This window comes from uncultured Chitinophaga sp., from assembly GCF_937898475.1.
Taxonomy (GTDB): Bacteria; Bacteroidota; Bacteroidia; order Chitinophagales; family Chitinophagaceae; genus Chitinophaga.
Genome location: NZ_CALEJS010000024.1, coordinates 1 through 57,671, shown reverse-complemented (window position 1 = coordinate 57,671; position 57,671 = coordinate 1). Strand labels below are relative to the sequence as shown.

The window sequence follows — 57,671 nt, the reverse complement described above, 5'->3', positions numbered from 1 at the left end:
TGGCGAAGCCTACAGCGCCAGTAAATTTGCATTGAGAGGATTTTTCGAGGCATTAAAAGGTGAACTGACCGGTTGGCCCCGTATACATGTGGTGGATCTTTTTCCTCCTTTCTTAGACACCCCGGGCATATTGCATGCCGGTAACTATACCGGGAAAGTGTTAAAACCTGCACCACCGGTATATGATCCCATGATCGTGGCCAATGCTGTTAAGGCATCCATACTGCGCCCGATGCCTGTCAGGTATCCCGGCGGAGCGGCTGCCATACTGTTCAGGCTGGGACACTCCCTTGCGCCGGAAACAATGATGAAGCTTACCGGTCTGCTGATGAAGGGATACTTTAAAGTGGCCCGGACAGCGGCAGACACAGACGGTAACCTGTTCAGCACTGTTCACTACGCCATGGGCGTCAGGCAAAATTCCCCCGCACGGATCAGGCCCGGCGCGTCACGAATATTGAACATTGCAGCAGCTGCAGCTGTTACCGGATTAACGGTACTCTTTTTAAGAAAACAGCTGCGCCATCCCGGTAAGTGAATAGCGAACAGGTGGCGCCGCAATTGCAGCATCACTGTATTCACTTCGATTTGTGCTCCATGTATAAAAGAAATGCATTTACCATCAATAAGCCCGTTTTCTTTGTATCATTTGCATTGGTGATGTTAAGGCCTCATGCTATGCCTGGTCTTCAGGGAATCGGCGGATGAGTGGTTCGCACGTGCGCAGAACTTCATAACGGAAAATCTTGGCTGGTTTTTGATCCTGGCGGTCAACTTCATCGTGATCTTCTGCCTGTGTGTGGCCTTTTATCAATCCGTACCCAGGAACTTAAATGATCCTTGTTCTACTTCCAGCACATCCGCTCCGCCTTTCACCGGCTTAAACCTTAGCTTCACCATCGCAGTAGCCCGGGGCGATACCTTGTTGTCTGAATGATGCGTGTGCAACACGTAATACAGCTGCCCTTTTTTATCTGCAAACACATCACCATGCCCGGTTCCGTTATGCCCCACCGTATGCCGGCTGATAACCGGGTTGCCGGTATATTTCTTCCAGGGACCTGCAGGAGAGGGCGCGGTGGCATATCCTACCGCGTAATCCTTATTCCGGAAATCATTGGAGGAATAGATCAGGTAATACGTATCCTTATGTTTTAACACCGTCGGACCTTCTGCTACCGGCCATTTGGCATTCGCCGTGTTCTCCCATCCTTCACTGCTCGATATACATTCTTTTTCAGTACCGGGAATAATATCTGACAGATCCGGTTTCATCTCCGTTACAAAAATGCGATTGCCATCCTGCAGCTTCACGTGGTAGAGATAAACCTTCCCCTTGTCAAAGAAGATGAACGGATCTATCTGCTTGCCGCTTCCGCTTAAAGGAACCAATGCGTTCTGCCTGAAAGGACCCGCGGGACCCGCCGCTTTGGCAATCGCGATCTGTTCGTTGGCCGTATAAGCCATGTAATAGCTGCCTTTGTAAGTAAACACCTGCGGCGCCCAGAACCCTTTATCACCAAACGTTTCGCCGCGTTTCAGCGCCAGCTGCCCTGCGCTGTCTTTCGACTGCTGCCAGCTTTCCAGGTCTGTAGAGGTGTATACCGGGAAGCCCTGGTTGCTGCCGGTGCCATAGAGATAATACTTTCCTTTATCAGGGAAGATGGTAGGGTCAGCCAGAAAAATGGAAGCCTGTTGTGCAGTGCTGTTCAGGCCATATGTCAGGCCTGCTGCAGTGAGTGCCACGTGGAAGATCGTCTTTAGAGAAGCCATAGCGGCTAATATACACAATTTCTTTTAGCGTAACGAAAACGGGCAATTGAACTAGTTGATAATAAGTATTACCTTTTCATACTATGAAAAGAAGATCATTCATCCTGTTGTTAGCCTTCGCAATGGCGGGGCGTACCTATGCACAGCAACCCGAGATCAGGGTAGCGTTGAAGACAGTTCCCGGGACGGGTCCGGGATCACCCCGGTTAAGCCCCGCAATGCTATACGGGTCCTATAGTTTTAACTTCGACTCCGCACGCAGCTTTAAAGGCATCCCCGCAACGCTGGCCAACCCCGTGATCAAAGAGCTGGATTTTCAGCCGCAGCAGGGAATGTATGAACTATACCAGCGACTGAACGGGCGGATGTCGCCGGAAACAATTGTGAATGAGCTCAGCAAATCCAGCACGGATACATTGTCCCTGAGTGCCCATCCCATCAGGCATATCGTATTTATCCTGTCCGGCTTTGCGGCAAACGGCAAAAGAGTATTGATAACAGATGCAAACAATAACCTTGACTTCGGCGACGATCAGCCCATCACTTATGGTGGGGAGATCGTGTTTAAAAATGCAGGGAAAGGAGCGTCCGTCACGGGCAGTCAGCCGGGTGAAGATGCTTATCCCTTTGCAGGAAAAACCATCGATGGGCAACCCTTTGCGCTCAATACGCTGCGCGGCAGGTATGTATTGCTCGATTTCTGGGGCTCCTGGTGTAATCCCTGTATAAGCGCTATACCAGACCTGGTGCAACTGGATCGGCAGTACCATGATATCCTTTCCATTGTGAATATTGCATATGATGAGCAAAAGAACATTCCCCGGCTGCAGCAACTCATTAAAACGCATCACATGCAATGGACGCACCTCTTTGAAGACATGAAGGATAATTATGGAACTTCCATCATCAAAAGATTCAAAGTAGAAGCATATCCCACACAGATCCTGATCGATCCAGCAGGAAAGATCCTGCTGCGTACAAGCGGAGCCGGTAAGATCAGCCAGGTGGAAGCCCTGTTGAAAGCAGCTTCCAGGCCTTAACCGCTTACCTTTTGGTAACCCATCCGCATTGAGCCCTGTTAAATCTCATCTTTGTGCTCAATTATGGAAATAGGTATTGACAGCTTTGCTTCAGTAGATCTGAACGATGATAAGAACGCTATATCGGCACACCAGGCCATTGCACAATTGCTGGACAGGATCATTCTGGCAGACACGGTAGGACTGGATGTTTTCGGCATTGGGGAACACCACCGGAAAGAGTTCCTGGATTCGGCTCCCGGCTTGATCCTGGCGGCAGCCGCCAGCCGCACAAAGAACATCCGGCTGACAAGCGCCGTCACGGTTTTAAGCACGGCAGACCCCGTGCGGGTATTCCAGGAGTTTGCTACGCTTGACCTGATCTCCAACGGCCGGGCAGAGATAGTAGCCGGCAGAGGATCCGCTACAGAGGCATTTCCCCTGTTTGGTTTCAGCCTGGATGATTATGATGCGCTGTTTACAGAGAAATTAAACTTACTGCTCCGGCTCAGGGACGAAGAATATATTAACTGGTCGGGCAGGTACCGCCCCGCGCTGATCAACCAGCCGGTATACCCGCGCCCCGTGCAGGATAAGCTGCCCGTGTGGCTGGGCGTAGGAGGCACTCCCGGCTCATTTGCCCGTGCAGGAAAACTAGGCCTTCCGCTCATGGTGGCCATCATAGGAGGGGAGACGCATCGTTTCCGCCCGCTGATAGACCTGTACAGGGAATCCGGACTCAAAGCAGGATTTCCGGCAGCACAACTGAAAGTGGGCGTCCATTTACCGGGATATGTAGCCAGCAGCAACGCAAAGGCAATGGAGGAATATTATCCCGGCTATGCGCGCATTATGACAAAATTTGGTAAAGAACGTGGCTGGCCGCCCGTGACCAGGTCCCAGTTTGAACGGTCCGTTGATTTGCAGGGCGCCCTGCTGGTAGGCGGTCCGGAACATGTAGCAGAAAAGATCGCTTATATCAACAATGCATTGGGAGGTATTACGAGAGTGACTTTCCAGATGGACAATGCCAGCTTACCGGCGGAGCAATTGATGGAATCCATATCCCTGATCGGTACGGAAGTGAAGAAACATTTTTAGATCGTCCTAACCTTTCTTTCTCAGCCTGCTCAGGTGCTCCGGTGTTAATCCTAAATAGGAGGCTATATAATACTGGGGCACCTGCTGGATAATGTCCGGGTAAGTGGCCACAAAATCACGGTACTGTTCCTCGTGGGTGGATGCGATGATCTTCTTCCGTTTTTCTTCTGCATTACAGAACACTTTCTCTATGATCAGCCGCCCGAATCGCTCCCAGATCTTGTATTGGTCATATAAGGCATTGATCGCGTCTTTCTGCAGGATGAGCACCTCCGCATCTGTCAGCGCCTCTATATACTGGCGGGAAGGCGCCTGCATAATAAAGCTTTGATAGTCGCTGGTAAATTGATTGGCGCCCATAAAATCTACGGTCACCTCTTTATCGTACAGGTAGTTATACTCCCGTAACACGCCGGAGTTGATAAAGGCAATAAACGTGCATACCTGTCCTGCTTTTAACAGCAGGTCTTTTTTCTTCAAGGTCTTTGGATGCAGGATGTTGGCCAGCGCTTCCCATTCTTCTTCATTGGGCTGTACTATTTTCCTGACAAACGCTTCTATTTTTGAAAGAGGCCCGGGATCTGTCATCAGCATTCTTTTAAAGTGCATCTGTATGCCTGGGCCCTACACCAGCCGCAAGCTTTGCATAAATGTACTTAAAAATCTACATCGGACAGCACAGCGGGCCTCTTCGTTTATTCCTCAACGCTGGTCTTTATTGTTCCCAGGAAGCTGATCCTGCTTTCCACCAGGTCACCTGGTTTAAGATAGCCCTGGTGGTTCATTTGTTTTTTCAGATATTGTTGCAGCACGTAAGGATGCATTTTTTCCCGGAAGAACTTACCGGTAAAAAGGTATTTGGTGACCGCGCCAAAAATGAAACCTGTTGACGGGGCATTAAAGACTACGCCCGCTGGTGTTCCCGTGATGATAATGCTATTGGGCGGAATGCAGTTCCCTTCAAACAGGGGCACATTTTTATCCTGGTAAACATATCTCTTTTCACCTTTGACAGCCAGTGATTGTTCAATGATCTTATCGATGTTCCAGACCATATCTCTGGCGTTTCCTTTTTGGCGTAGCTGCCCGTTCACCTGCAGTTCCAGCTGTAGTTCCTGCACAAAGGCCCGCCAATCCCTGGGCACCACCATATAGGGGCCCGTTGGCAGGAATCCTTGCTTGCTTTTGGCGTCCGGAAAGCCTTTGCCGCCCGTAACGTTTTTACTGTCCATTTTACGCAGCAGGGTAGCCCTGTCTGTAAAATCATTCACCACCAGGAACCCAACCAAAATATGATCCAGGTCTGCGGGCGAACAGACTGCCGAGGGAAACACAAGGCCCAGTTCCACTTCATGATCCAGCAGCCAGCCCTGGGTGTATGGCAGGTGATGGATGGCCGGATCGGTATCCACATACTTGGGAAACATAAAAGGCTTCACCTGCCCGGTTTCCTTGCCGTGATCGGCATAGTTGATCCCAATGGCCAGGTGCGCATTACCAGCCACACCGGGTAAGAGATCCTGGTACTTTGCCGTAACTGTATGCGTGATGCTATGCACAGCTTTTACAACATCGTCATATGTGAGGTCTTGTATCACCTCAAATGTATTTTCCGCATAGCGGTTTAATGCTGCACTAAGGTCTACCCCTGTTACGCTTTCGCCATTATCGTTCAGCACTGCCATGATATGTACCTGGTCGTCTTGGCGGAACCTGCTGAAGGTAAGGGCTTCTGTTACCGGCTTTATCATATGCTCGGTATGCTGCAAACGGTCTTTCCAGCTGATGGCCGCGGCAACAACCTGGATATGTAATAAAGTAAGGAAGCCGGTGGCTGCCAGGTTGATCAATATACTGCTCATGTAATGATTGTTTTGTTAACGTCTATCGTTTGCCCGGAACAATTCTGTAACTCAGCCCTATTTTGAAAGAAAGGCCGCTGGATACCTCCGGGTTGAGCGGATCTTTGCGGTCGCCCAGCTCAAGGAAATCAACAAAGCCGTCTGTCTTGTCATCTTTGTTATAGATCTCCATATTCCTGATCAGCGTATATGCCGCAGTAGCGCGTACTGCCCATCTGGGGCTGACATAGTATTCTGCAAACAGCCCCGGGTTCACGGTATTGTATTCAAAGTACCGTTCCTGGTTCTTTAGCCGGTAGCTGGTCTGCTGTACAAACAGGTTAAAACCGGTATTCACTTTTTCGTTCACTGCATAGCTGATGGTGGTACTGCTGGGCAGATCGCCGAATATCCGCCATTTGTCATTGAGCTGCCAGTCAAGCCCCACCAGTATGATATACTGCGGGCCATAGAACTGGCTTCTGTAGCCAAGAATGGCTCGCCAGCTGAGTTCATCGCTTACCTTCCAGTTGCCCCTTACAATGGCGCCGAATTTAATATCAGCGCCTTTCACGTCTTTATAGTCGCTGTTCAGGAAAGGGGTCAGTAAGGCTGTCAGGTTGAAATTGCGGCTTAGCATAGTGCTGTAACCTACAGTGGGGGAAATGCTGTATACGGTCTTTACCTCGAATGCGGGGTGTGTGCCTGAGAAATTAAAGGCTTCCAGGTTGGCGCCCACCAGCAGGTACTTTGATTTGTCGGGACGGAGAAATATGGGGGTGGTGCTGGATACTTTAAAGTTGTTGCCGCTGAAGGTCTGATCGCCACCATGTGCTTTGATCTTCATCGGCATATGTTCATAGCTTATATTGACTCCTTCAATATAACCCTGGGCAAAACTGCATACGGGTAATAGTATGAACAGCAGCCTGATGGCTGTAGATTTCCTGTTAGGTCGCATTTGTTGATGTTTTAGTTCGTTTAGGTTTTCCGCGGAACATCACAAATGTATCTGACCCTGCCAGGGAGATCATTGATATTTATCAATATCTGTGTGGAGAGGTAAACAAAATTGCCGCATCAGGATCAGTAGTGGATAGATAATCCTGGTGCGGCAATAATAAGCGTGATATGCTGATATAAAAGCGTTGGAGATGTCGTTGCAGCAGTCGCTCCATCAGTTAAAACTACTCCTGAAAGCATTAGGCGACAGGTTGGTTTTCGCTTTGAACAACTTGGTAAAAGATGCCGGGTGTTCAAAACCCAGTTCATAAGCGATTTCGCTGATGGAGAGGGTAGTGGTAGACAGCTTTTCCTTGGCCTTTTCAATCAGCTTGTTGTGAATATGCTGCTGGGTACTATGTCCCGTAAGCACGGTCAGCATGCTGCTGAGATAGTTGGGAGAGAGGTTCAGCTGGCCGGCGATCTGCTGCACGGTGGGCAGGCCATGCTGCAGCAGCCTGGTTTCCTGCATGGATGCAGTAAGCACTTCTTCCAGCTGTTGCAGGATCTGGTGATTGGGAATTTTCCTGGTCACAAACTGCCGCTCATAAAAACGCTTGGTATAGTTGAGCAGCACCTCGATCTGTGATATGATAATATCCTGGCTGAACTTGTCGATGTTCGATTCATACTCGCGCTGGATATTCTTCAGCACATCAACGATGATCGTTTCCTCTTTTTCAGACAGGAACAGCGCTTCATTAATGGCATAGCCAAAGAAATCATATTGTTTGATCGTTTTTGCAAGTGATGTGTTCCACAGGAAATCCGGGTGGATCAGCAGCAACCAGCCGGAAGGCTTTTGACCGTCATCGTTGGGTGTAATTTCGATATGCACCAGTTGATTGGGCGCCACGAAAGACATCAGCCCTTCGTCAAAATCATATACCTGTTGCCCGTACCTGAATTTGCCGCTGATATTCCGTTTTAAACCCACGGAGTAGAAGTTCTGCAGCCAGCGGATCTCCTTTTCGTCCGTCTGGTAAGCTACCTGGCCATAATCCACCAGGCTGATCTGCGGGTGCTGAGGGGCGGGCAGGCCGCTCATTTTGTGAAACTCGCTGATGGTATTGAAGGTATAAACCTGTTTGCTTTTCATGGTCATTAAAGTTAAGAAAGAAATGGGGCTTTTATCCCTGTAATCACTAATGGGCCACAATGTCAGAAAGCATGAAGTATAACCTTCATGCTCCTGTGAACATTGCCTTGCATGGTCCTTACTTTATCGCTTCGAGAACGGCGTCTGCCATCGGTTCTGAAGAAGCGGGGTTTTGTCCACTGATCATATTCCTGTCACGCACTACAAATGCTCCCCAGTTCTTTTCACCTCTCTCATATTTAGCGCCGCATTCCCTTAACCTGGAGGCTAAAAGCCAGGGTGCGTTGGAGGCGGTGCCAAATTCAACCTCTTCTTCGTCGCTGAAGGCGGTTAAAGTACGCCCTTTGAACAGCCATTTACCCTTAGTGTCCATGGCGCTCAGCAGGGCGGCCTGGCCGTGACATACGGTGCCGATCACCTTATTAGCTTTATCCGCAGCAACGAGCAGGCGGCCCATGTCCTTGTCCTGGTACAGGTCCACAACGGGCCCGTGACCGCCGGGAATTACCACGGCTTCATAATTGGCAATGCTCGCTTTGGCCAGGGATACCGGATGTGTCAGATCACTGTCGATGCTTTTGAGATATGCCGCAAAAGCAACCGCTTTTTCCTCGCCTACTACCTTGGGATCCAGGCTGTGCGGATCTGCCGTTGGTTTTTTACCACCGGGTGTTGCCAGTTCCACTGTATAACCTGCGTCTACAAACCTTTTGTGGATCACTACGAATTCTTCCGTCCAATAACCCGTAGGGTAGTCCGAGCCATCTGCTCTTTTCCAGTTATCCGCCGCCGAAAGGACGATCAGTATTTTCTTGCCCTGGTGATTGTTTGATGTGGTTTCCACGGTAGTCTGTGCGTTGGTAGCTGTGGTCATGCCGCCCAGGAGCGCCAGCATAAGCACCAGCTGTTTAGTGACAGACTTGGTCAAATGTTTGAGATTCATTTTTATAAACTATTTAGTTGTGAATAATGCCTAAAGATTAATAATGAGTAATGCTTAGTAGTCAGTTGACTTGCTTAAGGCTTCGTTGGTGGCCAGATCACTCTGTACTCCCTGGATCTTGGCACCGGCTAAGTTGAAGGAATCTGAACCCATGAAGAAATGCAGCGGTGCGTTTTCGCTTTCAGCCAACTGGATAAATGCCAGGGCTGCTTTTGCGGGATCACCGGGCTGGTTGCCGGGAATGTCGTGCTGGTGTACATGTTCCAGGTCGCGTGCTTCCTTGTAATCAGCAATCGGGCTTTCAGCCAGGCGCAGAGAACCTTGTAAGAGGAAATTGGTTTTGAAGTAACCGGGGTATACGATGGTGGCTTTAACACCCAGTGATTTTACTTCTGCAGCCAGGGCTTCCGTTAAACCTGCTACTGCAAATTTTGTGGCATTGTAGATACCCCAGCCAGGGAAACCACCCAGGAATCCGGCGATAGAAGAGATGTTAATGATATGACCGGATTTTTTTGCACGGAGATGCGGCATAGCAGCCCGGATCACGTTCAGCGTACCGAATACATTGGCGTCAAAGTTCTCACGGGATTCTTTGTCTGTCAGCTCTTCCAGGGTACCCAGCTGGCCGTATCCTGCGTTGTTCACTACTACGTCTATACCGCCAAACTGTTCAATGGTTTTGGCGATTGCGCTTTTCACGCTCGCTTCGTCAACAATGTCAACGCCCAGGGGCAGGAAGTTGACAGCGGTGCCCAGGGATTCCTGCAGTTGTTCCTGTTTGCGGGAAGTGGCAGCTACCTTGTAGCCTTTTTCGATCAGTGTTTGAACCAGGGCAAGTCCCAGACCTTTTGATGCGCCGGTTACAAACCATACTTTGTTAGTGTCCATATCCTGTTTTTATTTTAGGTGATCAATTAATTACAATACAAAGGTGCTTCCGTTTGAACTGGCCGAATTGTCCAAATCATTGATTGTTTTTGCCAAATCAACGAAAAGCCGTTTTTTTTGCCATATAGTGGGTATTCGTATATCTTTTCCCTACCGCGCTGGCTACTTTTATCTCTGGTAGATACGATGTTGGAAACCTGCAATGCAGATCCCAGGAACTTTCATTTCGAAAATGATTCCATTACCTTTTTTGACTTTGATATTGTGGGCTACGGCTGGCTGGTGAATGATATCATGACCTTCTGGCAACACCTTGAACTGAACGTGTATACAGGAAGGATGATCAATTCTATACTTATAGCCATCCTTCACAGGTAAAGATCTATGTGGGTATTTTAAAGCATATTGCAGCAAACCGCCGGGAAAGGGCAATTATTCGCTAAAAAGCGATATATTAAGGAAAATGCTGCCCATGAAACGCTTCTTCCAGGTTGGCACCAGGTTTAAGATCTGCTGCGTGTTTATCGTCATAATCGTGCTGGTGCTGCTGAATAATTTAAGGGAGCGGAGAAACATGAGCCGCCTCGATCAGTCTATTTCCTCCATCTATAAAGACCGCCTGCTGCCGGCTACCTACCTGCATCGCATTGCCAATCACCTGTATGAGCAGAAACTGACAGGCGGTGAAGGCCACCTGGCAGCAATAGACAGCCTGGTAACGGTTTACGAAACCACCTACCTGACGCCGGATGAAAAGAAGAAATGGAGCTCCTTTAAAGCGCATCTGTCCGGCTATCGCACGCAGACCGCAAAAGGGGATAGCCTGGGCAGCCAGTCGGAATTCCGTGAAACCATTGCGGATCTCATCGGCCTGAGCAATATACAGATAGGAGAGGGCAAGAACCTTGAAACAGATTCTCATAAAGTGCTGAGCGGCTCTGTACTCAGCTCACAGCTGGAAATGACCTTGCTGATCATACTTGGCCTGCTGGCCACTATACTACTTTTTATGCTGGACACTGCCTTTGGCCCCACCGGGCCGCATAGTCTGAATTGAACGCCATCGCTACCATTCTATTTCATAAAGGGAATTCTCTTCTTCAAATTCCAGTTCAGAAGCGTCACAATGCAGCCTGGCCGCCTCGTTGCTTAGAAACTCCATATAGTTGTCATACGCAGATCCCGGGTACTGCGTCCGTTTCAACAACCTGGGCAGTTTCCTGAAAGACTCTTTCCCGCCACCCAGCAGGAAGTACTCCATATTCACACTTCTCATATATTGATACAGGCAGGGATTGGCGGCATGTATGGCGCCCTCCAGGAAGGGGGCTAAAAGGGTGGCGCCCTGCTGATCATATTCTTCCATGGATTTTTGCAGCCAGTGCTCCAGCATCAGGAAAATGCCCAGCTCCAGTTTGCCGGCTGTCACAAAGTGAGCGTTATACCGGAGCACGACCAGCGAGAAGAGCATATGCGGCCAGGAGATCTCACAACCGAATTGTGGAACGGCTTCACCGGTAAAAAGTGCGGATTCACGGATAAGCCGGCTGCCCTGCAGCGCATGACGGATCTCATAGGCCAGGCCGCTGATGATCTTATCCCTGTTTTTCGAACCGGGAACTGGTTTGAGCTGCTCATTATTCGAGAACCTGCTGATAACGCCATTCAGTATATTCAGGTCATCATAGGTTCCCCAGAGTTCAATACCCAGTCCCCCTTTAGTAGGTATGGTATAGAACATCTAGTAGTTTATGAGTATAGGAGATTGGTCAAATTGCATGTAATTAGCTGATTATGCTGCCAATATATAAAAAAATGTTAAGTATACAAACAATTGATCCCCAAATGACAATGCCAGGCTGCTATGCTTGGCAACCTGGCATTGTCCTGTTATACCCTGTTTAAACGTTTAGCTCAGCAAGCGGTAGGTTTGCCCCGTTTGCGCACCCAGCACACTTCTTACATACGCCAGGGCGATCCGCCGCATAGACACCGGCTCATGCCCGGGGAAGAAAGGAAAATAGGCAGGCGACTCTTCCGCCACACCCGGGCCTACCGCGTTGATCCGTACGCCGTTCTTTAATTCGATGGCCGCCCCGCGCACAAACCCCTCTATGGCGCTGTTCACCGCGCTTAAGGAGGCCGCCATCGGCACCGGGTCTACCCCCAGGCTGCCGGAGGTGAGCGTAAAAGAGCCATTGGGGTTGATATAATGCTGACCTATCAGCACCAGGTTCACCTGCCCCATGAGCTTACTGTTCACGCTTACCCGGAAATCCGCGTCCGTCATTTTTTCCAGTGGACCGAAATGCCCGTCGCCCGCTGCGCAGATCAGCGCATCAAAGGCGCCCACCTTTTCGTACATGGCTTTGATAGCAGCCGGGTCGCCGATGTTTACCTGTACATCACCGCTTTTGCTGCCCGCCTTAATCACCTCGTGCTCTTTTTCCAATGCGCTGGCGATATGTTTGCCGATAGTGCCCGTTGCACCAACAAGTATAATTTTCATGTTTTGAAAGATTTATACTGCAAACTTATCCCAATACTGTACTTTTGTCAAGTAGTCACCAGGATGTCAAGTAATTACCAAATGGTTGTAATTGCCAACCGTATTAAATCATGGAGATCAAAAAAAATCAGCTGAAATATCACAGCGCGGAAGAATGTCCTATCACCGCCACCATTGATGTGATCGGGGGTAAATGGAAGCCGCCCATTATCTGGCTGCTGCTCAAAGGCCCCATGCGCTTCGGGGAATTCAGCAAAGTAATGCCCAGCATTGCGCTCAAGGTGCTCTCCAGATGCCTCAAGGAGCTGGAAGCAGATGGTATTATCATACGCAAAGCCTACCCGGAGATCCCGCCCAGGGTGGAGTACTCATTGAGCGAAAAAGGGGAATCCCTGCGGGAAGTGATGTTTTTATTATCCAACTGGAGCCGCGTACATATCATGCACCAGGCCGCTGCAGAATAGTGCTGCCACCTGCCATTCAGATACAACTACCCGTGATCCGGAAACATACCCATCAGCAATCCAATGCACTTTTGTATTGTAATTGCTAAAGTATACACCATGAACGTAACATTGATCACAGGGGCCTCCGCAGGTATCGGCGAAGCAGCCGCCCACGAATTTGCCGCCAGGCAACATAACCTGCTCCTGGTAGCCAGGAGTGAGCAGAAACTAACTGCGCTGTGCACAGCGCTCAAAAATAAATACAGGATCGAAGCGCAGTACATCGTTGCAGACCTCAGCCAACCTGGCGCGCCACAGGCCATTTTTGAAGCCTGCCGGCAGAAAGGCCTGGAAGTACAGCTGCTCATCAACAACGCCGGTATTGGTTCCAGCGGCGAGTTCTATAAGAATGACCTCAGCGCAGAACTCTCCATGCTGCAATTGAATATATCCAGCCTCGTAGCGCTGACCCATTTGTTCCTGCCTGCGATGATCCAACGCAGAAAAGGGGATATTATTAATGTGGCTTCACTGGCAGCCTATTTCCCATCTCCGTATATGGCTGCATACAGCGCTTCCAAAGCTTTTGTAAAATCTTTTTCACTGTCGCTCTGCGAAGAGTGCAAACCATATGGCGTACAGGTAATGCTTTTCAGCCCGGGCCTCACCATCAGCAATTTTATGAACACTCCTGCCAATGATAATGCCTGGGGAAAAGCCTTAGTAGAAAGGGCCAACACGCAAACCTCAGAACAGGTAGCACACGAGATGGCCGCTGCATGGGAAAAGCATAAAACATTGCATATCTCAGGCAGGAAGAACCGGCTGATGTTGAAAATCGGTAGCTTAGTACCACATAGTTTTGCAGCCAGCTCTTTTGCCAAAGCAAAACGTAAAAGAGTAAACTTCAGTATCTAAATTTACCGGTATGAAGGGAAAGGAAATAAAGGCCATCCATATTGCGTCCATCGCCCAGAGCCACCAGGCCCTGGACATCGGCAAACCAAGGCATCCCTTGTTCAGCATTCTCCGTATTGAAGACCTGGCACAGGTGTCCGTAACGGAAAGAACACGCCTCACCTTTGATTTTTACCAGGTGGTACTGAAGAAGGAATGCCCTACAAAAGTTCAGTACGGGCAAACAATGTATGATTTCGATGAAGGCGTGATGTCTTTCTTTGCCCCCAGGCAGGTAACGATCGTGGACCCGGGCGACCTCTTTCCCAAGACCGGCTGGATACTCAACATTCACCCGGACTTCCTGCGCGCTTACCCGCTGGGACAAAAAATAAAGGAATATGGCTTCTTTGAATATGCCGTGAATGAAGCCCTGATATTGTCAGAAGAAGAACAACAGTCGGTAGAGCATATCTTTCAGCAAATAGAGCAGGAGTATCGCCTGGCCATAGATCATTTCAGCCAGGATGTGCTGATCGCCAACCTGGAGCTGCTGTTCACTTACGCCAACCGTTATTATAACCGGCAGTTCATTGTACGCAAACCCGGCTATCATGGACTGCTGGCTAAGTTGGAAGATCTGCTGAACACTTATTTTGAAACGGAAGTTGTACAAAAGGGATTGCCCACCGTGAGCTACCTCGCCACAACGCTGCACCTATCCCCGAAGTATTTAAGCGATGTGCTCAAACAGCTCACCGGTCTCACCGCCCAGCAGCATATCCACGAAAAGCTGATCGAAAAGGCGAAAGAGAAATTAGCGGCCTCCGGGTTGTCAGTAAGTGAAATTGCGTATGAGCTGGGTTTTGAGCGGCCGCAGTCTTTCAGTAAATTCTTTAAGGAGAAAACCAGTCAAAGCCCCATGGCGTTCAGGGCCCGGTTTAATTAGCGCGTACTTTTCCCCGGCATCCGTTAACCCAATCACCCCATTCATTAATCGCCGCACACTTCCCGGCCTGCATCTCCCCATCTTTGCAGCGTTAGATTTTTTTACCCCATTAATCACACCTAAAACAACATCCTGTGGAAAAGTCCAAAACATCCGCACCCGCAGCAGCAACACTTGAAATGAACATCGTTGCTCCTGCCAATGGCATACAGGCTACCGTTTCCGGCAACATTGTCTCTCCTCAAAGGAAGAAAGCCACGGAAACCCTGCAGCATTTTTTCCAGACAAAGCTCACTGGCAAAGGCACCGTCTCGGTAGATCCGGAACTGGAGGCCGCCCGTGAACGGATGGAGCCGGTAAGGCAATTGCTGAAAGACCTGGGCGTTAAACTCAGCGAACTGGAAAACTACCAGTTTAACGGCGCCGCGCACCGCATCGGAAAAACCACCATGCTGGTTACACCGGTAAAGAAGAAAACCCCGCCGCCCGACTGGAAAAAGATGGCGAAGGATATTACAGCGCAGACAAACCCCACACACAAAAAAGAACAACTGGATCGCTACCTCCCCAACAGAACAGCCAGCGGCGTGAAAACCGCTACGCTTTCAACGGCAGCAATCGCCGCCCTGGCCACACCGCCGCAACCGGTGATGAGAAAGAAACTGTTGCCAGTAGGCACCGCACTGATCATGGCCAATGAACTGGATCTGCGCAACACTACGCTGATGATCGATCCTGATGTGGATGAACTGATCATCGTTGCAGAAAAGATCAAATGCGGCAACAATGCGCTCATTACCTGGAAAGCGCCGGGTGGTTCAACGCCCGGAATGGCAGATGATCCCGATCTGGACGGAAGGGGATATAGCGGCGTACAGTTGAAACCCGGCACTATCCACGGACTGGATGGCGAAGACGGCTGGTCAGGCGCCAGCGGCAGGAAAGGGGCAGACGGATGGCGTGCTCCTTCCATTGAAATATGGACAAAGGACCTCTCTAATATCCCCAACATAAAACTGGATGGCGAAGACGGCATCAAAGGGGGTACCGGTCAGCGTGGCGGCGATGGTGGCAACGGTGCAGATGGTAAACCCGGCAAGCCATATAAACACGGCAAAAAAAGATGTCAGGTAGGAAAGAAAAACCTCGCAGGCAGCGGCGGCCATGGTGGCGATGGCGGCCGTGGCGGCGATGGTGGCCGCGGCGGCAATGGTGGTGATGGCGGCTACATCATTATCGGTGTGCCCGAAAAGTTTGAAGTAAAGACCAGTTGGGCGAAAGATGTTAAAATGTCGATGGACGGCGGACGGCCCGGCCGTGGCGGCGATGGTGGCCCGGGTGGAAAAGGCGGCAGGGCAGGCCATAGTGGTAACCGTGATGGATGCGACAGCGGCATCGATGGTAAAGACGGCGCCAAAGGGCAGCCCGGCGCAACAGGCAAGGACGGTGCAAAGGCAGGAAAAGAAGCAGATCTTGACATTGTCGTTTTTACAGAAGAAATGTGGGATGAACTGTATACACGTCCTTACATCACAGAAATTGAACCCTCCGCAGTATTCCCCGGCAGCAAGATCACCATCAGCGGTACCAAATTCGTAAAGAACGATAAGGTGATGATTAGCGGTATCGGTACCCTCAGCCACGTGATGAATGCAGATGAAAGCATTACTGTCACCATTCCCGCCAAAACAGGCGGCGGTACTTACCAGGTAAGTGTAAAACGTGCGGCTGATAATACAGAAAGCAATCATTGGTCTATCTGGGTAAAACCCCAGCTGGACAAAGTACCTGCTACCGTTACCTACGGTGAAACCTATACGCTTGATGGAAAGGCCTTCATGCCTGATGCCAGCGTGCTGGTAGATGGTAAGGCCATTGCAGCCACACAGGTTACCGCCACCAGGATCACTTTCAAAATGCCCGGCACCGGCGGCAGTGGGGCCAAAGGAGGCGAACGCGCCATCCAGGTGCGCAACCCCGATGGCATGGTCAGCAACACCCGTTATACAGGTACCGGCTCCGTGCTGGAAATACCTTTCAAATACGGTGTACACAACTTCTCCTTTGTAAACCCTGATGATGGCATACCCGATTGGAAAGCCTACGAAGCCACTTTCGGTAAGGCAGAGATCCGCTTCGAGTTAATCCCCGGCCTGGGGCATCCGCTCTTCACCGGCGCCTTTTACAAGTTCTATGAAAAATACCTGAAAGGCACTAAAAATGGCGGCCTCGCTACCGGTTTTTGTACAGCGATGAGCAGCCTGGTGGCCGACAAATTCTGGAAAGGGGATACCGATGCCTTTACCACCACCAAGGCCAAGATACATCATCAGCTTACCTACGTGCACGGCAGGCTGCTGAGCCGCGAAAGCCTTATCCACTTCCATGACCAGAGCAGGGAAGGCCTGGCGCGTATTGAACGCACCGCCCGCGAGATCGAAACCATATTCTATAAAGGTTGCGACCGTAACAGCGCTCCCTTGCTGTTCTTTATTCCCGCAGGCGCAGTATGGGATGCCGGCTATGTAGACAGCATCAAATCCACCCATTGTATCATGCCCTACAAGTTTGTATACCCTCACAAACATACGGGCACAAAGCTGAGCGCCGATGGTACTACCACCACCAATAGCCTGGAAGGCGTGAAACTGTATTGCTGGGATTGTAACCACCCCAATAATCCAAAATGCTGGATCGAGTTCAAAAAAGTGAACAAGGTGCTGCATTTCGATTACCATGTAGATGGTGCAGGCATCCGTTTCAGCAGCACAAATAATATAACGCTGGGCCATATCAGCAATGGCAAATATCTCCTGTCTGATCATGACCTTCCCTTTGGCGGACCAATAGGTTTAACCCGCTTTGTAATGGACTTCCTGCTGAGCCCTGCGGATATGCAGATCACCGATGAAGAAGGCAACAAGATCGGCTACTTCAATAAAAAGATCTATAGTGAAGGAGATGACGCACATCCCGTTTACCTCGCACCCGGCGCATACCTGTTGCCGGTTGGTAAAACCCTTACACGTAAGATCGTTGGCAATGGCAAAGGCAGCTACACCTACAACAGCATTATGCCCGATGGTACTGCCGTGGTGATCCAGGATGTACAAACACAACCCGGCCAGACAGATGTATTTACCATGAATGCAGACGCATCACAACTACGCTTTGTGCCACAGGTGGAGAAACCGTTCACCCTCATCATCTCAAGAGTGGTGGGAGAGCAGGCGCGCTCAATATCCATCAGCGGTATCAGCAGCGCCCCCGGTAAGGAATGCGACATCAGCGTAAGCCCGGATCTCAGCCTGTTCAGGCTGGGCAATAAAGGAACATTGAAGCATGTAGAAGTGAAAGCCCTTTCAGTAGATCAGAAGGATAATAAACCGGTTAACAAACAGGCTAAGCTGCAGCTGCCCGCCAATCATGATCTCGTGGTATCTGTGGCAGACTGGGTAAAGCTGGATCTGCAGGCCGAAGCGCTTGCGTTTTGATGGAATGACAATGTAATAACATGCCAGGCAGGCTACCCATAAAGGTAGCTGCCTGGCTTTTTTTGTCAGGGCCTGTCCCACCATACCCTGGTGCTCAGCTTATCTTCGCCCTGGTTCTGAATAGCTTTATTTACGTTCTCTGTATTAATACTCAGTTCTGATGTAGGATAGGTCAGCCGCCTGATAAAGGTGCCATTCGGCACATCCGGGTTGTTGGGCTGCCCGTAAGGATTAGGCGTCAGCGCCGGGAAACCGCTCCGCCTGAAATTGGCAAAAGCTTCGGGGCCGTTCAGGAAAGAAGCGATCCAGTACTGTGTATTGATCTGCTCCAGCTCACTGCCTGCCGTAAGCGGATGGGCAGATACATAATTATCCCTTGCGGCCGTAGGTACAGCAGAGTTGGGATCGTACACGGCCATCTGGTCCATATGTGCACGGATGCCATCCTCATAATACTGTGCTGCAGCACCGGTGGTGATCCATCCCCTGAAGCGCGCTTCCGCCAGCAGTAAATTGGTTTGCGCAGCAGTGACCAGGAACACGGGTGAATTTATTTTCACGATCCTGCGGCGGTCTACCTGGCTGTACTCATAGAAGCTGACCAGGCCATCAGCAGTAGCGGCAGCTCCGATGGTGCCGTTATCCCTGCCAATAGGCATGCCTATCTGTTTCGTAGGATCGGTGGTGCCAACAGCAACGGTTTGCCCCGCGCCGCTTTCAGCGCCCACATAACGTATGGCGATGGCCTGCAGCCGGGGATCGTTGGTATTCTTCAGCTGGTCTACAAATGGTTTGGTCAGGTAAAAATTGGCTGCTTCACTGCCGTTGAGCGTACCGCCGATAGGCTGCGTAAAGTTGGCATCGTGCCGTATATACGCATTATCGGCATTGGCAGTGATCACGCCGCCGTTCACTGCCGCCTGCACTGTGCTCTGGGCCTTGGCTGCGTCTACCTTGCCAAGCCGCATACCCGCCCGCAGCAGCAGGGAATAGGCAAACTTTTTCCATTTGGCTATATCACCCGCATATAATACATCGCCGCTTTCAATAGTGCCTGCAGGGTCAAGGGCCGCTGCAGCTTCGGTCAGCTCCTGTATGATCTGCGGGTAAATATCCTGCTGGCGGTCGTACTGCGGCAGCAGGATCCGGTCTGTTAAGCCCGCGCCGCCTTCCTTATACGGAATGTCGCCATATTCATCCGTCAGGATCATGAATACGTAAGATTGATAAATACGCGCCATGTTGTACATATTGCTCCTGGCGGGGTTATCTCTTGAACGCGTCAGCGCGTCGTAGGTGTTTTTGATCACGCTCTGGTAGTAAGCGGTCCACAACGGTTGCGTGGTCACATCGCGGCTGTCCTGGTTAAAATTGGCGCCCGCCAGCACACCGCCGTTGGGTGTTACCATCTGCTGTACGATCCCTACATCAAACACCAGTGATTTCACAGGAAAAGAGGTATTGATCACCGCCTGGTTCAACAGCAGCGAGGGGTCAAGCGATGTGGGATTTGTTTTGCTGATGTTCAGGTCCGACAACCCGTTCTCACAGGCAACTGCCGACAGTAACAAGGCAAATAAACTATAGCTGAATATCTTTTTCATGATGCAGGTTGTTAGAATTTAACGTTCAGGTTCAATCCAAGGCTGCGGGTGCTGGGCAGACCGGGAGACTCAAGCCCTACCTGGTTGTCAGAACCAAAGCCAAATGTTTCAGGATCGATATTGTCTACCCATTTCTTGATGATCAGCACATTGTTGGACACAAAGTCCAGCTTCAGTCCCTTAATAGGCCAATGGGGTGGAATATGTTTGGTAAAATCATAACCCAGCGTCAGCTGCCGCAGCTTCCAGTAGCCGCCGTTATACACAACGGATTCTACGATCTGCTGCGAGCGAAGATGTTCCCAGTAGAGTTGTGCCTGCGCCACCGCTTCGTTGGGCCTGCCGCTGGCATCTACGCCATCGCCCACCACACCGCCTTCACGGCCTTCCAGCGTCATCTTGTGCAGCCCATGACGTACTGCGTTGAAGTTGGTGCCAGACAGCATTTTGTTGCCCAGTTTATAGTCAATGAATACACTGAGCTGGATGCCGTTGTAGTTGAAGGTGTTCAGGAAACCGCCCACCCATTTGGGCAGCGCGCTGCCAAACAGCACAAAATCAGGTGTACGCTGCGGCAAGCCGTTGGATTGGAATATCCGCTGTCCGTTCTCATTACGTGCATACCCGTAACCGGCAATCTGACCGATCTCCTGGCCCACTACATGCCGGGTTTCTCCGTTGAATACGTGCGTACCCGTAGTGATACGTTCACCCGGTCTGTCTGAAATAATGCTCAGCACCTTGGTGATGTTGTAAGAAGTGTTGGCCGTAAAGTCCCAGCGGAATGACCGGTTCCTGACAGGCACCAGATTCAGCATGGCCTCAAAACCTTTGTTGCGGCTTTTACCGCTGTTAATGGGTGTATTGAGATAGCCCGATGCATCAGATATCTGCACCAGCACAATCTGGTCGCTGGTGATCTTGCGGTAAGCGGCCAGATCCAGGTTCACACGGCTGTCAAACATGCGCAGTTCCAGTCCCACTTCTGTTTCTGCCACCCGGCTGGGACGCAGGTTGGGGTTGGGAAGGGTAGTGCCTGTAACCGTGTTGCTGATATTACTGGTGCCTACAGGAACCGGTGTACCATTGGGATTGGCTATAAAGTTGGCATTTACGGTATAGAACAACTGATCTGAATAAGGCGCTACATCGCCATCGCTGCCTACTTCGGCATATCCTGCGCGTACTTTACCAAAGCTCAGCCAGGAAAGATGCGGCAGGTGCTCTGAAAACACATAGCTGCCCGAAACAGATGGATAATAAATACTCCTGTTCTCTGGCGACAGGGTAGAGAAGCGGTCATTCCGCAGGGTACCATTCAGGTAGAACACCTGCTTCCAGTTCAGTTCTGCTGCGCCGTAGAGCGAGTTCACCCCCTGCTCGTTCAGCGTATACACCGGGTCTTTACCACGCCCGTTCTGCACCGTGTACAGGTCCCTGATGATAAAGTCGGTCACTACCACATTATTGATGTCAGAACGTTTGCGCATACGGTTGCCCCCCACGTTTACGTTAACGCCCAGGTCACCAAATGTTTTGTTGGCATTCACCAGGAAGTCGAGGTTCGTTTCCCGGAAGCGGCGCGACTCCTGCGTATACACGCCGTTCACAAACCCGAAAGGCGCCGCTGCCCTGGAAGCCTGACCCGTGGGGAAGTTGTTCACGTCTTCATCGCGCGACCAGTAATCCTGTCCGAAGCGGCCCTGTACGCTCAGCCAGGATAGCAGGTTATATTTCAGGGTGATATTTCCGAATAAACGATCGCGTTTAATGTTATGGAATTGTTCTGCCAGTACCCAGTAAGGATTGGTACGGTTCGTGAACCTGGACCATGGATACTCATTGCCCGCTGCATTGTATTTGTTGGCGTCCAGCACTTCCAGTGGCATAGAAGTGGACATTGCCATTAAAGTAGTGGGGATGGAGTTATCCTGGTTGGCAATATTGGGCGGGTTCTTGTTGTTCTCCCGCGAATAATTGATATTGCCCGCTACCGTGAACTGCTCTGTCAGGTTGTAACTGAAGCCCAGGTTCATGGTCTTACGGTTAAACGTGTTGTTAGGCATGATGCCTTTGTTCTCCGTATTGTTCAGCGAGAGTCGCATACCGCCTTTTTCATTGGTCATATCAAATGCCACGGTATTGGATACGTTCTGTCCGTGGCGGTAGAACTCCTTGATACGGCTGCCCTGCGGCTGATAGGGCACTGTAAGGTTATCAAAGAGGATATGCGTCATGCCCGGTGCAAACTTTTCACCAAAAGACCACTGCCCTGAAGTAGGATTTGGTGAAGTTGGCCTTACGCCATTTTCTCCCTGGCCATAGTCGCGCTGGTAGTCTGTAAAGTCCAGCGGCGTATCGTTGGTATAGTTCAGGTTATAGCTAACGCCAATGCCTTTTACTGCACCCTTTGTCTTGGTGGTGATCATGATCACACCGTCCTTTGCGCGGGAGCCATAGAGCGCAGATGCAGGAGCGCCTTTTAATACGGTCATGCTCTCAATATCATCCGGGTTGATGCTGGAAAGGCCGTCACCGCCGTCTGCATAAACGCCGCCGCCTTTTACCGTGATGGTGTTGTCATTAAAATTGGTATTGTCAACGGGCACACCGTTGATAACGATCAGGGGATTGTTCTGCCCCGATAGTGACGACTGCCCACGGATGCGGATCTTGGAAGTGCCACCGGGCCCGGTGCCCAGGGAGGAGATATTAAGACCAGCCACTTTGCCCTGCAAGGCGTTCATTACATTGCTGGTGCGGTTAACGGTCAGTTCTTCCGGTTTAACGGCGGTTACCGAATAACCCAGGCCGCGGGCCTGTTTCTTAATACCCAGTGCCGTTACCACCACTTCACCGAGTTCCTGTTTTCCGGTTGTAAGCGTTACGTTGATCACGCTGCGGCCATTAACGGCCACCTCCTGGGTGGTGAACCCGATGGAGCTGAATACAAGCGTGGCATCGCCGCCGGCGGCTACGCGGAACTGACCGTCTGTACCAGTGGTCGTTCCCGCTGTGCTGCCTTTTACAACCACGGAAATTCCTGGAAGCTTCGTACCTTGTTCATCTGACACTGTCCCCGTAATAAATTGCGCATGAGCAGCTGACATAAGTAGGAGTAGCATGCAAAGCATGCCGGGATACTTTTTCATACCGTGGAATTATTGTTATTTCGACAAATTATCCGGTATTCCAGTCAAAAACTTCCAAAATAATACGGCGTAGAATTTTGTACATGCCGGATTGATAAATTTCCTTTCTTTATATACGCTATGACTCCATTTTCGCTACAACATGGTAAGTCCCCGGAACTACGCTTGTTCCCCCACTTGCTGGAACTGGGAATGAAAAAGAATGGCGCTATGCAGCTTGATACATTCCCCGCCACGGTCACAGAATGTATCAGGATCTATTACATCATTGAAGGAAAATTTGAATGGCGCATCAATCACCAGCCTTATTTTTTATACCCGGGCGATGTTGCCCTGATATTACCGGGTATATCCTTTGGCAGTGATAACGGTGTACTGGAGATCGGCGCCTTTACCTGGATGCATCTTGATATGCAGAAGCTGGACAATGGTCACATCCTCCCCGGCAAATGGAGCGGCCTTTCGGATACGGAAAGCGCCACCATCGGAAAGATGCTGTCTATGAACAGCACCCCGGTGCTGTCCAGGTTCAGTGAAGCCGGCAAGATCCTGAAATGCATACATACCGAGTTGTTGGCACATGAGATAGGCTATCAGACGCGCATCAATCACCAGGTGGATGAACTGCTCATTAAGATGATCCGGCACATGACACAGCAGGTGGTGCATCCCGGCCGCGATTTCCCGCAAACCTTCATGCGCCTGGAAGAGCTGCTGCGACAGGATCTCTCTCACCAGTGGACCGTAGAAGAAATGGCCGCCCTCGTTGGTCTGGGCACCACCTTATTTACAGAAAAGGTGAAAAGCTATTCAGGATTTTCACCCATCAATTACCTGATCAACATCCGTATATCGGAGGCCATCAAACTCCTGAAACGCCCCGATATCAGTGTAACAGACATCGCGCTGGACACCGGTTTCTATTCGTCGCAACATTTTGCGACCACCTTTAAAAAGCTGACGGGTTACCGGCCCAGCGAGTTCAGAAAAAATCATTTGCGTAATGAATAATCACTATAAACATGAAATGCATCGTCACCATTGAGTTAGGAACAAACGGGGTAAGGATCTTTGCCTTCGACCTCGGTGGCCGTGTTATCGCTTCAATGAAAGGCTATTATCCTTCATTTCACACGGAACCAGACCGCACAGAACAAGACCCGGAGCAGATATTCATTACCACCCTCTACGTGATGAAGAACCTGCTCAATGAACATATACATCCCAAAAAATACCAGGTCGCATGCGTGTGTTTCAGCGCCGCCATGCACAGCGTACTGGCGGTTGACAAGAACGGTAACCCGCTTGGCAACGCCATTACCTGGTCTGACAACCGCGCCAAAAAAGAAGCGCAGGAACTGCGGAACACAGCCCTGGGCAGAAGCCTGTACGCGGCCACCGGTACGCCCATCCATCCCATGTCGCCCATGCTGAAAATAGCCTGGATCCGCCGTTATGATAAGGAGCGTTTCCGGCAAACCAGCAAGTTCCTCTCTATTAAAAGTTACATCATCCAGCAGCTCACCGGCGAATACCTCATGGATTACAGCATTGCTTCTGCTACCGGCCTGCTGAACATCCATACCCTTACCTGGGAAGCAGATGCGCTCAAATATGCAGGCATCTCTGCCACCCATCTGCCCGGGCTGGGACCCATTTTTGCCAACGCAGGCAAACTGAAAAAAGCTTACCAGCAATCCCTCGGACTGCCGCCGGTTACCAAGATACTCATTGGCTCAAGCGATGGATGCCTGGCTACTTTGGGCGATGGCGTGAAAGGAGAAGGTAAAGCCACCATCACCATTGAAGACAGCGGCGCCGTACGTGTAATGGGCCCCGCCGTACTGAAAGATGAACAGATGCGCTTCTTCAATTATGTGCTTACGGAAGACAGCTATGTATCCGGCGGCCCCACCAACAACGGCGGCAACATCTTTGAATGGTTCACCCGCCAGTTCGGCGATTTTACCAATCCCTTCGATATAGAACACAGCATGCAGCAGCTCATCGAAGAGGCGTCCAAGGTGCCCGTAGGAGCGGATGGCCTGCTCTTCCTGCCTTACCTGCTGGGAGAACGCGCCCCGCTCTGGAATGCCAATGCGCGCGGCGCCTACTTTGGCCTCAACATCAAACACGAGCGCAGGCATTTTGTACGCGCCGCCATTGAAGGCATCCTCTACGAAATATACAGCATCGGTAAAACACTCAGCGAACAACGCAACATCAGCAGCCTTTCCGTAAACGGCAGCTTCGGCACCATTCCTTTCTGTACACAGCTGATCGCCGATATGTTCAACAGGCCCGTACACCTGCGGCGTAAATTCCATAGCGTAAGTTATGGCGCCTGGTTACTGAGCGCCACTGAAATGGGCATCTACGACTCACTGGACCAGGCAGCCAGGACGGTAGAGCTGCCCGATGTGTATAAACCCAATAAGCAACACCATGCCGTATATGCGGATTATTTCTCTGTATTTGAAAAACTGAGCGCAAAACTGTCCGATGAATTTGAACTGATCAGCAACCTGCAGCAAAAACATACCGTAGCAAAAACACCCGTGAAACAGAAAACAAAACTGATATAAACAAACCTTTATTTATTAACCACGTGAAAAATGAAGCTAGATGCAAAAATGTACATCCTGGTTGCTGACAGCACTGTTATTTTTAACAGCCAACGCCGTACACAGCCAGCAGATCACCCGCGAACAGCTCATCGCAATGACGCCGGAATGGAAAGGCGAGCGCTTTGCCGATGGGCGGCCCAAAGTGCCCGACAGTATCCTCAACCGCATGAAGGCCGTTTCGCTGGAAGAGGCCTGGGCAGTGTTGCGCAATGAGCGCTATAAACACCAGTTTGATGGAAACTGGAAAACCATTAACCCGGACAGCGTACTGGTGGGCCGCGCCGTTACGGCCACCTTCGTGCCCGGCCGCCCTGACATCCATCGTGTGATTGACCGGTTTGGGGTGCGCGACAAAAGAGTGAAGTCGCAGAACTCATGGCCCATCGATCTGCTGGTACCACGCGATGTGTATGTAGTAGACCAGTTTGATGCCTATGAAGACGGGCCTACCATCGGCGACAATCTCGGTAATTCCATCTATGCCAAAACAGGTAACGGCATTGTGTACGATGGCGCTATCCGCGACATCAAAGGACTGAAGGAGATCGGCTCCTTTACTTCTTTCTTCCGCAGCTACCATCCCTCGCACCATCTCAACAACCCCGAAGGTGAGCTGAACACCACCCTGGTAGGCATTAATCAGCCCACCCGCATTGGCAAGGCCACCGTCATGCCCGGCGATGTTGTGCTGGGGCGCGATGGCGGCGTGATCTTCATCCCCCCGCAACTGGCAGAAAAGGTGGTCAGAACCTCGGAGATCGTACGCCTGCGCGATATGTTTGGCCATCAGCGCCTGCGCGAAGGCAAATACACGCCCGGCCAGATAGACTCCCGCTGGAGCGATGACATAGAAAAGGATTTTTCCCAATGGCTCAACGATCATATCAACGAACTGCCCGTATCCAGGAGCCAGATACAGGAATTTTTGAAAGACAGAACATGGTAATCCAAAACAACCCGTAACATGACAAACCACTCCTCCCGCAGATCATTTATATCCAAAGCTGCCCTGATGGCCGCCATGACGCCCATCGCCGGCGTATCTGCTTTCGGGCAGCAATATAAACAGGCAATAGATCATACGCCTAAAGCATCTGCTCCGGCAGACCTGAAGATCACCGATCTGAAATGCGGTTTTATCAGGGGCAGCGTCTTTGTGAAAATATATACCAACCAGGGCATTCACGGATGCGGCGAAGGCGTAGACGCCATCCCCGGCACCTATTACCTGGTAAAGAATTTTGGTCAGCGTATTAAAGGGCAGAATCCCCTGAATGTACACCGCCTGTTTGAAGATATCCGCAAATCAGGTTTCTTCCAGGGCGCGCAATCCGGTATATATGTAGCTGTATTGTCGGCCGTGGAAACAGCCCTCTGGGACCTTGCAGGCAAAGCCCTGGGACTGCCCGTATACCAGCTGCTGGGGGGGAAGTTCCGCGATAAGGTAAGGGTGTACTGCGACACCGCTTTGTACCAGCGTAACCTGCCAACACCGGCTGATTTTGCGGAAGCCGCCAAAAAGGCGAAAGCGATGGGCTTTAACGCCATCAAGTTTGACCTGGACCAGGGCAATGACCCCAATAAATACGACCGCTATAACTGGACCGCCAGCCCTGCAGAACTGCAACGTATGTACGACCAGCTGGCCGCCGCCCGCGAAGCAGTAGGCCCCGACACAGATATCTGTGCGGATATGCATGGCCGTTACGATGCGGTCACCGGTCAGGCCGTTGCCAAAAGAGTAGAGCCTTTGAATTTAATGTGGCTGGAAGAGCCCATCCCTGCTGAGAATGCAGAGGCTTATAAACTGATCACGGAATCTACCAGCACGCCCATCTGCGCAGGAGAGAACCATTACCTGGCCTATGGCTTCCGCAGGTTGCTGGAGACAGGAGCTGTAGACATCGTAATGCCCGACCTGCAGAAATGTGGCGGGCTGGGAGAGGGGCAACGCATTGCCAACCTCGCCAACCTGTACTACGTACCTTTTGCACCACATATGGTGGCCTCCTTCCTGGGCGCCATGGCCTGCGCACATGTATGCGCATCGGTGCCTAATTTCATGATCATGGAATGGCAGTCGTATTTTCATACAGAGCCCATGTTCAGGGAAATTGTCACCTATGAGGGTGAATGGGTAAAGGACAGTTTTATCACTGTATCAGACAAGCCCGGAATTGGGGTAGAGATCAATGAAGCCGGCATGAAAAAATATGCCATACCGGGCATGCCTTTTTTTGAGTAGACGCTTAACTGACCTTCACAATGGAGGTCAGTTACGTTTTACATCAACCGCATTGTATCCACGTGCGGTCCTTTCTTTTAAAAAGGTAACTTTATCGCCTTCTTTTACCGGCTGTGCCAGCTGGTTGATATGAAAGAAAACTCTTTCTTTTGATCTGTCTTCGGTTATAAAACCAAAGCCTTTTGACGAGTTGAAGTAAGAGATAGATCCGGTGTTGACAGCCGGCTCGGATACATCTTCAGGTCTCGGTTTGGCATCGATCCTGATCTGGTCCAGGGGAATTTCGGGAGCGCCGCCCTGGGGAGGTACGGAACTGAGATTGCCGTTTTCATCTACATAGGCCAGCATTTCTTCCAGTCCTTTGCCTTTGTTGTTGTTGTTTTTACGCTCCAGCTTCTTTTCTGCTTTTTCCTGTTTTGCTTTTGCTTTTCTGTTTTTCTGTTCTTTCTTTGAAAAAGAATCACCCATAGTGTTGTATTTCAGTTTATATGGCAATATTGCCGCCCTCGTGCTTCGACGGGGCTTATTAATAATTATCTCCTTCCAGCCTTACTTCGTTCACTACAATGAACTGTGAATCCAGCATGCTGCTGTTAAGTACTTTAATGGCGTGCGCCGCGTGGCTGTCCTGCGGCATGTCTACAAATGCAAAACCCTGCGAACGTCCTGTATAGTTGTCGAATATGATCTTAACTGAACGGACAATGCCAAATGCGGAAAAAAGGCCAGATAACTGTCGCCCGGTGGTCTGGCAGCTTAAATTACCGACAAAAATTTGCATACGTCAGGTTTTAAGAAGTGACAAATATGGCAGCTGTAAAAGCGAAGACTGAAATGAAAAGAGGTTATCCAGACTAGATCAGCAAAAGCCATGGCAGGCGCCCTGTACTCAATAAAGATAGGCCTTTATATTGAATAAAGGCCTAATAATCTTAAAATTAAGCAAATGTTGTGTTCAGTTGATCAGGAAATCACCGCTTTTGTCTGCCGCGCTTTTGCCCTTTTCACCTCTTCCAGGTAGGGCTTACGGTAATTTTTCATGAATTGTTTCTTTGCATCATGACAGGCGCTTACGCCGCCAATGAATTTCAGCGTTCTGATATAATACCAGGCAAGATCGATCTGCCCTGTTAAAAATCCGGAGCGCGCGCTCGCGGGATACAGGTGGTGGTTGTTATGCCATTCGCCGGCAACCAGGCCGGGCCACCACTGGTTAATGGATTTGTCTTTCGTATTATAGTCCAGTCCGGGTACCTGCTTGTCCTCGCCCTTGGCATGCCCTTCATAATTGAAGGTTCTTACGCCCAGGCCCCAGATAAAGGCGCCTGTCAGCAAAGCAGCCGTCAGGTAGAGGCCGCCGATGGCATAAAAGATGCCTATCCAGCAGACCCAGTTGGCAAAAGTGCTCAGCACGGTCCTTGCAGGGTGTGCAATAGAGCCCCATTTAAGATATTGCTGGTAGCTGTTGGCCTTTACACCCGTATGATCCAGCATGGCAGCCGCCTTTGCATAGTCCTTTTCCGAAAGGTCGCTCGCAATGGGCTGATGGTTGGCATCTGCCAGGAAACAGTACAAAAAGCCCGCTTCGGCATTATACGGATCGCCGGGCTGATCAGACAGTGAATGATGCACATGGTGTGATACAATGTACAGTTCTTCCGGTACCAGCTTTATCACGAGGTTGGCGGTAATAAACCGCCAGAATTTATTTCGGAAACGATAAGCCCGGTGCGTACCGTAGCGATGATACCAGATGGTGCCGTGTGTGCCCATCAGTATCATGCCGTACACAAATCCCAGCAACAGGTACCATACATTGAAATCCTGCACCTGCATCACAATGAACAGGATAGCGAAAGGCGCTAAACTCAGTGTGCAGCTCCAGGAGAAAAATGGCAGCCAGTTTTTACGGGAGGCGGTGATGTTGATCCTGCGGAGAAACTCGGAAAATAATTGTGTCGCTGTAGGTTTGCTCAGTTGACCGTCCTGGTTTTTCCAACCATAAGACGGCATCTTGAGCACATGCTCAATAAATGCCATATTGTATCAGTGAATTTTTAATCTGTGCAACAGATTGTAGGTGTAAAAAAAATGTATCCCCGGAATGGCGATAAAGGAATACGATGTCAAACCGATTTAAGAGAAAGCTAAAAAGATGAGAAGAATAGTCGTTACCCTAAAGTAAGAATGAATTATTCTGATGCAAGATGCTCAATCAAAGAATCTTCACTAAGATACATATACTATCTGAATTATTTGTGTTAAAGTTTTCACAACGGAAAAGGGAGGCCGCGTATGATAACATACGGCCTCCCTTGTTTAATTTTCGCAGGATTGTTTACTGTATGACTATTTTCTGTGTAGATTGTTTGCCGCCATTGCTCAGCACCAGTACATATACACCGGGCGCAAGATGCGCCGTAGAAAGGTTTTCCACTGCAGCGCCTGCACGTTGCTGCAGCACCACGCGCTTATTCACATCCACCAGCGATATCCATGCGGGCACATGGGCCTTATAACCATCTATCTTCACCACTAAAGTACTGCCATTGATCACCGGGTTAGGGTAAGCCACCAGGCCTGCCGTCTCCTCTTTCGCAACAGTTGTTGCAACAGGCGCCAGTGCGCTGATCACCACGGAAGATACCTTGTCATTCCAGGAACCATTCAGCAATGGATTATCCGCAGTAAGCGTAAGACTGCTGCCTGAAAAATTATCATCCTGGTAAAGCGTTACGCTGAAGCCCGGCGTTACCCTGATGGCAGTAATATCGTCATTGCGCGCACCATATGCCCTTAACTGTGTAAGGGTATAGCTGCCGGCGGGAAGATGTACGCCATAGCCGCCATAATTGATATCCTGGAAGAGAGATGCAGCTGTTACACCCGGCGTAGCATAGCTGAACGGAAAGTCCTGTTGTGCCTTTACAAACTGCGCTTCATATTCGCTGGTCCAGCCAAAGGCGATAGTGGCCTGCGCTTTGAGGTTCACACCTGCAGCGCCGCTCCAGAAGTGTACAAATTCGCCCATATTCATGCCCGGGTAGTCGTTGCCGTTTTTCCTGAAGTACAGCGCCAGCTGCACAAAGTACCGGTTCAATACCGCTGATCCGCCATACTGGCTGTAAATAGGGTAGAACCAGTTCTTAAACCAGGCGGTGTTGGCGCGCGGAAAATTATCCGTTTTGCCCATGAATTCATTGTATGCGTTGGTGGCGCGGCTTTCCAGTCCCAGGCCTTTGTAAACATCATACAGGTAGATCTCGCACCATTTGCTGTCTCCCCAGATACCAAAGGCAGGAGAGCCATGCATATTTTTACTCGCCAGTTCTACTATATGGCCTACTTCATGGGTCAGCAGGTTGTAATCGCCCTGGGTAGCGCCGGTCCAGGGACCCGGACCAGCATCTATTACATTGCGCAGATCATGACCTGCATCAAAATAGGTAGACGGATGACCGCCACTGTATTTGTTGGTATGCAGGATGGCATACATGTGCGGATCAGTGCCAAAGCTGCCATATACCTGTTTGGTATAGCGCCACACGGAAGACAAATACTGCCGCGGCCAGGTAACGGTGGTATTGACATCATTGTCATAATACAAGGCCAGGTCGTTATCTTCATATACTTTGGTCAGCAGCTGGTTATGTTCAAACCAGTGTTCCTGCCAGGTAGCAGGTGGCGTCTGGGCCTGGGCGCCTAAAGGACACAGCGCCAGTAAAAAGAGGGTTTTCAGTAACTGTTTTTTCATATATAGGATTGATGGTGAGGGAATACATAGGTGATATGGTATTGAATAACGGGTATGGGTTTACGGTAACAAGTTAGTCGTACAGATGTTTGCTAAGTACTACTGCAATATAACAAATAATTGATGATGAATTTTTGTATTTTGCCATTAACGGGTATATATCTCAAAATAAGCCATCGTTAATGCCAGACCAGCAACAGAAAACAGCAGTTCCGGTTACCAACGGTCATCCCATTGCACAGCATGCGGGCGACAAAGGGCTGTCACTCCCGGCTCCAACGCCTTTACAGTGGCAGGAAGAAAAGTCTGATATGCCGGATGAAGCGCATAACGAAACGGCATCCGCCCTACCCACTGTACAGCGCTTTGCGCTGCCTTACCAGCCTGCAGCTATTACTGTAACAGACGCAGCCCATGGATCATTTCCGCAACCCTGGCATACGGCCGCCTTGCCTGCCCGCTCAACGCCATCACAGTCCTCACTACAGCGTTTCTCACTGCAACTTAAGCCTGCGGCCCCTGTAACAGCGAAGGGGAAAGTGGCACAGCTTACCTCTGCCCAGATCCGGCTGACACCCGGGAAAGAAATAAAAGATATCATAATTCGGGGCCGCCCTCCCCGTGTGTACAGTGATTCTATGGGCGATCATACCACCGCTTTTATTGTACAGGTAGAAGGGATCAATATTGCGCTGCAGGGTAAGTCCGTCGAAGAGGCATTAGCGTATATGAGAGGCCTGTCGGACCATTTAAATGACTTGCCAGGCGTGAAGTTTCTGAATGAGAGCAGTATGATCGCCAGCCGGTTCAATAACGAACGGGATACCCTGAGGAGCAGTCTTGCTGCCGCAGACGCGGCAGGTAAGGACGGCAACATCAATCTCCTGATCAGCCACCTGCAGCAGGCCATTGCGGCCTACCTGGATGCCCGGGAGCTGGTGCCCTTCAGCACCGTAAATGTAGGTGTGAAAAGTAAGGGCACCGCAGGCAGAGGGCACGGTGAGACCCGTGGCGCAAAGATCCTGAGCGCCTTTGAAAGAGGGAAAGAGATAATAACTGATAAAACATTGCTGGAAGCAGTGTTCGGCCTGTTTGATGATCGTTCTGCCGGTCAGGTTGCCGTAGAGAAAAATGTAACTACATTCCAGGCCCTGACAGGAGGCGGTGTAGACGCAGCCAAGTTGGGAAAGGAGGGTGTTGTTGAGGAAAAAATTGGCTTCATTAAAGTGATATGGGAGCAGCATAAGAAAAGCATCGAGCGGTTATTCCCCAGGGTGTATGCGAAAATAGGGGCGCAATTGGCGGGTGACTTCTTTGAAAACCTGAAAAAGATTAAGCAACAGAATATCAGAAATCTCATCCATGATGTTAGGGCAGCGCTGAATAAAGCGCGCAACGGCGCTACTTCGATAGAGAAGGAAAAATTCTTGTGGGGTGAGAATATTAAGTTGTCAATTCTGAAATTAATAACCTCCACCTATAATGAGCAACGCACTGCAATGGAGCTGATGAAGGAGGTCTACCCGCTGAATAAGGAGCTGGGAAATGAATTCAGCGGCCAGATCGAAGACCTCCACAAAGAATTTGAAGATGTCAACAAGCTGGTAGCAGAACGCGTACCACAATACAAAGAAGGAAAAGACGTAATTGACAACGCGATCAACGCTGCATTGAAGCAATATACCGGGCAACGGAACGAAGGAGTGTTAACCGCCAACGCCCGCTCCGCCTTAACGGGAATTAAAGATTATCAGGGTAATAACCCTTTTAACGCATTTACGCCAGAGAAGGTCGAACAGCCGGAGAAGGCAAAAGCAGGCACCTCAGGAAGACCGGAAAAAGAAAAGAAGGAAGATGAAAAGCCCCGGGAAAAAGCCCCCGGTGTGAAAACCCTTGGCAGTCAGCTTAACCCTATGGCTATCCAGATTATATTGGATGAGAAGGGAGACATCAGGCAAATGCTATCCAGCGGCAGGCCGCCGTCTCCATTTACAAAAACGATGGGCGCACACACTACTGCCTGGGTGGTGCACCTTGACAGGATAAGGGCCAGGATCATAGGTAAAGATATTGCTGCCGCCGCCACCGCGTTGAAGGAAATGAGCAAGGAGGTGTTGACATTTGATGAGGATAGGAAGCGTATGCCAAAAGGCAGCAATGTACCGTATGTAAGGCCAGCTGCTGAAAAGAATATTAAGGCTAATGAAAAAGTAGTTCCGGAAAATGCAAACATCTCCACCATACAGGAGATGATTAGTGCCATACTCACGTTCTTTAACCTGATACCGGGTGTAACGGTTGATAAGATCGATACCACCGGTCACGGTGAAGGTAAATACCGGAAGGTACTATTGCTGTTTGAAAAACACGGGCGCGGCGCAAGTAAAGCCACTATAACGGAAGCCATTAACGGCCTGAGAGATGGAGGAAATCCAACATTGCATGAAGGATATATAAAGGAAGCATATCCGAAATCCTATCAATACGTCACAAATAAGCGTATGGTGGATCAACGGGATGAAAAAATAGAGGATAATGAGCTTGATCGGTTTACTGCTGAAACGGAGCCGGAGGAAGAGGAGGCTGCAGTGCTCAGCCCAAAAGAGACTATGGAACTGGAAGCAAAGAAAGACGATGCAGCATGGCTTACCCACGTCAATAATTGCCTGATCAATGCCATTACTGATGCCGCAGGTGTGCCCCGTGCTGATGGCGACACTATTATCCGCATCAGGAAACGCCTGGGGGCCCCGGTGGGTGAAATGTTAGCTGCCAGTACGGCCAACCTCGATATCATCCTGGAAGTGCTCGGTTTAGACGGCTGGGGGGTTGTAGTGGTGTATGAGGGTGATACTTATGTTGATGAATCGAGCAATGCAGATTCAGCGCCGCCTCTGTTTATCTATCATGATGGCATCAATCACTTTACCAAATTGTACACGCCCGAAAGGATAGAGAAAGATGCCGATAAAAAGCACGATGTTGGTACTTCAGTAGCAGCTATAGAAGAAGAAGATGATGATGATGATGGTACAGATATATCTGATCGCGAAGAAGAAGAAACGGATGCCGCCAAATCAGTTAATATTAAAAAGAGACACACAGAAGAAGGAAAGAGTAAAAGGCCCAGTAAAACAAGAAAGGCCTTACCGGAACTGGTGGAGGGCATAAGCGCGTTGCCTTCCAGCCGCGGGGGACCCGGCTTCGCATTCAGTCCTCCGCCATCATTGGCCCCTGCATCGTCATCAGATACAACCACCGCACCCCAGGAGATGGATGAGTCCATTGATGTGGAGGAAGAAAAAGGAAGTGATACGCCAACGGCGATGAACCTGGAAGATACCCCTTAAGTACAGGCGCCGTTATTTTCCAGGCCGCCCGGTTGCTTTCAATGCCTTTTGTATCACCGGCAACAACGTAGTCGCTATCCTGTCAAAGCCCAGGTCAGACAAATGGATCCCATCCACCGTTGCCTCATGGTCATTGCCCACCAGTGCTTCCGAAGGAATGTAGTATAGATTTTTGTAACCTTCTTTCAACAGTCTTTCATACGTTGTACGGATCTCCCGGTTCTGTGCCGCTACCCGCTGACCTAATTGCAGGTCCCAATACCCGTTTTCCCGGAAAATGGTCTCTACCAGGATGACCGGCACATTGGGTTGATGCTCCCGCAGGTATTTGATAAACGGATAAGATCTTTCCCTGATCTGCTCCGCCGAAGGATTGGGAATACAATCCAGCACATACAGATCTGCCGGAACAGTAGCCAGGTACTGCGCCACGGCGGCCTCCATTTTTGCGTTGCCGCTGAAGCCCAGGTTGATCACATCATAACCGGTGCGGCGTTGCAGCTGCGCCGGGTAGGCCATACCGGGCCTGCTGGCGGAAGCCCCCTGCACCACGCTGGACCCATATATCACCACGCGCTTGTTTTTGTTCACGCCCGGCTGCGCAGGAACGCGGATCTGCGCACTTTGCGCAACCCCGATCTCCAGCGAGTCCACGCTGTTATATAAAGGCAAATACAGCATGAACTGTTTCATACTGCTGTCCAGGTGCTGTACGATCAGCTGCCGCTGCGACGTGCCTTTAGCCGGGCGCGCTACGCTTACAAACTGCCATTTGCCGTTCTTCAGGCAATACAGGTCCAGGCCGCTGTGGCCTATAGGCGTCATGTTGGGCATATACACTTCTTCCGCCAGCTTCCAACGGGCACGGATCACCGTTGAGTTGGTCTCAAACAAAATGGCAATGCCCGCGCTCCGTTTCGCAAGGTTGCGCACTATGGGCGGCATCTCACGTGTTTCAGCGCTGTCTATTCGCTGGTAGGGCAGTTGTGTGGTTTTGGCTTTGCCGCTCATCAGGAGTGTATTGGCGGCTGCATAACGCAGGCTGTCCTGTGAAAAACAAGGTTTCACAAAGGACAGCGCTGCGCTGAGAAATAGCAGGACTTTCATTTTATACTTTTATTTCAGCAAGGATATTTTTCGGATACAATTATTCCCAAGGTCAGCCACGTAAATGTTACCCGCTGCATCTGTACATACATCGGTAGGCTGGTTCAGCTGTGCAGCTGCACCGTCGCCATCCAGGAAACCTTTACCACTGCCGGCTACCGTGCTGACCGTACCGCTGCTCAATTTACGCACTTTGTTATTGTTAAGATCAGCTACCAGTATATTTCCCTTGCTGTCTACCGTAATACCGTAAGGATCTGCAAACCTTGCAGCGGCGGCATCGCCATCCCTGTAACCGGTGGTTCCGTCGCCCGCTACCGTGCTTACTTCACCTGCCATGCTCACTTTACGGATGCGGTGGTTCAGCCGGTCGGCTACCAACAGGTTGCCGGCAGTATCCATTGTTAAACCACTGGGATTCTTTAACCGGGCGCTGGTACCATTGCCGTCTGCATAACCGGCCGTACCATCACCCGCAAGCGTGCTCACCTGTCCGTCAGGCGTAATTTTGCGGATGCGGTGATTCAGGTTGTCTGCCACAAATACATTGCCCGCATCATCTACCGCTACATCCAGCGGCTGGTTGAACATGGCCGCGTCTTTACTGCCATCAGCAAAACCGGCGGTACCGCTGCCTGCTAAGGTGCTCACGGTGCCATCTGCCGCAATCTTGCGGATGCAGTGATTGTCGCGGTCAGCCACATAGATATTGCCCGCCTTATCCACGGTCGATCTCCAGGGCAGGCGGAACCGGGCGTCTGTTGCAGGGCCGTTGGCAAAGCCGGCGGTAGTGGCGCCCGCAATGGGGCTCACCACGCCGTCAGGCGTAATCCTGCGGATGCGGTTGTTGCCGCGGTCTGTAACAATGAGATTACCGGCAGCATCGATGGCCACCCCCTCCGGACTTTTAAACCGGGCAACCGTGGCGGGGCCATCTACGGAACCGGCTGTTACATCACCGGCAAACACTTTCACCGTATATTCTTCCGACGGTGCTGAATAGGTGAATACGGGACCGCTGATTTCCATATTGCGCACCGCGATGGTGATAGGCCCGGTGCTGCCGTCTTCCGGACTTACCACCTGCAGCTGACCCGTGGTGGCTTCTATCACCACGGCCTCCACGCCATTGAATTTTACGGTATTCTCTGTGCGGATGCCACTGAAGTGCTTACCACGTATCGTCACAATGGTAGCCGCGTTACCTTCCAGTGGCCATACGGTGCTGATCACCGGCTGCAGGGCATTGGCAGGCTCCTCATCCTTATTGCAGGCCAACGTGCTGATAAAGAATAATACCAGGCAATATTTCAGGATCTTTTGCATAGGTATAGGGATTTAAGGTTTGGAAAGGATCATCCAGGCATTGCCTACCGCCCTGTTGGTACCGTCAGAAGGGCGGTTGCGTACCTGCCATACTTCTGCCAGCGGATGTTTGATCATAAAAGTGGAAGAGCCGCCGCCATCCACGTTAATGGCTATATTAGCGCCGCAGGCTTTGAGCATGCGCCCCAGGTCTGTAATGGTAATGCCGTTGGAATAATAAAAGCTGCGGCCATCTACCACAATGAAATACAGCTTGCCTTTGTTGCTCATGCCGATGCCCGTGCGCGGCTCAATGCTCAGGTCCGTCTGCGTCAGTATCACGTTATCTTTCACCAGCATGGGGCCGCCGCCCAGTGCATCCTCAAAATCATCTTTCATAGCGGCAAAGTCTTCGCGGTCGCCAATAAATACCTGGCCGTTCTTACGTACGCCCATAAAGGTGGCGCTGCGTGCATTGGCCCAGGTGGTCTTCAGTATTTTACCGTTGCGGATCAGTATACCGCGCGGCTCACCGGTAGAGGTGTTGAAGAAGTCTGCATTCACACCCGCCAATACCCGGCCTTCTGCAGGTTCCAGGTATCTTGCCATATCGGGTACGGTCTGCATGGCATAGCCGTCTACGTTATAGGGCGTGGCCGCTTCTACTTTCAGTTTCGGGTTGTTGAGATCTACCTCCAGTATGAACATGTGCATGGCATAGCCGGTTTTGCTGAGGTAGTGTACATCTGTTTCCCGGATGCCTTCGCTCACCTGGAAGATAGTGTCAGAGAATACCTGCGCCACCAGGTCGGTGCTGTCTTTTATCAGTTGGGTGAGCGGGCTTTTTATATTTACAGGTGGTACCTGTGCCTGTGAATCTTTTTCACAGCTGCTTGCCAGTATGAACAGGCTAAGCAATGCGGGTATCAGGTGCATATTTTTTTTCATGGTTTTAATAGTCATCGTTTTGTTGAAGAAGATTGTTAAGCGCCAGTTCATTCATCGGAATCGGATACTTCACTTCCCTTGGCGCCAGTCCCAGTTCGGCCGTTTTCCCGGTGCGTACCAGGTCGTACCACCGGTAACCTTCTCCCAGAAATTCTTTCCTTCTTTCCAGCAGTACGGCATCCAGGTAGGCGGCTTCACTGGCGGGGTTGACAGCCGCCAGCCCTCTTACCGCGCGCAGCTCATTGAGGCGGTGTAAACCCGCCAGTCCCTGTGCCTCTGCACTGATCAGGTACATTTCCGCCAGGCGGATCACCACCAGGGGATCGGTACCAGACTGGCCGCTGGGATATTTGTTGATCACCCGCAGGCCTTCGTAAGTGTCAACAGAGATGGCTTTGCGTTTATCCGTTTCTGTGAACAGGTCCATTGTTTCCTGGGTAGGGCGGTATACGTAGCTGCCCTTTACCGGGTGGGCATAGGTATAGAACAGGGTGCTTACCCGTACGGAAGACTCGATGGTGAGGTTCTTGAAAGAGAAGATCTCTTCGTTGTTGGCGGTAGCCCTGAAAATTTTCTCAAAGTCGTCCAGCTGGAAAAGGCCGCTGCCAATCACTTCTTCTGCCAGTGCGGCCGCTTCCGGTTTTTTGTTCTGCGCCAGCTTTACCCGCGCCATCAGCGCTTTGGCGGCAACGGAAGACACCAGGTAGTACTGGCCTGCGGCATAGGCAGGGGCCCTGTCAATCGCCAGCTGTAATTCCTTTTCAATAAAGGCCCATATTTCGGCTTCTGTGTTCCGTTTTACCTTTTCGGCGTTGTTCTGCTCCAGTAATGGTACGCCGCCCCAGCGGGTCACCAGGTTGTAGTAGAGATAGGCGCGGAAGAAATGGGCCGTGCCGGAGATCTCCAGGTTACGCTGGGTTTCGGGCAGGCTGGCTGTTACCTGTAAGAGGTTGTTCACCTGGTAAAGGGCGGAATAGTAGCCGTTCCATGCGGCAGACATCAGGCCGTTCTCAGGCCGCAGTATGTTGGTGATAAAAGTGTTCAGTCCCCCGTCGCTGGTAGCTCCTGCATTGATCAGGTTACCGCCGGTGATGTCAAAGGAAATATAAGACTCCGCGCCGGGCGCGTTTTGTACACGGTTGTAGATACCCACCAGGAAGGATTCCACATCCGCTTCCGTGAGGGTGTTGGTGGCCACGGCAGAGTGTGAATCCACATCGAGCATTTTACTGCAGGAAGCAAGCATACACAGGGCGGCTAACAGTACCGGTAATACGAATCGTTTCATGACAATAGTTTGCATCGGTTTAGAAATTCAGGTTAATGCCTGCGTTGAAGGAGCGGGGCTGCGGCAGCACCAGGTTATCTTCTCCCAGGAAGCGCGGATCCATGTCTGAGCTTACTTCGGGATCCAGCCCGGAATAGTTGGTGATCAGCCACAGGTTATCCGCCTGCAGGTATACCCGCAAACGCTTGATCTTCGCTCTCGACAGCCAGGAGGAAGGCAGCTCATATCCCAGCGATACAGTACGCAGTCGCAGAAAAGAGCCGTCTTCCATCCAGCGGCTGGAGTTATACAGATTATAGGCATTGTTATAAATAGCGCGTGGTACGGTGTTGCTGGTACCGGGGCCCGTCCACCTGTTTTCCGCTACCTTCTTTCTGAAGTTCACGGCATTCTGTCCCAGGCGTTCAATGGTGATGCGCGATGTAGCATACACATCCTGCCCGTACATATAATTCATGAAGATGGAGAGATCAAAATTCCTGTAGCGGAACGTATTGTTCCATCCACCGTAGAAAGAAGGGTTGGAGCTGCCTACTATCTGGCGGTCATTGATATCGATGTTGCCATCGCCATTCACATCTTCATACTTCACATCACCGGCGCGTACGCCGATAGCCTGCAGCGGCTCCGGTACTTCCTTGTCATCCTGGTAGATGCCCGTCATCTTATATACCCAGATGCTGCCAATGTCCTGGCCTACCTGTAAAGCGCGGTTAGCGCCTACAGACAGCGCTTCGTTATTGCCGATCAGGGAGGTGATGCGGTTCTTCACAAAGGAGATATTGAAATCAGAGCGCCAGTTCAGTCCGCCGAAATGCAGGTCCGTACCGATGGACGTTTCCAGGCCGTAGTTCAGCATGGAACCGATGTTGCTGGTAATGCTGGTAAAACCGGAGGTGCCCTGTATAGGCATGTTGTACAGCAGGTTGGTGGTGTTCTTCCGGAAGTAATCTACTGTCAGATTCACTGCACCGCCCAGCAATCCCAGTTCCACACCTGCATCCAGCTGGTTGGCCTTTTCCCAGGTGAGGCGGTTGTTACCGAAGCCCGTGATGGCAATACCGCTCTTTCCGTCGTAGTTATAACCGCCGCCGGTGAGCGACTGGTAACCGTAATTGCTCACGCCTTCCTGGTTACCGGTAGCACCGTAGCTGGCGCGCAGTTTCAGGTCTGTAGCAGGCATATTCCAGAAGCTTTCCCTGGATACCTGCCAGCCTGCAGATACAGAGGGGAAGTAACCATAGCGGTTGTCTGGCGAGAAGCGGGACGAGCCATCCGTACGGATAGACATACCCAGCAGGTAGCGGTCTTTCCAGGCAAAGTTGGCGCGCCCAAAATATGATTCCATGGCATTGCCATAGAGGTTGGTAGATGCGTTGTTGATAACGGAAGCGGCGGCCAGCACATCAAACGAAGGCGCGGGAAAACCGTTACCGTCAATACTGTTATTGGATACCATCATGCGCTGAAAGGAGTGACCCGCTAAGAGGTCCAGCTTCAGTTCGCCGAAGGTGTGCGAGTAGTTCAGTGTATTCTCCACCAGCAGGTTGGTGAGCAGCCTGCGTTCATCTACAATGCGGCCATTGCCTGTGCCGTAGGGATGTTGCTGGTTATAGTAGATGTAGTCATGTGTATAACCAATGTCTGAACCGAAGGTGGTTTTGAAACGAAGGTCTTTTGTCAGTTTCAGTTCTGCAAAGGCATTGCCCAGCAGGCGGTAATTTTTCAGGTTGGCCACTTCTTCCTTCAGGATCTGGATGGGGTTATGATACACCAGGTCTGCCGTGCCGCCCACATAATACTCGCCATTGGGCTTGTAAGGCCGGTCAAAGGGGCGTTGCGGCAAACTTCTGCCCATAACGGTAGAACCGAGGTTGGAACCGGGTACGCGGTTGTTGTCTGAATAGCTGAAGCCAACGTTTACGCCAACACGCAGCCAGTCCAGCGGTTCGCTGTTCAGGTTAATACGGCCGGTATATTTTTGCAGGTCGTTATAGATCACGGTGCCTTGCTGGTTCAGGAATCCGCCGGAGATATAGTAGGTGGTTTTGTCGTTACCACCGGATACGGACAGGTCTATGTTCTGCGTCCAGGCTTTGCGCAGTACCAGGTCCATCCAGTCTGTATCCGGCAGCCCGGGATAAGGATGGTCTATACCTGTAATGAATTTACTGTTGCCCGGCGTATAGCCGTATTGTTTGTTGTAATTGTCAATGGCTTCATTCACCACTTCCAGGTACAGCCTGGAGTCGGCCATTTGCACCTTGTCCAGGTTAGGCACTTCAGACACACCGGTGTAGGCGTTCACGCTGAGCTGCCCGCTGCCTTTGCGGCCGCTTTTGGTGGTGATGAGGATTACGCCGTTGGTGGCGCGCGATCCGTAGATGGCTGCAGAAGCGGCGTCTTTCAGTACTTCCACGGAGGCAATGTCTGCCGGGTTCAGTTCTGAGAGCGGGTTCATTTTGTTACCGAAATTGGTCATGGCGGCATCATGCGGGATGATGGGCACACCGTCTACCACGTACAGCGGCTCGTTGCTGGCGCTCAGAGAGCCGATACCGCGCACGCTTACACGTACTGCGCTGCCGGGCATACCGGCGCCTGAGGATACATTCACACCTGCCACGCGGCCCTGCAGCAGCTGATCGGGGCCCAGTACCGGGCGTGCGTTCAGGTCGTCCGGGCGAAAGGTGCCGATAGCGCCTGTCAGTTCTGTTTTCTTCTGGGTACCATAACCAATTACCACCACCTGCTGCATGTCGCGGCTTTCGCGTTTCAGGCGGATATCAAATTCCCTGCGCTGCCCCGCTTCAACGGTTTGCGTGGAAAAGCCAATGTAGGAGAACACCAGGGTAGCGGGCAGCTTTACATTGTTCAGTACAAACTGACCGTTGCCGTTGGTGGTGGTGCCGATGGTAGCGCCCTTCACGCTTACGGTTACACCGGGCAGCGGGTCGCCATTGTCAGCATCGCGTACGGCGCCGCTGAGCTGCACCACCTGCTCCTGCAGGGTGCCCTGCGCATCTTCCCGTTTCACGAGGATAACGGTTTTGTCTACGATGCGGTAGCTCAGGGGAGAGCCTTCCAGGCAGCGGTCCATCACCTGTTCAATGGTGGCGTCTTTCAGGTGCAGGGTAATTTTGGCGGCTGTTTTGGCCAGGTTCTCATCTTTGAAGATGAAGAGATAATCGCTTTGCTTGCGTACAATACGGAATACGGTTTCCAGGCTGGCGTTGCTGACCTCCACGTCAAGCCCTTTGTCCTGGCCCTTGGTGGCGGCGGATAGCTGAAGGCCCGCTGCCAGCATCAACATCAGCAGCGTTCTGAAGGGCCTTCCGCCGGGCGGAAGAAAGCCGCATTTGTTGGGTAGTGATCGTTTCATATTTAAGCCTTTTTTTTAATCATTCAAGGTGATAGCGATGCATAGGTGCAGCCGCTCCGGGAGGCGCCTTCCGGATATGCTACATGCTGCATATGTGAGTGTGTTTTATTTTTTACGGACGCTTACCGTTCGTCCCTGTATCTCAAAGTGTACATCAGCTGTCAGTTCCAGTATCTTCAGCGACTGCGCCAGGTACTCCTGTCTGCGCATGGCGCCGGATACATGTATATTTTCATCCAGTCCCTTTTCATATACTACTTCCACATCGTACCAGCGGCTGATGTCGCGCATCACTGCTTTCAGCTCATCATTCTTGAAGGCAAAGAGGCCGTTCTTCCAGCCAATGGCGTCTTCCGCTTCGCCGGAGGCGCGTTGCAGGCGGCCGCTGGATTGCTCCATGGTGCTTTGTTCACCGGGGGCCAGTGTGATGCGCTGGCTGCCGGATATCACGCGTACGGCGCCCTGCACCAGGGTGGTGGTGAACAGTTTTTCTTCACTATAGGCATTGATATTGAAATGTGTGCCCAGCACCTGAACGGTCATGTCGCCCACCTTTACAAAGAAGGGGCGTGTGGCGTCACTGGAAACTTCAAAATAGGCTTCGCCGCTCAGGCTCACCGTTCGGTCGTTTCCATCGAAGCTGGCCGGGTATTGCAGCGAGCTGGCGGCGTTGAGCCACACTTTGGTGCCATCTGCCAGTGTTACCCGGTATTGCCCGCCATTGGGCGTAATAAGGGTATTATGGCCGCTGCCGCCCTGGCTGTAGATCAGTTCTGCATCCTGCTTTTTTACCTGCTCTCCGCTGGCGGCCGCCAGGGGCCCGTCTGCCGCCTGATCCAGCACCACGGCCTGGCCATTGCCCAATACCAGGCGGGCTTTGTTGCTGCCGGGCGCAATGTCTGCCGGTGCTGCGGCAGCCAGTGGCGTGCCTGTTTGCGGCCGTTGTCCCGGCTGCAGCAGGAAGAAGGCGGCGGCGATGATGCCGCCCACTGCCACGGCAGCCGCGATATAACGCCAGCGGCGGAACAGCGGTACCACCCGCGCAGGCGGTGCGGCGGGCTGTATGCGCGCATGAATACCTGCCAGGAGGGAATCAGCAAGGCCTTGCGGCGGCGCTTCAAAGCCCTGTTGCCTGAAACGTTCCAGCATGTAGGCCCTGAGCTCCGTGCCGGGCGTGTGTTCCAGGTAATGCAGCAGCCAGCGGCATTCCTCGTCCGTCCACTGGGTTTTGGCCAGCAGTTCGCGTAAATATGCTTCAGATGGATTCAAAAGATCAGCTTTGGGCTTAATACACCATCGCTGTAAAAAAGGGGGGCTGTGTCGGAAAATTTTTTTTTTGAGCGGGAGCTATTGCTCAAATATCCTGGCAAACAGGGGAAAAGCGATGATCAGCGCCTGCCATTCGGGCTGCAGGCGAACATATTCGCGTATAAAACGGCTGGCTTTCGCAATGTGTTCCTTAACAGTGTAGTGAGATATCTGCAATTCGCTGGCCGCTTCCGCGTAAGTTTTCCCCTGCATCTTACACAGCAGGAACACTTTTCTGCGCTGTGGCGGTAATTGCTCAATGGCTCTTTCCAGCATGTCCAGCTGAATGGCGGTGAGCTGCCATTCATCCTGTTCGGGCTCCGCAACATCATCGGTAATAGCAGTCACTTTCAGCCGGCGGCGCAGCTGGTCGCGCAGGTAATTGAGCGAGCGGTTATAGCTGACCACGAACAGCCAGTTGCCAGGCGTTTGCCCCGCCTGCAGCTGCTTGCGCTTTTCCCAGAGAGAGATGAACACTTCCTGCACAATATCCTGTGCAGCCGCATCCTCCCTCACCAGGTGCAGGATATTGGCGTATACGCCGGGAAAATACAGCTGGTAAAGGGCATCGAATGCCGCCATACAATCCTCTTTCAGGGATGCTACTAATGCGATTTCTCTGGACTCCTGCGAAGACATGCCTTTAGCTTGGTTGTTTATAATGCGCCGGCAAATATTCTAATTATTGGTCGATAGTTCACGTGGACTCCGGCAAGTTAATATAAAAATAATACAACTGGCCCCAAGTTTGATAAAGTTTTTCAAAGAAGCAACAGCATCATATTTTATGGGAAAAGACATTGACGCGGGAAGATCCGCCGGCCTGTATCCTTACCAGGAGCGCGATCTGAAGATCCTGTTTGAGAAAATTAACCATTCACCCAAAGGAAACCGGATACTCTATCAATTACCTACAGGCGGGGGCAAAACGAGAATATTCTCAGAAATGGCCAGATGGTTTATCACTACCTACCGGCAGCAGGTCATGGTATTAACACACCGTACCGAGTTATGCAGGCAGACGGCCGCCACCCTGAAACAGTCGGGCATCAGGAATAAAGTGATCAACAGTACGGTGAAGCGCATCTCCGCGCGGGAAGACTATCCCTGCTATGTGGGAATGGTGGAAACCCTGCGCAACCGCCTGCGGCAGGGACTTATAGATGTGTCTGATATCGGGCTCCTGATCATTGACGAAGCCCATCATAACTCCTTTCAGAAGCTGCTGAAAAGATTTCCCGGCGCTTTGGTAGTGGGCGTTACCGCCACACCGCTGAGCTCCAGTATAGAACAGCCCATGAACAAAACCTACCATGAGCTGGTAGTGGGAGAGAGCATCGCCAGCCTGGTGAAGCAGGGCTATCTTGCCAAACCCGTTTGCATACGCTATGATGTGGAGCTGCATTCACTGCGCACCGGCAGCCATGGCGATTTTACCATCAGCACTTCAGACGAGCTCTATTCATCGCCCGCCATGCTGGAACTCTTACTCCACACTTACGAAACACATGCAAAACATAAGAAGACGCTCATCTTCAATAACGGTATCTTCACCTCCCGGAATGTCTGTAAAATGTTCCGCGACGCGGGCTATCCCGTAAAGCACCTGGATCATCATCATAGTCCAACAGAACGTGCAGACATCCTGAAATGGTTCAAGAAGACCAAAGGCGCTATCCTTACATCTGTTTCTATCCTGACCACCGGCTTTGATGAACCGGCCATACAAACGGTGATCCTCAACCGGGCCACTACCTCGCTCACGCTCTATCACCAGATGATCGGAAGAGGCTCCAGGAGCCTGCCAAAGAAAAAGACTTTCGCCATCATTGACCTCGGCAATAATACCGAGCGCTTCGGCGAATGGCAGGAGCCGCTGGACTGGCAACTGATCTTTGAAAGGCCCGAACTGTATTACGAAACCATCCGCAGTCACAGCGCACAGGAAGCGCGCGTGATCTCACCAGACCTGCGCGCTAAATTTCCCAACACCCTGCAGTTCTCTTTTGATATCCAGGAAGCCTACCACCGCACCCTGGCAGATGGCCGGAAGCCGATCACGGTGATCCGCGACGCCATCCGGCAACATGCTGCCATGTGTATGGAAAACAGTGCATCCATTGCAGAAGCCCTGGAGCTGAGCGATGCGCTGGACAATGAGATCAGCTGGCGTGTAAAGCAGTATGGTAAATGCCTGGGTAAAGTAACCCGTAATTATACCGACTGGCTGAAGGAGGATTACAAATCGAGACTGAAACTGCTCATCCAGAAACTGATGCAGAAAAGCGTAACGGGTAAGAGCCGCAGCAAGGCGGCGTAGTATGCTGTTATTATTACACGCTACGCACGCAGTGCGGCACGCTCCAGGCTCGCGGCAAACAAAGGGGTTTCCCCGCGGTTATGCGCAACAGAAACCGGCTGCCGCTGCGATCTGAACAGTTCAAAGGGAATACCCTGCCGTTCCAGCCCCCGGATCATATCTTCCGTAGCATGAGAGATCACGCGGTTGGTAAATTCACATTGCGTGGCGCTGATCGCTTTTACAGAAAGCTCCCAGTGTACATGGATCACCACACGGCCTGCTGGTGTAAATACATCAGAAAAGGAAGTGAGTATCAGGTGATGGGGCTCCGACACTTCCTCCTGGTAATGCTGTACCATGGGCGAGCCGCCGAGCACTTCCACATTGATCGACATCCGCCGTCCATCAGCGCCGGTGGTAGTGGCGGCAGACACATGCGCCGGGGAGCATGACTGGTACTCTGCCTCTGATAAATTAAATGCCCATTCGGGTATATTGATCTTTTCGATTGGTGCATTGATAATGGCTGTAAAACTTGAATCCACTATCTGATCTGCTATTTTCATATCATGATGTTTTATGAGTGATGATTGACGGTTGCCTCCTGGCCCTGCAACACTTCCAGCAGTTCATCCGTTGTAAGGATGGCGTGCGCAAAGGAGGGCCCGTTGAGATCATGGGCAGCATGCATCTTTTCCCAGGTATTGGCCGCAGTAGCATCTCTGACCAGCGTAACGTGATAGCCCAGCTCCATGCCGAAACGGCCGGTGGACTCTACACAGGTGTTGGCCAGCATGCCAATAAGTATGATCCTGTCTATGTCGTGCTGCTTCAGCTGCTGATCAAGATCTGTGTTGGCAAAACCACTTTGTGACCAATGTTCTTTGATGATCACGTCGCCCGCCTGCGGCTGGAAATCATCATGGAAAGTGCCGCCCCAGCTGTCTTTGGCAAATACCTGCCGCTCGCTGGTAGACAGCTGCGTGGCATTGGGATATTTCCAGTTGGCCAGGTCGCCGGGCGTTGAACGGTGATGCGGTACATAGCATACCTGCAGCTGCAAAGCCCTTGCAGCTTTCATTATCTTCGCCATGTTCTCCAGGAGATGCACCCCTTCGATCACTTCCTTCGAGTTGGGGTAGGCCTTGCCTTCGGGATGCAGAAAATCGTTATAGGGGTCTATGATGAGTATAGCGGTACGTTTGAGCTGGTAAGGCCCGTAAATTTCAAAACCCCTTGCAGATTGATTGTCCATTGTGTAGAGATTTTAAGTTTGATCGGATCTTTCATCAATGTTTGATGGTAGCGGTACTCAGTTTACCGGAAGCTGTTTTGAACGGTTTGAACGCCGCCCGCATTTCTTTAGTGAATTGCTCCGGTTGTTCCCATGCGGCAAAGTGACCGCCTTTATGCAGCTTGTTAAAGTATACGAGTTGGGGATAAGCCTTTCGTGTCCAGCTTTCCGGTGCGGCGTAGATCTCATCGGGAAAAACGCTCACCGCCACGGGTAGCTGCACATTACGCGGATCAAAGAAACCGCCTTTGGCATGCTGAAATGCTTCCCAGTACAGGCGTGCGGAAGATACCGCCGTATTGGTGAACCAGTACAGGGTGATATTGTCCAGGATATCATCACGCGTTAAACCTTCCTGTTGTCCGTCAAACACCCTTGTGATCAGCTCATAGCTGCGGGCGTCATGATCCAGCATCCAGGCGGCCAGTCCAACGGGGGAGTCTTCTATACCATACAATGTCTGCGGCCGCAGGCCCATCTCGTTGGCATATCCCAGGCCCTTTTTGTAGAAGAAGTCTAACTGCTGGTAGGCGTTCTTTTCATCTGCTGACAGGCCTTCGGGCGCTGCGCCACCGGCGGATAAGGCTTTGGAAATTGCAGCGGGAACTGTAGCCGGCATATTGGTATGAATGCCCAGTAACTCCGGTGGCGCTATCAGTGCCATGGATTCTGATACGGCATTGCCCCAGTCGCCACCCTGCGCGACGTATTTTTTGTAACCCAGGCGTCTCATCAGCTCAATCCAGGCATTGGCCACCTTTACAGGATCCCATCCCGTGTTTACAGGCTGTCCGGAAAAACCATGGCCCGGCAGTGAAGGGATCACCACATCAAAAGCATCGTCTGCTGTGCCGCCGTAAGCGGTGGGGTCGGTGAGGGGGCCTATCACTTTCATCTGCTCTATAATGGAGCCGGGCCAGCCATGCGTAATGATCATGGGCAGGGCATTTTTATGTTTTGAGCGGACATGTATAAAGTGGATATCCACGCCGTCTATATTGGTCACAAACTGGGGCAGTGCGTTCAGCCTGGCTTCCACCTTTCGCCAGTTGTAATCCGTAGCCCAGTATTGCGCCAGCTGTTTCATGGTGTTGAGCTGTACGCCCTGCGTTGCATCGTTGACGGTTTCTTTCTGCGGCCATTTGGTGGCTGTTATACGCTGTTTGAGGTCAAGCAATTTTTCTTCCGGTATGTTCACATGGAAAGGCCGGATGCTTTCATCGCTTCCGGGTGTGGTGGATGCAGTGTTTTGTGCGTTGCCGGGTGTACCCTGTAAAGCAAGCGCTACTGCCACCATGGCTGCTGCGAAAATTCTTTTATGCGTTTTCATTGCGGTTTGTTTTAAATTTTCGCGCAAGTTAAATGCAAATGCCACCGCAAGGCAACCGGGAAAGAGCGATACGGACAAATCGGGAGGTGAAGCCGCCAGCCTGCCCCTTAAAGCTGCTCAATGCTGAAAGGCCCGTTTGTTATCATCTGGATTTTTGTCAACCTTCCACTAATTGTTCCCTGCAAATATTGCTGCCGGTAAGGCCGGATTTTTTCATGCCATGGTCATAAGCAAAGGAGATCCTGACGGTGGTGCCTTTATCATTTTCCATAGAGAAATGGCCATCCAGGTCTGCGCTCAGCCCTTCCATCAGGCACATGCCCAGTGAAGCGGGCTTCTTATGTTTAAAGCCGCTGGCGATGCCGATGCCGTTATCAGCAATAGTGAGGGTATAGGCAGCTGCAGTGGTATGTTTCAGTTTGATGGCAATAATACCCTGGCGGTTATCAGGAAATGCATACTTGATGGCATTGGTAATGGCTTCATTCAGTATCAGGCCCAGGGGCACGGCCTGGCTTACATCCATCTCCAGCGGTTCCAGTGTAAATTCAAAACGGATGCGCTGCCCGGTATTGAAGCTGTCTGCCAGGTAAGACGATAATTCACGGATGTAATAAGAGAGCTCAATGGAAGTGGCGTTGTCAGACCCGTATAATTTCTGGTGAACCAGCGACATGGCCTGTACGCGGCGCTGGCTGTCGCGGATAGCGGTAAGCGCCAGCTCATTGCTGATGTATTGCGACTGTGAGCTGAGCAGGCTCATGACCAGCTGCAGGTTATTCTTAACACGGTGGTGGATCTCTTTCAGCAGCCAGTCTTTTTCATGCAGCAGATGCCGTAAAGAACGGTTCTGCTGTTCTATTTCCTTTTGCTGCATTTGCAGCTGTTGATTGATCCGGTGCCTGCTCCTCAGCCGATCGAGCAGGATGGCAACGGTCATCAGCAACAGGGCGCCCGATATCCAGGCAGCTGCATAAGATACGGTGATAAGGCATGGCGGAGTAGTTAAAAGTAGTGATCCTGGCATACTTTAGTTTTTATGCATGACTCATAGCGGATGTGGCCATAAAGTGTTGTAGGTCCGGACAGAAGAGCGGCTATTTGCACACTGCAGGTAGGATAGTATCAGCCGCAATTAAAGTTACACTTTTTTTTGCGAAAAGCAGCGTCCCTTGCACATTCCATGCCGTGCGTGTGCAAGGGACAATTAAATACGGAATGGCTAGTTTTCCTGTTTCGATACACCTGCCAGTGATCGTGCATGATCCAGGTGCATCCTGAGCTTGGGTAAGGTCTTGGTAGCATATGCCTTCAATGCGGGATGTTCGCCTTGTGACACTTCTGTTTCAAACAGGGAGATGGCGGTTTCATGGTCTTTTACCTGGGATTGCAGGTAGGCCTCATCAAATTCCTTTCCCTTCAGGTTTTGCAGTTGCTGGGCAAGCAGTTTATGTTCGGCGTCCGGTTCTTTGGGCAGGGAGTCCCTGATGTCCCGCTTTACAATGGAGTCCAGTTCATTGAGCGCCATGGTATGATCGTTCACCATCATGGTGCCAAAGCGTTTAACAATGTCGGTGCTGCCCTGGATGGCGGCCAGCTGCCCGGCCTGTATCTCGGCAATGTTGCTCTGGGCGGCTTTCATCATAAAGTCGCGGTCTGTTTTTGACTGTGCGTTACTGTTTACAGGTAACAGCCATGAGAGGGCCAATCCGGCAACGCTCATAGCGATGGTTGAGGCTGGTTTCATGAGCTTGATTTTTAATATTTCCGATCAAAGGTTGTTCCATACTTTCACAAACGGAGGTGCAGCCCCGGTTGCATCACATTCAACTGTTGGTGCGTAATGAAGCCCCTGACGCAGCTTGCAGTAATTTGTTTATCTTTGCTTATAAATATTTGTTACCCAGTTAATTACTTACTTTTTTACCGATATTTTCCCCCTAAAAATCCCATTCCGCTTTGTTACGGTGTTTCCGCTCTAGGCCTTGCTGCCAGTGTATTACAGCAGGATATAAGCAGGATATAAGCAGCATGTAAGCAGGATGTAACCAGGATGTAAGCATACTATATATAGTGATAATATCCTGGCGATATCTTTTATAGTTCCTGAAAAAAAACTGCTATCAAGACTGAACCTTTATATGGTTCAGCTTGTTAATCCACTAAAAATTTTATCTTATGGCAACCTTAGAAGAAGGATTTGAATTTACCGGCAGCCTGGGGAGATATTCGGCTTACCGGATGAAAGGTTCGGACAAGATCGTGATCCGTAAAAAAGGAGGCCCCAGCAAGAAAAAGATCAAGACATCGCCCAGATTTGAGCGCCTCCGGGAAAACATGGAGGAATTTAAAGGGGTGGGAAAGGCGTCTCGTGCCGTTATATGGTCGGTAGCGCCCGTAAAACATCTTGCCAGTCCGCGTTTAAGCGGCGACCTCTCCTCCGTATTCAAAAAGATCCAGGATCTGGACCCTCAAAGTGGCAGGGGAGAACGAAACATTTACCTGTCGCAGCATCGATTTATGCTGGCAGGTTTCCAGCTGAATAAAAAGCATCCTTTCCAGGCTGTTGTAACCGGCCCCCTGGGATGCACCTTTCATCGGGAAACAAAAAGCGCTGTTGTACAGCTGCCCGGACTTGTAAAAGGCATTAACCTGCTGCTTCCCTGGAAACATCCCGTATACCGCTTTTCAATATCCCTGGCAGTGATATCAGACCTTATACTTGAGAAAGGTAACTATAATGACTACGGGCACGAGTGGGACAGAACAGACCTGTATACGGAATGGCAGGTGGCCAATGAGCCTTTTCAACCCCAGACCTATGAGCTGAAGCTGAAGGACCCTGGCGCCATCAAAGATACGCAAAGCCTGGTGCTTTCCATTGGCATCGAAATGGGCACGATTAGCGCTTACGGGGATATTGGCTTTGTAAAAGGCGCAGGCGCCGCCTGCATTTTAGCGGTAGGCTGAAAAAATAAAAAAAAGTTGTTAGTTTACCCAACCTTTTGCTGCTGTAGCCGCATCTGTAATATTTATTGCGAACCGACTCATTGCACATACCCGGGCATGCTGATGATCCCAGTCATGATAGCGAGCTTCCGGCCCTGATCGAGGGCTGCCGGAGGAATGAACGCGCCTTCCAGGAAAAGCTGTACAGGCGCTACGCCGGCGTCATGATGGACATTGTACGGCGGTATACCAGCGACCGGGAAACGGCCTTCCATATTCTGAACAATGGGTTCCTGAAGGCTTTCCGGCACATAGATCAATATGCATTCCAGGGCAGTTTTGAGGGCTGGCTGCGCAAAATTATGACAAACGCCGTGGCGGAACATTTTCGCAGCAACAAGGCCAAATCGCCCGTGGTTATCACGGCAGAACTACCCGAACATATTGCCAGGTACGAAGGGCATCAGCCCCTGGAATATAAAGACCTGCTGGCGCTGCTCCAGCGACTGCCGCCGGCCACCCGGATGGTAATCAATCTTTTCCTGATAGAAGGATATTCACATAAAGAGATCGCGGCCATGACAGGCATCAGTGTGGGCACATCCAAATGGCATGTGGCCGAAGGTAAAAAGCTGTTGCAGCAGCTGCTGCCCAACGGAACTTTTTAAACATGCAATCATAAGCAGATGAATGAAAAGCGCGGAAATATCGACAACTGGCTGAAAACAGCCGCTCAGCAGCCCGGCCCCGGTTTAGACCGGAAGGACGAGGACGAAGGCTGGGCCGGGTTGTCTGCTATGCTGGACGATGACCGGAAACGCCCCGGTATCATTGCCGGCGCTACCGGTACGGTATCCGGTTGGCGCCGCAAACGCTGGCTGCTGTTAACGCTGGCAGCCGGGGTGCTGACGCTTTCCCTGCTGACCTTCTCCCTGTTCTTTTCCAATGATACAAAAGTTATCACAGATCATACCCGGCCTTCATCCGGCCATACCCTTCACAACACGACGACTGGTGAAACAAATCATAACAACCGCGATAACAGTGCCGATGTAACCCCTGAACGGGCGCCCGCATCAACCCCGGCGATCATCCGCCGGGAGAAAACGGCAGAACAGCCTGCAGGCGGAGCCGATGACGGTGTGCCTGTGCGGCGGCCACCTGCAGCCACTACAAAGGAAAGCAGGGCGGACAACCAGTTATCCCTGCAAGGCGCTGTTCACCCGTTGGAACCACAGAAAGCAGCAGCCGATATGATCTCCGTGCAACATGAAGCAGCTGCAATGGAAGAAATAAAGACAAACGGCCTTTCCCTGCAAACATTGCCGCTGCCCCGGCATCATCCGCTCAGCCTCAACGGCACGGGCCAGCAGCTCCCGGTAACGCCGGCTGCCCAAGCTGCTGCAAAATATCCCCGATGGGCCATCCAGGCAGGTTTCCTGGCAACCACCGATGAAGGCCGCGGTGGGCGGGTATCCTTCCTATACCGTTTACCCATCCGGCAGCATTTTTACCTGCAGCCCTATATCGGCGCCGCCTATACGGGAGGCTACGATAAACAGCTGGGCCATGTTGGCGAGGAAACTGTGACGATCGGCAGCGGTCAGACAAGAACGGATTCTGTCTGGACCACCTACCAGGTAAAACATATGTGGAGCGCTGATGCGGGTATCCGGGTGGGCTATACGTTGCAGCGGTTTTCAGTGGGTGCAGGTGTGCGGTATCATCATATCCTGCATTCGGCGGGAGATACTATAATGACCAGGAAGGCGCTCAGTACGCCATCTGTTATTTCCAACAGCCAGGCCTTTTCAAAAGCAGCAGCACCCGGGAAACATAGCTTTTACGGTGAGCTGGAAGCAAACTACCAGTGGCGCTTCGGAATCATCACCGGCATCAGTTACCAGTTGCTGCTGCATGAAAACGCTTCGTCTGAGTGGCAGTTCCTGCAGCCTGGTTCCAACAGTTCCAGTTCTGTAAGCACCCCCGGGGGGTGGACAATGCCTGTGCTGAAAAACAGCCTGCAGGATAAAAGCAGGCTGGAGATCTACCTGCGTTTACCCTTAAAGCGTAAATAGAGGACCCTTTGGCGATGCCTCAGGATTTGCGGACATATTTTGTGAGGATAACGATCGTCTGTTCGTTTATCTTTCCTTCGATCTGTTCTGTGTTATCAGCCACCAGCCTGATCTTCCGGACAATGGTGCCTTTGGGGGCCATGAAATTAGCGCCTTTTACGTTCAGGCCCTGTGTGAGCACTACGGTATCGCCGTTCAGCAGTTCATTGCCATTGCTGTCGCGGTGCACTGCTTTTACCTCGAAAACGCTCAGCGCCCAGTTGGTGACCGCTTCATCCAGTTCTACCGTTTCAATGATCTCATTGGCCCATTCCTGGTCTTTGTATTTGTACAGTATCCGGTAGCTCAACGCCTGCACGGCCGGCTCGGTATTCCAGATGCTTCCCGCCAGGCAATGCCAGTGTAACACATCGGCCGGGTTGTCCATAGCAGAGAGGCAGGTATTGCAGATGGCCACTTCGTTCTCTATTACGTCGCTGTTTTTCGGGCTCACCGCGTAGGCAGTGGTGGCCGCTTCATTGGTACACAGTTCGCAGGTTCCGTTGCAGCGTTCTCTTAATGCAGGAGTAATTGTGGTGTTCATGTATGTTGCTTGTATGAAAGCCGCAAAGGTAGGCATAGTTAGGCGCTGTAACAATGAAATATTTCAATGCAATATTTTTTCAATACCTGCATATCAGTTAATTATGCTACATTATCAACGAATTAGCAACATGAAGTGGTGATACCTGGTCGACAAGGCAAGGGTAGCGATTGAATGGAACTACACGATTGAGGGAAAGAAATGAAGCAATAACTGACTGCAGTAGGGTAGGCAGTATTTGTTATTTTTTATCGAACAACAGATACTTTGAGGAAGGATTGCAGGCAAATTGCGAAATGACGGTGGGGGATATTGCAAAAACATGACAGCACGATCAGTCCGCAGCGACCCACATGCGACCAAAAACAATAAGCAGCGTCAGACCCTTAATAAAAAAATGAGAGTACAGCGAACACCTTAGGTGGGTTGGGAGGAGACTTGGGGAGGTGGATGCCCTTCGTTAAAAAGGTTGCAAAGGTAACAAAAGAATATCTTTATCTTTCGTATCTTTGAGCATAAGAAATAAATGGAGTTTATGGATTATTCAGCACTTGCAAGGTCATACAATACTTTAAGCTATACCAACCAGCTTAGGGGCTTGCTTGCTGCTTTTTTCCAGACCGATAAGTACAAGGAATTAACCAAATACGAACTTGCGAAGACTGTTAATGATGTTGTGTTTAAGCATTATGACGGTGAACAAATATTGAAGTATAAGCTCGCCAAAGAATTTCGAAATAAGAAATATGTCGCAGCTTTTGAAGTCAAGGCCAAAAGTAGCAGGACAGATTTTTTAGTTATCAATGGCGATACCAAATCATTTGAGGTTAAGTCCAAAATTGACACGCTCAACAGGTTGAATAAGCAAGTCAGCGATTATGGAGATGTATTTGAGTTCAATACAGTAGTCATTGATAAGGTACATCTTTCCAATGTGATTGAAATTATCCCTGAGTACTATGGTATTTGGTACTTTGAGGGAAGTAAGAAAATAATTTACCGGACGGCTGAATACAGCCCTAAGATTAATGCAACAGAACAACTTGGCATATTTAATAAAAAGGAGTTAAGGTTGTCATTTGGGAGCGTTGATAAGGATGAAATATTAGCGTCAAACGATTCTGCAAAAATTAATCAGAAGTTAAAGGAAATGTTGAAGAATCGGTATTTCGATAGATGGAGTTTTGTCCAAAGTAATTGGGACAAAATTCTCCCCATTGATTTACAGTTCTTTTTCAATACCAATGTTAAACCGGAAATAATCTACGGAGTCTGAACGTTGGTTTGATGCAATTCATTGGATTGTATTTTGATGCTCATGCAATATAAATAATGCTCCATAGCAATTCGTTTAAATTTTGCCTGGCTTTTTCCACTCTCACGACCAGCTTGAATATTAAGTAACGTTGAATACCCGGGATTTTTTAAACCTACAAATGGAGGGTTGTGTTGAAGCATTTCCTGAGTTGCTGGAGAATTTATGACGTCTGGAACGATGCGATTTTCAAACTCACTCAACGAACCTTTGATTGCGGCTTTATAACCAAAGTATTGGTTATAAATAGCGTCATAATAAATAAAACCGGGACTGATTGTGCCACCAGCGGTTAGATCATCCTTCTTAATGCCAACATAATCCCCTGTTGCATTCACACCGAAATTCTCCATGTGGGAAAGGTCAATGTGATTGTTGTCAGCTTCAATTACTATTTGGCCATGCTCAAGGTTTACATTCTGTATCTCTGTATTTATAGCACTTCTCAATAGGATTTTGCAACAACGATTAAAACCTTTCAGTAAAGTAATGATTTGCTTTAATGGAGGGCTTGGGTATGGCGGAATCTGGTCAAGATCAATAATCAAATAGTCTGTTGGACGAATTAGGCTTCGTACAATTGGAAAATCCTCAGCAAAGGATAATGGGAAAAGTCTGAATGCCAGTCTTTCAAAATTTTCCTGTAATAAGCCAAACTGCTTTTCAATGGTGCCTTGCTCTCCTGTTTTAATCAGATAAGATGAAATTACCGGAATTGCTTTCGGACTTGATGGAGATAGCCTGTTTAAATATTCGCAACGCTTTTCAAGGTTGTTTATGACGCTAAAGGAAAATGCAACAACCTCATCTTTCACCGATCCGGATTGTTTGAGGTAAACAGGAAGATCGACAAACACTCGCTGGGCTGTTATTTCATTAATCAAATCATTGTGTATGTCTTCAAAGCTACGCTGTGAATCAGCTTTTCTTGCCCTGTCGTGCTCTTTGACAATTTCAAGGAGTGGGTACATATGACTTCCAAAATTAAAAGATCTTAAAACCAGAACTTCTTGTTGCCTAACTCTGAAAGCTGGCATATATATTAAATTAGTGTCCATACGATACTTTTAATTGTTTTACTGTTTCGAGAAATTCATCAGTTGCTTCAAAGTTTTCATCATAGAAAGCCAATGATGAGGTGTAGATTTCAATAAATGAGTTAAACTCATCAGCTAACCAGCGATATTTTAGGAATATGTTCTCAGAAAATCGGCTGTTGGTCAGATTTTCAGTGATGTTCTGATTGTACTTCTCAAAGAAGTGCTCTTTGTCCTCTACTTTGAAAATATGGGAGAAGACATTCAGGTAATGTATTTCGCAACTGCTTTTTATCAGGGAAGAGGTAAACATAGAAGTAAACACCTGCACTCCCTCACTCGGATAAACTTCGAACTGTTTGATGAAATTTTTGGAAAGGACAATACGTGGAAACACGGCTTGCGTGGTTTCCATTTTATAAGCAGTTGCCAATGGAACACCTAACGCAATTGCGGATTTGTCAATAAACAAGCCATAATCAATACCACCTCTGAGAAAGTATCCCCGCTGTACAAACTCGAAGTACAACTCAGAAATCACCAGTAGCAATTCGACCAGTGTTTTTTCATCATTGGTGTTGAGATTCTTAGCGGTAATACAAATGTTGTCGCTGAAAAGATAGTAGCTGAATTTGTCTTGATCTAATTTGGAAATAGCACTGCTAAAAGTTTCAATGAAGTCGCTTGCCTTTTGTGAGAGACTGTAAAATAAACTGTGTCAAAGGTTAAAAAATTAAGACCTTTAACAC

Annotated in this window: 49 protein-coding genes and 1 pseudogene (1 of these 50 running past the window's edge); 20 read left to right on the top strand and 30 right to left on the bottom strand. The window is 50.5% G+C overall.

What is annotated here, in order from left to right:
• Positions 1-538 carry the 3' portion of an SDR family oxidoreductase gene (locus Q0577_RS16040; protein WP_298737964.1) on the top strand. It extends 455 nt beyond the left edge of the window, so the window shows 538 of its 993 coding nt (coding positions 456-993); the start codon falls outside the window, past its left edge; it ends in the stop codon at positions 536-538.
• Positions 539-673: 135 nt separating this feature from the next.
• Positions 674-763 (top strand): annotated as a pseudogene (locus Q0577_RS27240) (hypothetical protein); the annotation flags it as partial.
• 47 nt (positions 764-810) lie between these two features.
• Here Q0577_RS27240 and Q0577_RS16035 read toward each other — a convergent pair.
• Complete coding sequence (locus Q0577_RS16035) at positions 811-1,773, bottom strand: glycoside hydrolase family 43 protein (RefSeq protein WP_298737963.1); 963 nt, start codon at positions 1,771-1,773, stop codon at positions 811-813.
• A gap of 83 nt (positions 1,774-1,856) precedes the next feature.
• Here Q0577_RS16035 and Q0577_RS16030 point away from each other — a divergent pair, with 83 nt between their 5' ends.
• Entirely contained in the window at positions 1,857-2,813 is a 957-nt protein-coding gene (locus tag Q0577_RS16030) for a TlpA disulfide reductase family protein (RefSeq protein ID WP_298737961.1), read from the top strand.
• A 63-nt stretch (positions 2,814-2,876) separates the two neighbouring features.
• Positions 2,877-3,893 (top strand): LLM class flavin-dependent oxidoreductase, encoded by a 1,017-nt coding sequence (locus Q0577_RS16025; RefSeq protein ID WP_298737959.1) that lies wholly within the window; start codon positions 2,877-2,879, stop codon positions 3,891-3,893.
• Positions 3,894-3,899: 6 nt separating this feature from the next.
• On the opposite strand, the gene Q0577_RS16020 is transcribed toward Q0577_RS16025, so the two are convergent.
• The 6 genes from Q0577_RS16020 to Q0577_RS15995 all read right to left on the bottom strand — a co-directional run bounded on the left by Q0577_RS16020 (position 3,900) and on the right by Q0577_RS15995 (position 9,669).
• Complete coding sequence (locus tag Q0577_RS16020; protein WP_298737957.1) at positions 3,900-4,481, bottom strand: Crp/Fnr family transcriptional regulator; 582 nt, start codon at positions 4,479-4,481, stop codon at positions 3,900-3,902.
• 107 nt (positions 4,482-4,588) lie between these two features.
• A complete protein-coding gene (locus Q0577_RS16015; RefSeq protein WP_298737956.1) occupies positions 4,589-5,755 on the bottom strand; it encodes a fumarylacetoacetate hydrolase family protein in 1,167 nt (388 codons plus the stop codon).
• A gap of 22 nt (positions 5,756-5,777) precedes the next feature.
• The gene (locus tag Q0577_RS16010; protein WP_298737955.1) at positions 5,778-6,695 is read right to left on the bottom strand and encodes a DUF6268 family outer membrane beta-barrel protein; all 918 of its coding nucleotides are present in this window, start codon (positions 6,693-6,695) and stop codon (positions 5,778-5,780) included.
• A 216-nt stretch (positions 6,696-6,911) separates the two neighbouring features.
• Positions 6,912-7,835, bottom strand: coding sequence for a helix-turn-helix transcriptional regulator (locus tag Q0577_RS16005; RefSeq protein ID WP_298737954.1), 924 nt, complete (start codon positions 7,833-7,835; stop codon positions 6,912-6,914).
• 118 nt (positions 7,836-7,953) lie between these two features.
• Entirely contained in the window at positions 7,954-8,778 is an 825-nt protein-coding gene (locus Q0577_RS16000) for a type 1 glutamine amidotransferase domain-containing protein (protein ID WP_298737953.1), read from the bottom strand.
• A 54-nt stretch (positions 8,779-8,832) separates the two neighbouring features.
• Complete coding sequence (locus Q0577_RS15995) at positions 8,833-9,669, bottom strand: SDR family NAD(P)-dependent oxidoreductase (protein ID WP_298737951.1); 837 nt, start codon at positions 9,667-9,669, stop codon at positions 8,833-8,835.
• Positions 9,670-9,855: 186 nt separating this feature from the next.
• Between Q0577_RS15995 and Q0577_RS15990 the strand changes: the two genes are divergently transcribed.
• Both Q0577_RS15990 and Q0577_RS15985 read left to right on the top strand, forming a co-directional pair.
• Complete coding sequence (locus Q0577_RS15990) at positions 9,856-10,047, top strand: hypothetical protein (RefSeq protein ID WP_298737949.1); 192 nt, start codon at positions 9,856-9,858, stop codon at positions 10,045-10,047.
• 94 nt (positions 10,048-10,141) lie between these two features.
• Positions 10,142-10,726, top strand: coding sequence for an MCP four helix bundle domain-containing protein (locus Q0577_RS15985; RefSeq protein WP_298737947.1), 585 nt, complete (start codon positions 10,142-10,144; stop codon positions 10,724-10,726).
• A gap of 9 nt (positions 10,727-10,735) precedes the next feature.
• On the opposite strand, the gene Q0577_RS15980 is transcribed toward Q0577_RS15985, so the two are convergent.
• Together Q0577_RS15980 and Q0577_RS15975 are read right to left on the bottom strand one after the other, a co-directional pair.
• On the bottom strand, positions 10,736-11,410 hold the full coding sequence (locus tag Q0577_RS15980) for a hypothetical protein (protein WP_298737945.1): 675 nt from the start codon (positions 11,408-11,410) through the stop codon (positions 10,736-10,738).
• 168 nt (positions 11,411-11,578) lie between these two features.
• Complete coding sequence (locus Q0577_RS15975; RefSeq protein WP_298737943.1) at positions 11,579-12,178, bottom strand: short chain dehydrogenase; 600 nt, start codon at positions 12,176-12,178, stop codon at positions 11,579-11,581.
• Positions 12,179-12,288: 110 nt separating this feature from the next.
• On the opposite strand from Q0577_RS15975, the gene Q0577_RS15970 reads away from it, so the two are divergent.
• The 4 genes from Q0577_RS15970 (at position 12,289) to Q0577_RS15955 (ending at position 17,964) form a co-directional block, all read left to right on the top strand.
• Positions 12,289-12,642, top strand: coding sequence for a helix-turn-helix domain-containing protein (locus Q0577_RS15970; RefSeq protein ID WP_298737942.1), 354 nt, complete (start codon positions 12,289-12,291; stop codon positions 12,640-12,642).
• Between the two features lie 99 nt (positions 12,643-12,741).
• Complete coding sequence (locus tag Q0577_RS15965) at positions 12,742-13,542, top strand: SDR family oxidoreductase (RefSeq protein WP_298737941.1); 801 nt, start codon at positions 12,742-12,744, stop codon at positions 13,540-13,542.
• Between the two features lie 10 nt (positions 13,543-13,552).
• The gene (locus tag Q0577_RS15960; protein ID WP_298737939.1) at positions 13,553-14,470 is read left to right on the top strand and encodes a helix-turn-helix domain-containing protein; all 918 of its coding nucleotides are present in this window, start codon (positions 13,553-13,555) and stop codon (positions 14,468-14,470) included.
• Positions 14,471-14,604: 134 nt separating this feature from the next.
• On the top strand, positions 14,605-17,964 hold the full coding sequence (locus Q0577_RS15955) for an IPT/TIG domain-containing protein (RefSeq protein ID WP_298737937.1): 3,360 nt from the start codon (positions 14,605-14,607) through the stop codon (positions 17,962-17,964).
• Positions 17,965-18,029: 65 nt separating this feature from the next.
• Here Q0577_RS15955 and Q0577_RS15950 read toward each other — a convergent pair whose 3' ends face one another.
• Positions 18,030-19,568, bottom strand: a complete 1,539-nt coding sequence (locus Q0577_RS15950) for a SusD/RagB family nutrient-binding outer membrane lipoprotein (RefSeq protein ID WP_298737935.1) — start codon at positions 19,566-19,568, stop codon at positions 18,030-18,032.
• Positions 19,569-19,579: 11 nt separating this feature from the next.
• Positions 19,580-22,642 carry a SusC/RagA family TonB-linked outer membrane protein gene (locus tag Q0577_RS15945; RefSeq protein ID WP_298737934.1) on the bottom strand — a complete coding sequence of 1,021 codons (3,063 nt, stop codon included), beginning with the start codon at positions 22,640-22,642 and terminating at the stop codon, positions 19,580-19,582.
• 288 nt (positions 22,643-22,930) lie between these two features.
• Between Q0577_RS15945 and Q0577_RS15940 the strand changes: the two genes are divergently transcribed.
• The 4 genes from Q0577_RS15940 to Q0577_RS15925 are packed head-to-tail and all read left to right on the top strand — an operon-like array spanning position 22,931 to position 27,592.
• A complete protein-coding gene (locus Q0577_RS15940; protein WP_298737932.1) occupies positions 22,931-23,731 on the top strand; it encodes an AraC family transcriptional regulator in 801 nt (266 codons plus the stop codon).
• A gap of 11 nt (positions 23,732-23,742) precedes the next feature.
• Positions 23,743-25,305, top strand: a complete 1,563-nt coding sequence (locus Q0577_RS15935) for a gluconokinase (RefSeq protein ID WP_298737930.1) — start codon at positions 23,743-23,745, stop codon at positions 25,303-25,305.
• A 40-nt stretch (positions 25,306-25,345) separates the two neighbouring features.
• Entirely contained in the window at positions 25,346-26,293 is a 948-nt protein-coding gene (locus Q0577_RS15930) for an RraA family protein (protein WP_298737928.1), read from the top strand.
• Positions 26,294-26,311: 18 nt separating this feature from the next.
• Positions 26,312-27,592: a mandelate racemase/muconate lactonizing enzyme family protein gene (locus Q0577_RS15925; RefSeq protein ID WP_298737926.1), complete on the top strand. Its 1,281-nt coding sequence runs from the start codon at positions 26,312-26,314 to the stop codon at positions 27,590-27,592.
• A 27-nt stretch (positions 27,593-27,619) separates the two neighbouring features.
• On the opposite strand, the gene Q0577_RS15920 is transcribed toward Q0577_RS15925, so the two are convergent.
• From Q0577_RS15920 to Q0577_RS15905, 4 genes are all read right to left on the bottom strand, one after another.
• Positions 27,620-28,060, bottom strand: coding sequence for a cold-shock protein (locus Q0577_RS15920; protein ID WP_298737925.1), 441 nt, complete (start codon positions 28,058-28,060; stop codon positions 27,620-27,622).
• Positions 28,061-28,118: 58 nt separating this feature from the next.
• Entirely contained in the window at positions 28,119-28,373 is a 255-nt protein-coding gene (locus tag Q0577_RS15915; RefSeq protein WP_298737923.1) for an RNA-binding protein, read from the bottom strand.
• Between the two features lie 182 nt (positions 28,374-28,555).
• A complete protein-coding gene (locus tag Q0577_RS15910) occupies positions 28,556-29,632 on the bottom strand; it encodes a fatty acid desaturase (RefSeq protein ID WP_298737921.1) in 1,077 nt (358 codons plus the stop codon).
• A gap of 298 nt (positions 29,633-29,930) precedes the next feature.
• Positions 29,931-31,346, bottom strand: coding sequence for a T9SS type A sorting domain-containing protein (locus Q0577_RS15905; RefSeq protein ID WP_298737920.1), 1,416 nt, complete (start codon positions 31,344-31,346; stop codon positions 29,931-29,933).
• 182 nt (positions 31,347-31,528) lie between these two features.
• Here Q0577_RS15905 and Q0577_RS15900 point away from each other — a divergent pair, with 182 nt between their 5' ends.
• Positions 31,529-34,696 (top strand): hypothetical protein, encoded by a 3,168-nt coding sequence (locus Q0577_RS15900; RefSeq protein WP_298737919.1) that lies wholly within the window; start codon positions 31,529-31,531, stop codon positions 34,694-34,696.
• Positions 34,697-34,708: 12 nt separating this feature from the next.
• Here Q0577_RS15900 and Q0577_RS15895 read toward each other — a convergent pair whose 3' ends face one another.
• The 7 genes from Q0577_RS15895 to Q0577_RS15865 form a co-directional block, all read right to left on the bottom strand.
• Positions 34,709-35,803 carry an SGNH/GDSL hydrolase family protein gene (locus Q0577_RS15895; RefSeq protein ID WP_298737917.1) on the bottom strand — a complete coding sequence of 365 codons (1,095 nt, stop codon included), beginning with the start codon at positions 35,801-35,803 and terminating at the stop codon, positions 34,709-34,711.
• A 9-nt stretch (positions 35,804-35,812) separates the two neighbouring features.
• Positions 35,813-37,129 (bottom strand): IPT/TIG domain-containing protein, encoded by a 1,317-nt coding sequence (locus Q0577_RS15890; RefSeq protein WP_298737915.1) that lies wholly within the window; start codon positions 37,127-37,129, stop codon positions 35,813-35,815.
• A 12-nt stretch (positions 37,130-37,141) separates the two neighbouring features.
• Complete coding sequence (locus Q0577_RS15885; protein WP_298737914.1) at positions 37,142-38,056, bottom strand: phosphodiester glycosidase family protein; 915 nt, start codon at positions 38,054-38,056, stop codon at positions 37,142-37,144.
• 4 nt (positions 38,057-38,060) lie between these two features.
• Entirely contained in the window at positions 38,061-39,344 is a 1,284-nt protein-coding gene (locus Q0577_RS15880; RefSeq protein WP_298737913.1) for a RagB/SusD family nutrient uptake outer membrane protein, read from the bottom strand.
• Between the two features lie 19 nt (positions 39,345-39,363).
• Positions 39,364-42,726 (bottom strand): TonB-dependent receptor, encoded by a 3,363-nt coding sequence (locus Q0577_RS15875; protein ID WP_298737911.1) that lies wholly within the window; start codon positions 42,724-42,726, stop codon positions 39,364-39,366.
• A 105-nt stretch (positions 42,727-42,831) separates the two neighbouring features.
• Positions 42,832-43,995 carry a FecR family protein gene (locus tag Q0577_RS15870; RefSeq protein WP_298737909.1) on the bottom strand — a complete coding sequence of 388 codons (1,164 nt, stop codon included), beginning with the start codon at positions 43,993-43,995 and terminating at the stop codon, positions 42,832-42,834.
• Between the two features lie 78 nt (positions 43,996-44,073).
• Positions 44,074-44,673 carry an RNA polymerase sigma-70 factor gene (locus Q0577_RS15865; protein ID WP_298737908.1) on the bottom strand — a complete coding sequence of 200 codons (600 nt, stop codon included), beginning with the start codon at positions 44,671-44,673 and terminating at the stop codon, positions 44,074-44,076.
• 148 nt (positions 44,674-44,821) lie between these two features.
• Here Q0577_RS15865 and Q0577_RS15860 point away from each other — a divergent pair, with 148 nt between their 5' ends.
• On the top strand, positions 44,822-46,354 hold the full coding sequence (locus Q0577_RS15860) for a DEAD/DEAH box helicase (RefSeq protein ID WP_298737907.1): 1,533 nt from the start codon (positions 44,822-44,824) through the stop codon (positions 46,352-46,354).
• Between the two features lie 20 nt (positions 46,355-46,374).
• On the opposite strand, the gene Q0577_RS15855 is transcribed toward Q0577_RS15860, so the two are convergent.
• From Q0577_RS15855 to Q0577_RS15835, 5 genes are all read right to left on the bottom strand, one after another.
• Positions 46,375-46,902 (bottom strand): hypothetical protein, encoded by a 528-nt coding sequence (locus Q0577_RS15855; RefSeq protein ID WP_298737905.1) that lies wholly within the window; start codon positions 46,900-46,902, stop codon positions 46,375-46,377.
• Positions 46,903-46,913: 11 nt separating this feature from the next.
• Positions 46,914-47,591, bottom strand: coding sequence for an isochorismatase family cysteine hydrolase (locus Q0577_RS15850; protein ID WP_298737903.1), 678 nt, complete (start codon positions 47,589-47,591; stop codon positions 46,914-46,916).
• A 34-nt stretch (positions 47,592-47,625) separates the two neighbouring features.
• Positions 47,626-48,960 carry an epoxide hydrolase family protein gene (locus tag Q0577_RS15845; protein ID WP_298737902.1) on the bottom strand — a complete coding sequence of 445 codons (1,335 nt, stop codon included), beginning with the start codon at positions 48,958-48,960 and terminating at the stop codon, positions 47,626-47,628.
• Positions 48,961-49,117: 157 nt separating this feature from the next.
• On the bottom strand, positions 49,118-49,987 hold the full coding sequence (locus Q0577_RS15840; protein WP_298737901.1) for a sensor histidine kinase: 870 nt from the start codon (positions 49,985-49,987) through the stop codon (positions 49,118-49,120).
• A gap of 195 nt (positions 49,988-50,182) precedes the next feature.
• Positions 50,183-50,707, bottom strand: a complete 525-nt coding sequence (locus Q0577_RS15835) for a DUF4142 domain-containing protein (RefSeq protein ID WP_298737900.1) — start codon at positions 50,705-50,707, stop codon at positions 50,183-50,185.
• 431 nt (positions 50,708-51,138) lie between these two features.
• Here Q0577_RS15835 and Q0577_RS15830 point away from each other — a divergent pair, with 431 nt between their 5' ends.
• From Q0577_RS15830 to Q0577_RS15820, 3 genes are all read left to right on the top strand, one after another.
• Complete coding sequence (locus Q0577_RS15830) at positions 51,139-51,930, top strand: hypothetical protein (RefSeq protein WP_298737899.1); 792 nt, start codon at positions 51,139-51,141, stop codon at positions 51,928-51,930.
• A 65-nt stretch (positions 51,931-51,995) separates the two neighbouring features.
• Positions 51,996-52,577, top strand: coding sequence for a sigma-70 family RNA polymerase sigma factor (locus Q0577_RS15825; RefSeq protein ID WP_298737897.1), 582 nt, complete (start codon positions 51,996-51,998; stop codon positions 52,575-52,577).
• Between the two features lie 18 nt (positions 52,578-52,595).
• Positions 52,596-53,987 carry a hypothetical protein gene (locus Q0577_RS15820; protein ID WP_298737896.1) on the top strand — a complete coding sequence of 464 codons (1,392 nt, stop codon included), beginning with the start codon at positions 52,596-52,598 and terminating at the stop codon, positions 53,985-53,987.
• A 19-nt stretch (positions 53,988-54,006) separates the two neighbouring features.
• On the opposite strand, the gene Q0577_RS15815 is transcribed toward Q0577_RS15820, so the two are convergent.
• Positions 54,007-54,570, bottom strand: coding sequence for an alkylphosphonate utilization protein (locus Q0577_RS15815; protein WP_298737895.1), 564 nt, complete (start codon positions 54,568-54,570; stop codon positions 54,007-54,009).
• 535 nt (positions 54,571-55,105) lie between these two features.
• On the opposite strand from Q0577_RS15815, the gene Q0577_RS15810 reads away from it, so the two are divergent.
• Positions 55,106-55,846, top strand: coding sequence for a sce7726 family protein (locus Q0577_RS15810; protein WP_298737893.1), 741 nt, complete (start codon positions 55,106-55,108; stop codon positions 55,844-55,846).
• On the opposite strand, the gene Q0577_RS15805 is transcribed toward Q0577_RS15810, so the two are convergent.
• Together Q0577_RS15805 and Q0577_RS15800 are read right to left on the bottom strand one after the other, a co-directional pair.
• Positions 55,834-56,943, bottom strand: coding sequence for a hypothetical protein (locus Q0577_RS15805; RefSeq protein WP_298737892.1), 1,110 nt, complete (start codon positions 56,941-56,943; stop codon positions 55,834-55,836). The two genes, Q0577_RS15810 and Q0577_RS15805, sit on opposite strands and share 13 nt — an antisense overlap.
• A complete protein-coding gene (locus tag Q0577_RS15800) occupies positions 56,933-57,472 on the bottom strand; it encodes a hypothetical protein (RefSeq protein WP_298737890.1) in 540 nt (179 codons plus the stop codon). Before Q0577_RS15800 ends, Q0577_RS15805 begins: the two co-directional genes overlap by 11 nt.
• Between the last annotated feature and the right edge of the window lie 199 nt (positions 57,473-57,671).

What these genes read in the sequence shown, in the direction of transcription:
- Q0577_RS16035 (WP_298737963.1), bottom strand. Translation starts at nt 1,773, where the DNA reads ATGGCTTCTCTAAAGACGATCTTCCACGTGGCACTCACTGCAGCAGGC.
- Q0577_RS16030 (WP_298737961.1), top strand. Translation starts at nt 1,857, where the DNA reads ATGAAAAGAAGATCATTCATCCTGTTGTTAGCCTTCGCAATGGCGGGG.
- Q0577_RS16025 (WP_298737959.1), top strand. Translation starts at nt 2,877, where the DNA reads ATGGAAATAGGTATTGACAGCTTTGCTTCAGTAGATCTGAACGATGAT.
- Q0577_RS16020 (WP_298737957.1), bottom strand. Translation starts at nt 4,481, where the DNA reads ATGACAGATCCCGGGCCTCTTTCAAAAATAGAAGCGTTTGTCAGGAAA.
- Q0577_RS16015 (WP_298737956.1), bottom strand. Translation starts at nt 5,755, where the DNA reads ATGAGCAGTATATTGATCAACCTGGCAGCCACCGGCTTCCTTACTTTA.
- Q0577_RS16010 (WP_298737955.1), bottom strand. Translation starts at nt 6,695, where the DNA reads ATGCGACCTAACAGGAAATCTACAGCCATCAGGCTGCTGTTCATACTA.
- Q0577_RS16005 (WP_298737954.1), bottom strand. Translation starts at nt 7,835, where the DNA reads ATGAAAAGCAAACAGGTTTATACCTTCAATACCATCAGCGAGTTTCAC.
- Q0577_RS16000 (WP_298737953.1), bottom strand. Translation starts at nt 8,778, where the DNA reads ATGAATCTCAAACATTTGACCAAGTCTGTCACTAAACAGCTGGTGCTT.
- Q0577_RS15995 (WP_298737951.1), bottom strand. Translation starts at nt 9,669, where the DNA reads ATGGACACTAACAAAGTATGGTTTGTAACCGGCGCATCAAAAGGTCTG.
- Q0577_RS15990 (WP_298737949.1), top strand. Translation starts at nt 9,856, where the DNA reads ATGTTGGAAACCTGCAATGCAGATCCCAGGAACTTTCATTTCGAAAAT.
- Q0577_RS15985 (WP_298737947.1), top strand. Translation starts at nt 10,142, where the DNA reads ATGAAACGCTTCTTCCAGGTTGGCACCAGGTTTAAGATCTGCTGCGTG.
- Q0577_RS15980 (WP_298737945.1), bottom strand. Translation starts at nt 11,410, where the DNA reads ATGTTCTATACCATACCTACTAAAGGGGGACTGGGTATTGAACTCTGG.
- Q0577_RS15975 (WP_298737943.1), bottom strand. Translation starts at nt 12,178, where the DNA reads ATGAAAATTATACTTGTTGGTGCAACGGGCACTATCGGCAAACATATC.
- Q0577_RS15970 (WP_298737942.1), top strand. Translation starts at nt 12,289, where the DNA reads ATGGAGATCAAAAAAAATCAGCTGAAATATCACAGCGCGGAAGAATGT.
- Q0577_RS15965 (WP_298737941.1), top strand. Translation starts at nt 12,742, where the DNA reads ATGAACGTAACATTGATCACAGGGGCCTCCGCAGGTATCGGCGAAGCA.
- Q0577_RS15960 (WP_298737939.1), top strand. Translation starts at nt 13,553, where the DNA reads ATGAAGGGAAAGGAAATAAAGGCCATCCATATTGCGTCCATCGCCCAG.
- Q0577_RS15950 (WP_298737935.1), bottom strand. Translation starts at nt 19,568, where the DNA reads ATGAAAAAGATATTCAGCTATAGTTTATTTGCCTTGTTACTGTCGGCA.
- Q0577_RS15940 (WP_298737932.1), top strand. Translation starts at nt 22,931, where the DNA reads ATGCAGCTTGATACATTCCCCGCCACGGTCACAGAATGTATCAGGATC.
- Q0577_RS15935 (WP_298737930.1), top strand. Translation starts at nt 23,743, where the DNA reads ATGAAATGCATCGTCACCATTGAGTTAGGAACAAACGGGGTAAGGATC.
- Q0577_RS15930 (WP_298737928.1), top strand. Translation starts at nt 25,346, where the DNA reads ATGCAAAAATGTACATCCTGGTTGCTGACAGCACTGTTATTTTTAACA.
- Q0577_RS15925 (WP_298737926.1), top strand. Translation starts at nt 26,312, where the DNA reads ATGACAAACCACTCCTCCCGCAGATCATTTATATCCAAAGCTGCCCTG.
- Q0577_RS15920 (WP_298737925.1), bottom strand. Translation starts at nt 28,060, where the DNA reads ATGGGTGATTCTTTTTCAAAGAAAGAACAGAAAAACAGAAAAGCAAAA.
- Q0577_RS15915 (WP_298737923.1), bottom strand. Translation starts at nt 28,373, where the DNA reads ATGCAAATTTTTGTCGGTAATTTAAGCTGCCAGACCACCGGGCGACAG.
- Q0577_RS15910 (WP_298737921.1), bottom strand. Translation starts at nt 29,632, where the DNA reads ATGGCATTTATTGAGCATGTGCTCAAGATGCCGTCTTATGGTTGGAAA.
- Q0577_RS15905 (WP_298737920.1), bottom strand. Translation starts at nt 31,346, where the DNA reads ATGAAAAAACAGTTACTGAAAACCCTCTTTTTACTGGCGCTGTGTCCT.
- Q0577_RS15900 (WP_298737919.1), top strand. Translation starts at nt 31,529, where the DNA reads ATGCCAGACCAGCAACAGAAAACAGCAGTTCCGGTTACCAACGGTCAT.
- Q0577_RS15895 (WP_298737917.1), bottom strand. Translation starts at nt 35,803, where the DNA reads ATGAAAGTCCTGCTATTTCTCAGCGCAGCGCTGTCCTTTGTGAAACCT.
- Q0577_RS15890 (WP_298737915.1), bottom strand. Translation starts at nt 37,129, where the DNA reads ATGCAAAAGATCCTGAAATATTGCCTGGTATTATTCTTTATCAGCACG.
- Q0577_RS15885 (WP_298737914.1), bottom strand. Translation starts at nt 38,056, where the DNA reads ATGAAAAAAAATATGCACCTGATACCCGCATTGCTTAGCCTGTTCATA.
- Q0577_RS15880 (WP_298737913.1), bottom strand. Translation starts at nt 39,344, where the DNA reads ATGAAACGATTCGTATTACCGGTACTGTTAGCCGCCCTGTGTATGCTT.
- Q0577_RS15875 (WP_298737911.1), bottom strand. Translation starts at nt 42,726, where the DNA reads ATGAAACGATCACTACCCAACAAATGCGGCTTTCTTCCGCCCGGCGGA.
- Q0577_RS15865 (WP_298737908.1), bottom strand. Translation starts at nt 44,673, where the DNA reads ATGTCTTCGCAGGAGTCCAGAGAAATCGCATTAGTAGCATCCCTGAAA.
- Q0577_RS15860 (WP_298737907.1), top strand. Translation starts at nt 44,822, where the DNA reads ATGGGAAAAGACATTGACGCGGGAAGATCCGCCGGCCTGTATCCTTAC.
- Q0577_RS15855 (WP_298737905.1), bottom strand. Translation starts at nt 46,902, where the DNA reads ATGAAAATAGCAGATCAGATAGTGGATTCAAGTTTTACAGCCATTATC.
- Q0577_RS15850 (WP_298737903.1), bottom strand. Translation starts at nt 47,591, where the DNA reads ATGGACAATCAATCTGCAAGGGGTTTTGAAATTTACGGGCCTTACCAG.
- Q0577_RS15845 (WP_298737902.1), bottom strand. Translation starts at nt 48,960, where the DNA reads ATGAAAACGCATAAAAGAATTTTCGCAGCAGCCATGGTGGCAGTAGCG.
- Q0577_RS15840 (WP_298737901.1), bottom strand. Translation starts at nt 49,987, where the DNA reads ATGCCAGGATCACTACTTTTAACTACTCCGCCATGCCTTATCACCGTA.
- Q0577_RS15835 (WP_298737900.1), bottom strand. Translation starts at nt 50,707, where the DNA reads ATGAAACCAGCCTCAACCATCGCTATGAGCGTTGCCGGATTGGCCCTC.
- Q0577_RS15830 (WP_298737899.1), top strand. Translation starts at nt 51,139, where the DNA reads ATGGCAACCTTAGAAGAAGGATTTGAATTTACCGGCAGCCTGGGGAGA.
- Q0577_RS15820 (WP_298737896.1), top strand. Translation starts at nt 52,596, where the DNA reads ATGAATGAAAAGCGCGGAAATATCGACAACTGGCTGAAAACAGCCGCT.
- Q0577_RS15815 (WP_298737895.1), bottom strand. Translation starts at nt 54,570, where the DNA reads ATGAACACCACAATTACTCCTGCATTAAGAGAACGCTGCAACGGAACC.
- Q0577_RS15810 (WP_298737893.1), top strand. Translation starts at nt 55,106, where the DNA reads ATGGATTATTCAGCACTTGCAAGGTCATACAATACTTTAAGCTATACC.
- Q0577_RS15805 (WP_298737892.1), bottom strand. Translation starts at nt 56,943, where the DNA reads ATGGACACTAATTTAATATATATGCCAGCTTTCAGAGTTAGGCAACAA.